The following is a 57,442-nucleotide window of genomic DNA, read 5'->3' on the forward strand; positions in this document are numbered from 1 at the left end:
AGATCGGACGCGGTCGCGCCGGCGATCGTGGTCGAGACGTTGGACTTCGAGGAGTAGCCGACGGTGGTCTGCAGCGCCTGGTTGGCGATCGACTTCGCGCTGTCGATCAGCTTCTGCAGCGAGGTGATGCCGGTGTTGGCGGCCTGCAGCACCTGCACGCCGTTGGCGATGCCATCGAGCAGGTTGTTGATGTCGCTGGCACGGTTGTCGAGCGACTGTGCCGTGAAGAAGTTGGTGGGATTATCCAGGGCCGAGTTGACGCTCTTGCCGGTCGACAGGCGGTTCTGCGTGGTGGCGAGAAGATCAGCGGTGGACTGGAGGGAGAGCAGGTTCTGACGAACCGAGGAGGAGAGAACGATACCGGACATTGGGTGTTACCTTTCTGGTAAACGACGCTTACTGTTACGCGTCTGCATGGATCGAGTGACCCAGCGACCGGCGAACCGTGGAGGGGAGTCCTCTAACGAAACATGAAATGGAATCGGCGCTTTTGCCGAGTCGGCGCGCGATTCGGCCCAGTTGCACACTCGCGACGCTAGGCCGCCGGGCGATTTCGACCTTGATATGATTGAGCTTTTCCGCGGCACCGGCCGGGATTTACAACTCGTTAACTAGTCTTGATGGAGTATTGCGCCCTGATCCGCCGCAACACACGCTCGGTTACGAAAGCGTTGATGGAGAACAGGCATGGCCCTCAAGGTCGAGCTCAGACCGCACGAACGCATCATCGTCGGCAACTGCGTGATAACCAACACCGACCAGCGCGCCCGCCTTCTGATCGACGGCGACAACGTGCCGATCCTGCGCGAGCGCGACATCCTCACGCCGGAGACTGCCGACTCGCCCGCCAAGCTCGTCTATCTGGCGGTCCAGCTCATGTACATCTCGCCGGATCCGCAGACCCAGCACGGCACCTATTTCAACCTGGTGCGCGACATCGTCACCGCGGTGCCGAGCTCCTGGCCGATCATAGAAGGCATCAACAACAACATCCTCAACGGCGACCTCTATCGCGCGCTGAAGGATGCCCGCAAGCTGATCGCCTATGAAGAGAAGTTGCGGGGCCAGTTCGAGGCCACGCATCCCAAGACGGAAGCGGACCAGGACGTCAGCACCGCCGCCTGACCCCGGGCGTTCGCGCGGCCACGCTGCGCGAACGACCAAGCGGCACGAACGACAACGGCCCCGGATCCTCTCCGGGGCCGTTGTCGTTTCAGACATGCATCGAGCTACTGTGCCGCGAGCGGCGGCGCCTCGACCTCGATCACTCCCCCGCTCCGCCGTCCGCCGAATTCCAGCACCGCTGCGATCAGCGCATCGATGTCGGTCTCTTCGGTGCGGTGATTGACGATCGCGGCGCGGATCGCAAACCTGCCGTCCAGCGTCGTGCTCGATGGCGCCGCGATACCGGACTCCTGGATGTCGGCGACGATCTCGCGATTGACCTCGTCGGCAGCGCGGTAGCGGAAGCAGACGATGTTGAGATTGACCGGTGCCAGCAACTCCAGCCACGGCTCGGCGAGAACGCGCGTCTCCAGATATTTCGCCAGCGCACAGCTTCGCGCGATCACCGCACCAAGCCGATCGGTGCCGAACGTCTTCAGCGTGAACCACGTCTTCAGCGCACGGAAGCCACGCGACAGATCGGGGCCGAGATCGCAGGGCCATATCGCGCCGGCCGCAAGCCCCCTCGCCTCGCGACGCAGATAGGCCGCGGGCTGCGCAAAGGCTTGCCGATGCTGCTCGCCGTCGCGCACCAGCAGGAAGCCGGCATCATAAGGCACCTGTCCCCATTTGTGGAAGTCGAGCGCAATGGAATCGGCAAGCTCGATACCGCCGAGCAGCGGCGCAAGTTCGGGCGACAGGATCGCGAGCGCACCGAAGGCGCCGTCGACGTGAAACCAGATTCCCTCCTCGCGACACAGCTGCGCGATCGCCTTGAGATCGTCGATCGCACCGATATCGACCGTACCGGCGGATGCGACGACCAGGAACGGCTTGAAGCCGACCTCGCGATCGATCGCGATCTGCGCACGCAGCGCGGCAACGTCCATGCGATGATCGGCATCGACGCCGATCTTGCGCAGCGCATCGCTGCCAAGCCCGGCGATGTCCATCGCCCTCGAGACGCAGCCATGCGCGGTCTTCGACGTATAGGCGGTGAGAAGCGCACCGTCATTACCGATGCCGTATTGCCGCGCCAGCGTGCCGAGCGCGCTCGTACGTGCCACCAGCACCGCCATCAGATTGGCCATCGACGTGCCCGTGACGAAGATGCCGCTCGCGCTTTCCGGGAAGGCGAACAGGCGGCGCATCCAGTCGACGACCTGGCGCTCCACCTCGATCGGCATATGGTCGCGGCCGCCGAGATTGGCGTTGAGGCCTGCCGCGAGCATTTCCGCGACCATGCCGACCGCGGTGCCGCCGCCATGCACCCAGCCCATGAAACCGGGATGGACGTTGCCGGTCACATAGGGCGCGACATGTTCGGAGAAATCGCGATAGACGTCGGCGAGATCGCTCGCCTCGCGTGGCACCTCGGCCTTGAATGCCGCGCGGACGCCGTCGGGAATCGGCTGCCACACCGGACGCGCGCGAACGTTGGCGATGCCGTCGATCGTCTCGTCAAGCATGCGATGGGCGAGCGCGCGAAATTCGCTCCAGTCCTGCGGATCGAGCGAAGTGTGCGTGACGGCGCTTTGCGTGTTGCGGATGATCTCGTTCATGCTGCACTCTCCTCGCCTGCTCGCACATGCCGCGACAGCATCGCCGTGAATGCCGCAAAGATCTTGCGCATCTGCGGCGGCTTGTACGGAAACACGGCCGGCGGATCCATGTTGTGAACGACGGCAGTATTGTCGGCTTCGAAGACCAGCAGCTCGCGGTTCTGGTTCTCGGCGCAATCGACGATGAAGTAATCGAGGCCGACGCGCCTGCTCATTTCGTCCAGCGCGATTTTGTGGCGCGCCGCGAACGCATGGTCGAAGTCGAGCATGAAGACGGCTTCCTCGGCCCTCTTCTCCTCGCTGAACGCCATGAACGCGTTGAGATACCAGATGTCCCAGCGATCGGCGATCGCCATGTGGCAGGCATAGGGTTTGCCGTCGACCATGGCGAGACGATATTTGCGGTAGAGCCCGTCGGGACTCGCATAATCGACGAAGCGTGCGACGAAGAAGTTCTGCTCCTGCCGCTCGGCGAGATAGGCAGCGAGCGCCCCAGCATCGTCGAGCTTCGCGAGGCCGACGCCGGCATGCGTACCGCGCGGCCGCACGATCATCGGAAAGCGCAGTTCGCCCGTAATCTCCTCGCAGATGATCTTGCCTTGCGAAAGCTCCGACAATTGCGCGCGCGTCGTGGGGGCGGTCACGGGAATTTCGAGGCCGGGCACGCCCGCCAGCAGACGATACAGCTTGTCGCGATCGAGATTGCCGATGAGATCGGGACGATTGAGCAGCGGCCTCGGCCAGTGTGGCGCGGCCTTCTCGATCACCGCGAGCGCCTCCCGGCACTCCTCGGAATCGGATGCGATCACGATGGCGATGTCGTGCTCGGGCAAAGTCTCCGGCAGGCCGATGCCCTTGACCACGTAGAGCGTCAACAGCTCGATGTCGGAGTCTTCAAGCAGGAAGTCGATCGGCGTATTGCCGCCCATGTCGATATCGGCGGCGAGCGCGAGCACGCGCAGCCGGGGTTTTGGAGCCGCGCAAGGCGTACGAAACAATTGGTGGAAGGAGAGCACCTCGGTCTGGATCACGAGCCCGGCCTCCTTCTCGCCGAGAAGCTGGGCAATCAGCGAGAGATCGAGGCCTTCGCCGGCCTCCGCCGTCCCCTCCTCGATCCGCGCCAGCAGTCGCTCGCGCAACGGATGCAGGTCGCCGCCCTCGAAGGCGCGGCGCGTCAACTGCGCAAAGCCGATGCGGTCGGCATGGTTCTGCGTGGTCACGCCGATCGGCGCGGAAACTGGATGTTGCATCTCATACCTCGAACGCGGACTTTACCGGCGCGCCCACGACCGCGCCACGGTCAAGCAATAGCTCGATCTTCACCAGCACATGGGCGATGCGATCGAGAACGTGCTGCACATTGCGTTGCGCCTGCATCGTATCCGGCGACCACGCCTCGGTCACTAATCGCGCGCCGACGCAGAGGCGCAACACGGCCTGCGGCGCACCGTCCTGCCGCTCCAGTCGGACCGGCTGGCCGACGAGACAGCGCTGGGCGGCCACTTGCCGGTCCGCCGCGCTGCCGCTGATCTCCTCGGCCACGTCGCGCGCCAGCGCCCGATGCACGGCGCTGGTCTCGGCGAGCGAGACCGGCTCGCCGCCGCGCAGCAGCGTGAACGGAAAGATGGTGGCTTGGGCGAATTCCTCGTCGTCCGCGCCGGACTTCTCGATCGTGGTGGGAACGGCACGAAGCGACGGCGACAACGCGATCATGCTGTCGATGCCGGCTGCAAGCTCGGCCAGCATCCTGGCGCGGAAAGCCCCGGGCACGGCGTAGTAGCTGCCGATCTCGGCCAGCGCGGCCTCCCAGCGCAGCCATTGACCGAAATTCGGCCGGCGCTCGAAGCGCGAGCGTAACGTCGTCCACGCCACCGGCCAGTCGCAGCGGCCGGCATAATCGAAGATGCCGGGCGCGATCCCGCCCATCCGTTCAATTGACCGCGACAGGCCTTTCGGCAGCAGCAGCGCACCGCTGAAGGCGGGGCCGCCGAAAAATTTCGAGCCGGTGATCAGCACCATGTAACCGCGGTCGAGATAGGCGCGCAGCCGCCGGCGGCCGAGCCGCGCCTGACAGGCGTCGACGACGATTTGAACCTTGCGCGGCCAGCGCCGCGCGATCTCATCGAGACAGGCCTCGCTTGGGGCGCGCCAACCGAGTTTTGACGAATCCATGATCTGCAACAAAACGCGCCGGCCTTGCGCGAGGCTGGTCTCGACCGCGCGCAGCACGGCGGAATCGGCATCGGGGCCCATGGCAATGCCGGACGCCAAGCCGGCCGCCATGTCGATCAGCGGCACCGCAATGCTGTCGCCGGCGAGCCCCGTTAGCGCCCCGTCCTTGCGCACGGCCATGCCGCCTGCCGTCATCGTGCTGAAATGGTGGCCGCGTGCAGTATGCGGCGTCCCGCTTCCGGTCTGGTCGGCGCCGACCACGATCGTCACCGGCGCCGCGCCGAGCACCGCGCGCGCCACGAACAGGGCGTGAAGCTGGGAGTCCGTGCCGGAGGGCGAGAACACGACGTCGATGCGCGACGAGAGCGCAAGGTGGCCGCGCAGCTCTTCGCGCATGTCCTCGCAACGGGCATCGAAGGCGATTTCGACCTCGTCGAACAGACATTTGTGCATCAGCTCTTCGCGCGCCAGCGCAGCGCGGTCGTAGGCCATCTGCGAGATCGTCGACGCGGTCGCGGAAGCGAAATTCCAGAGCTCCGGCTCCGGCGACGCCGCGCAGCCATAGGCATTGACACGGTCGTTCGGATCGAGCGCCAGCCGCGGATCTCCGCCGGAGGCGAGCAGCGTATCCAGCGGTGTGAAGAGGTCGCGCAGGCGATAGCGCGAGCCGCCGTCGGACGAGCGCTCGCTGGCTGACAGACGGGATGCGCCGGCGCTCATCCCGAAAGGCTCACGCCGCATCGGCCGCCGCCGCGGGCGCCGGTGCGAATTGCGAGCTGATATCGCCGTGGAACACCGACGGCCCGACGTGATCGAGCGAGCTTTCGATATCGGCCCAGATCTCGCCGCCGATGTCGGTCCAGCGCTTGCAGAACGCGAAGTCCTCGGACAGATAGGTGCCGGTCGACGGATCGATCATGCATTCGAACAAGGCAAACCGGTTCTGGCTCGCCACCAGCGTGTCGTGCGAATGCTCGCGGAAGAATTGCAAGGCCGCGTAGTCCGGATGGCGGCACATCGCCTCCAGCACGGAGCGCCGGATCATCAGGAAGCCGGTGCCGGCGTAGCGCACGCGCGTGAAGCCATTCACCACCACGATGCGGTCGGGGTCCTCGATCTCGAGCACGTAGTCGAGCGATGCGGCCGGGACGTCGGTGCGGCCGGACTGGATCGCCCGCGCGGCCTTGTCCCAATTGATCCGCTTGATCGGATAGCAGCCGGCGACGACGTCCGCGCCGCACTCGATCAGCCGGAACACCTGCCCCGGCTTGAAGCCGATGTCGGCGTCGATGAACAGGAAATGCGTCGCCTCGGGGTCGTCCAGGAACATCGCGGCCAGATTGGCCCGCGCGCGCGTGATCAGCGCATCGCCGTCGCGCAGCAGCACCTTGAGCTCGAGATTGGCCATGCCGTGCACGGCGCGCTGGAGCGCGAAGATCGAACTCGCATAGATGCTCGTCACCTGCCCGCCGAAACATGGCGTGGCCACCACCAGCTTCATCTTGTCCGACATCGGCAGCTCCGCCCCGCTCCAATCCTCACCAAGAGGTAAAGAGGCATGGTTAACGGCGCCTTAACGCCGGCTTACAGGAACTTGACGAGCGAGAGCTGCGAGAGGTTCGAGGTCACCTGGTAGGACGCCTGCAGCGCGTTCTGGAGCGACAGGATCTCGCTCGCGACCTGGTCCGGCGAGGCCGATTCCGCCTGGTCGATGATGGTCTGGAGCTGCGCCTTGGCCTGGGTCTGGCGCGAGCTTGCGTCCTTCATGGTGTTCTGGGCCATCGCGAGGTCGGTCTGAATGTCCTCGACGCGCTGCTGGCCGGTCTGCTTGGTCAGGGCCTGCGTCACCCGCAGGCTCAGCGCGGCGACCTGCCCGCCCGAATACTGCCCGGTCGGCGAGGTCGAGAACGTCCCGAACACGGCGACCGCCTGCAGCTCCTTGCGGATGGCGTCCTCGTTCGCCTGCGCGCCATACTGCACCGTGACGGAATCGTCGACCCGGGCCATCGCGGTGGAGCGCGGCGAGCCGGGGCCGTCATTGCCCAGGTACCATTGCACGGTGGTCGCCGAGCCGTTCACCAGCGTCGTCGCCGAGCCGAGGGGCGAAGAGCCGACGCGCAGCGGAGCCTTTGCCGCCGTGACCGGGGAGGTCGTGAAGCCGAGCGCCGCGAACGCCGTGCTGTTCGAGCTCGTGATGTTGAGGCTCCCGGGATCGTCCGTGTTGATCGTGATCACGCCGCCATGGATGGTCGACGGCTTCGTAGTGCCGGTGATCTGATCGATCTTGCTCAGAAGAGTTGTGATGTTGTCGGTAATGTTGATCTGGTTTGGGCCTGTGGCGCCCGAGGCGACGAAAGTCAGCGTCTGACCGTTCACCGTGATCGTATCGGGGCTAACCGCAGGCGGACCCGCCGACCCCGCCTGGAACGCCGCTGAGAGGACCTCCGGGCCGCCAGCGGTCGCAGTGCCGCTCAGCACAGTTGAACCGGTGATTGGAGGCGTCGACGCCGCGCTGCCGCGCGTCACGCTGCTGAGACCGAGCGCCGTGGCCGCCGCGCCGCCGGTGACCGCCACGTCGGTGCCGGTGCCGGTCGCGATCTGGATATTGCCGCCGGCGCCCAAAGTCACGTTGGCGGCGGGGATGCCGGCGGCCGTCGCGATTGCATTCAAGATATCAGACATCTTCGCGGCGCTGCCCGAAGCCAATCCGATCGTGGTATTGCCGCTGGCCGTCGTGACGGTGGTGACGGTAGGGTTGAAGGTGATCGTGTGGGCGCCGCTCGCGCCGGTGATGGTCAGGGCGGTACCGGTCGGAGCGTTGGCGAGCGCGTTGAGAATGGTCCCGTTGAGATTGGGTGTCGCCGATGGATCGAGCGACGTGGCCGTCGTCGCGACCGCCGATGCGCTGTCCTGCAACGCGACCGAGCCCGTCCCGGTCGTCGAGGTATAGGAGCGCAGATTGCCGGCGGCCGCCACATTCGCGATGGCCGACCCCACTGTGTTGAAGAAATTGTCGCCGGCGGTGACGGCGGACGCCGCCACCAGCGAGGTGCCGGCGAGCTTCTTGATCGCGGTGTTCAGTGCGGTGTTGAGGTTCGTCGCCGTAATGTTCGGGTCCGGAGGAACGACCGGAACGACATTGGGTTTACCGGGGTCGATGGCAAAGCTGCCGACAGGCGTCGGCGTCGCCGTCGACGCCGTCAGGTCGATCTGCTCGGTCGAGCCATCGGGCAGCGTGAACTGCACACTCAGCGTATCACCATTGCTCGGGTTGACGCCGTTGAGATCGACCGAGAAGGACACCGGCGATCCGCTCGGGCCGGTGACCGTCGCGGTCGGCATCTTCGAGGACACGGCCGCGATCTTGAGGCCAAACGGCGATCCTGCGAAGTCCTCCGACACCTTCACCGAGCTCGGCGTTGGCTGCGTCTGCACCAGACGGCCCATGCCGTTGGCGCCGAGGTCGGCGGCCTGCCGCTCCGCCATGACGGTCTTGAAGCCCGCCTGCGTCGTGGTGCCGTTGATGATGTCGCCGGCATTCGCGACCGACTGCGTGTTGAAGGCGGTTCCGGAGAACAGATAGTGGTTGCCGGACTGCGTGTTGAGAACGCCGACCATCGAGCCGAATTGCGCGGCTGCGGTGTTCTGCGCAACCGTCTGGCCGTTGACGTTGAGATCCTGCGCGGTGTTGGCCGAGCCCGTCTGCACCGTGTTGCGGATCGTGGTCAGCGACTGCAACGCAGTATTGGCGAGGTTGATACTGACGTTGACGTTGGTCATCGTGTCGGTATAGGCGGCAATGTTGGAGAGCTGCGCGCGCCCGGCGATCGCAAAGCCCTCGTTGGTGCCCATCCCGGAATAGTTCTGCGACAGCTTGCCGGTCGAGAGCTGCGTCGACAGATCGGTGAGCTGCTGGTTGATGTTGCGGATCTGCGAGCCGAGAACCGACGAGGAGTAGTTGATGCTGCTGATCGACATGTTTCAGAGCCCTGTTACTTGTTACACTTGAGCCTGGAGCAGCGTATTCATCATGCTCTGCACCACCGACATGACATGAGCGTTGGCGGCATAGGCATTCTGGAGCTGGATCAGGTTCGACATCTCCGAGTCCAGATTGACGCTGGAGGTCGAGTTGAACTTGGCCTGCAGCGTCGAGACCACGACGCTCTGGCCCTGCTGGAGCTGGGTCGCCTGGGTCGCGGCATTTCCCTGAACACTCAGGAACTGCTGGAGGTAGTTCGAGACGCTGCCGGTGAACGGCTGGCTCGCCGAGCCCAGGCCGGATTGCGGCGAATAGGAGAACACCGCCGAGGTGAGCTGCGAATAGAGATAGTCCGAGCGCGTGGTGTCGCCGGTGGGAGTCACCGGCGAGGTGTTGTAGACCGACAGCCTGGTCGGGTCGGTGGTAAGCTGCGTGTTCACGGCGATGCGTCCGGCAAGGCCGGTCATCTGCGAACCCGATGCCGTGATCGCGCCGGTGTAGAGCGCCTGCCCGCCATCGGTGAACAGCGGCAGTTGCGGACTACCCGAGGTCAGCGACGAGATCGTCTTGGTGATCGAGGCCGAATTGACCTTGGCGAGGCCGCTGTTGTCGTCGGTCACCCGCAATGTGGTCGCCGTCGCCGGCGACGGGGCCGCGGCGAACGACAGATGCGAGCCGGCAAGCGCGGTGTTGAGCGCCGAGGCGATCGCGCCCATGCCGCCGGAGAAGTTCAACCCGATCTGCATCGGATTGGCGTTGGTGGGGTTCTGGAGCGGCAGCGCCGCCGGATCGGTCACGTTGACCAGCGTGACCTGTCGCTTGGTGTTGGTGGTCGTGTCGGTGTAGGTGAAGTTGACGCTGTTGCCCGGCGCCGCCCCGGCAAGGTCGAGATCGAAGCCGACCGTCGGGCCTGTGACCGTGCTGCCGGCCGTGGTCTTGTCCGACAACGCGCTCGACATCGTCGCGGCGAACTGGTCGATCTGGTTTTGCGCCTGCACCAGCGTCTGGTCGCGCAGCTTCAGATCGGCCGCGATCTGGCCCGAAGACACCACATTGCTGGCGATGACGTCGACCGAGGATCCGTTCGGAAGCTTGATGTTGAACGCTCCGACGCCGGATTTGGCCGGATCGATATTGTAGAGCGAGGTCGCCGTCAGCGCGCCGGCAGACGCAAAGGTGAATTGCGAGGCGAGCCCGGCGCCGACCAGCTGGATGCCGGTGGTGGTGTAGATGTTGGCCTGGTTCGACCCGTCGGTGGTGACGTGGACGTCGACATATTTCGACAGCGTGTTGATGGCCTGGTCGCGCTGGTCCATCAGCGTCGCGGCCGAGGGGTCGTTTGCCGACAGGCCCTGGAGCCTGCCGTTGATGTCGGCGACCTGCTTCATCGCCGCGTTGGCAGCTATCGCCGAGGTGCTGAGATCCTGCTCGACGTTGGAGCGCAGCGACTGGATGCCCTTGGTGGTGAGGTTGAGCTGCTGCGCCAGCGTCTGCGCCGCGCCGAGCGCAACCGTTTGCGCCGACGACGAGCCCGCGTTGGTCGACAGCGCCTGCAGCGAAGTGGTGAAACTGTTCAGCGCGGTTTCGAGCGTACCGCTGTTGCCGGGGGTGCCATAGACATTCTGAAGCTGCTTCAGGATGTTGGCCATCTGGTCGGCATAGCCGCTGCCGCCGGTCTCGGTGCGCAGCTGGTTCTGCACATAGGTGTCGAGCTCGCGGCTGACGCCGGTCGTCATCACCGTCGAGCCGAAGTCGCCGGTGGTGACCTCGATCTGGTTCGGCGTCTGGACGACGTAACCCGGCGTCTGCGAGTTGGCGACGTTCGAGGAAACGATCGAGAGCGCAGCCTGGTTGGCACGCAGACCGCTCATCGCACTGGCGAGGGCTGAACTCAAACCCATGTTGACTTGCCGCCTTTGGTTACGTCACGCGCGGATCAGCGCAACACGTTCAAGAGGTCCTGCACCATCGAATTCGCCGTCGTGATCACCTTGGTGTTGGCCGAATAGGCCTGCTGGGTCACGATCAGCTTGGTGAATTCGTCGGCGATGTCGGTGTTCGAGCCTTCCAGCGACGAGCCGCTGATCGAGCCCGAAGCGCCGTCGATCGCGGGTCCCGACTGCTCAGTCGAAGCGTAAGCACCGCCGTCGAGCGCCTTGAGGTAGTTGGTGCCATTGAAGTGCGACAGCGAGACCTGCGCGAGGTCGAGATTCTGGCCGTTGGAGAAGGTTCCGACCACGAGGCCGTTGTTGTTGACGGCGACCGAGCGGAGCTGGCCCGCGGAATAGCCGTTCTGGGTGATGGTGTTGATCGTCACCGCGCCGCTGGTGCTGGCATATTGCGTCAGACCGCCCGAGGTGATGTTGAGGGAGAGCGAGCCGAGCGACTGGCCGCTCACGCTGACGTTGTTGATGGTGATACCCGAGCCGCTCGGCGAGGTCAGCGAGCCGTCGGCGGCAAAGGTGAAGGCCTGGCCGGTATTGACCCAGCCGACGGTCGTGCCGGTCGCATTCGGGTCGGTCTGGTAGAACAGGTTCCAGGTGTCGGAATGGCCGGTGCCAAGCGAGGCGCTGTCGGTCTTGGCCCAGCGCATCTGCAGGTTCACCGGCGTGCCCGCGGCGTTGTAGGCGGTGACTGCACCGCCGCTGATCGATTCCTTGGTGAAGGTGGCGATGTCGTTGCCGATCACGCCGCCGGTGCCGGCCGTGCCGCCACCGCCGCGGTTCTTGGAAATGGCCGACGTGAAGCCGAGCGCTGCGAAGGCGGTGCTGTTGTTGCTGGTCACCGTCAAGGTGGGATTGGCGATACCGGTATTCAGTGTGATCACGCCGTTGCTGATCGAGGAACCGCTCGCGCCGCTGAGGTTGTCGATCTTCTGAAGCAAGGTCTGGATGTCGTCAGTGACATTGATCAGGTTCGGGGTCGTACTGTTAGCGCCGGAGTTGACGAAGGTGATCGTATTGGGGCCTGCCACGCCGTTGACCTGGATCGTGTTGCCGGCCACGAAGGGCGTCGAGAGGACCTCCGCCAGGCCGGGCTGCGCGCTGCCGCCGAGCTGTGTCGCGCCCGTAATCGCGGGGGTGGACAGCACGTTTCCGCCGCGCGTGATGCTGCTGATGCCGAGTAAGCTTGCCGCGGTGCCGCCGATCGTGACGTCGGACGTGGTGTTGGTCGTGATCTGGATGTTGCCGCTGGAGTTCATTGTCGCGGCGGCGGGGATGCCGCCGGCACCCAGGACAATCGCATTCAGGACGTCCGACATCAGTGAGCCGGTGGTCGATTTCAGGCCGATCGTGGTGGTGGTGCCGCTCGTCGAGGCGCCAGAAACGGTGGCGTCGAAGTTGATGGTCTGGCCGTTGACCGTCAACGTCTTGCCGGCCAAGTTGGTGAGAAGGGTGGTGTTGAGATGCGGGCTCACACCGGAATCGAGAGGCGTGGCGCCAGTGGCCGCCGCCGAAGCGCTGTCCTGCAGCGCAACTGTGCCCGTCGCGGTCGTCGCCGTATAGGCCGAGCGCAGATTGCCGGTCGCGGCTGCGCCGGAGATCGTCGCATTCGTGAAGGGCGGCGGCGGCGTGCCGACGATCATGGGGTTGGCGGCGAAGTCCGAGGGGTTCAGTCCGCCGGCCGCCAACAGTGTGCCGGTCGCTGCGGTCGAGCTCGCCACGGTGTTCGGCTGGGTCGGCAGGTTCGCCGCGTACTGGATCGACGTGGTCGCCTGCGCCGGGATGAAGTTGTTCTGGAATTTCAGGACTGTCGCGACGTTGCCTTGCGGGTTGCCGGTCTTCGGATCGACCGTGACACCCATCAAATAGTAGCCGGCGCCGTTGACCAGATTGCCGTTGGCATTGAGCTGGAAGTCGCCGCGCCGCGTGTAATAGGTAACGCCGCTGAACACCGGCGAGTTGTCGACGATGCCGGTTGCCTTCTGGATCGAGAAGAAGCCGTCGCCGGTGATCGCCATGTTGGTGGCGACGCTGGAGCCCGAGATCGTACCCTGCGTGGTGATGGTGGCCTTGGCGTTGGCGGTCACGCCGCCCGCGACCTGCTTGCTCGGGACCGATGAGTCGGGAATGAGGTCGACGAAGCTGGTGCCGATGCCCTTGTACGCGGTGGTGGATGAGTTCGCGATGTTGCCGGAAATGTTCTGCAGCGCGTAGGACTGCGCCTGCAGGCCACCCACCGAGGTGTTCATTGCATCGAAGATACCCATAACTTTGTCTCCAGATCCGATCTCGGCGGCCGGTCGACCATGGCCGCAGTCGGAGGAGACTGTCGCAAGGGCTATGCCAATGCGGGTTTTCTTATGAAATCAATCGTTTAACGAAAAAGCCCCGGTCTGATGACCGGGGCACAATTGCCGGGACCGGCAACAATTGCCGGGGCGAAACCTAAGTCGCGGACGCCGCCGCGGGGTGGAACACCAGCCCGAAACCGTCGATGCAGTAGCGCAATCCGGTCGGCTTGGGACCGTCGTCGAAGACGTGGCCGAGATGGCCGCCGCAGCGCCGGCAATGCACCTCGGTGCGGAGCATGCCAAAGGTGCGGTCCTCGGTCTTGCCGACATTGCCCTCGATCGGCTGGTAGAAGCTCGGCCACCCCGTGCCGCTCTCGAACTTGGTGTCGGAGGCGAACAGCGGCAGGTCGCAGCCGGCGCAGGCGAAGACGCCCTTGCGATGCTCCTTGAGCAGCGGGCTGGAGCCCGGTCGCTCGGTGCCTTCCTTGCGCAGGATCTCATATTGCTGCGGCGTGAGCTGGGCACGCCATTCGGCGTCCGTCTTCTCGATCTCGAATTTCTGCGCGGCTTTCTCTCCAGCCTCCGCGGGCGATGCTCTGAGCCAGCGGAATGCCGCAAGGCCGAACAGGCCGGCGACGGTCGTCAACAGGATGCGGCGGTCAAACATCTCATTCTCCATGCGGGAGCGTCTACGCCCTGAGATACGGGCTCTCACGGCCGACGTTACACTTCCGGGCGGAGTTTTTCTCACCTTATCGCGAGGCGCCGTCGTCCTGCGGGACCGGTTCCACCACTTCCGCCACAGGCTTCGGCGGTGAGGCCGGCCGGGGCCGAACCCCGGGCGGCGGACGGCGCGGACCCGTCCCGGCGGCCCGGTTGGCTTCGGCCAGCCGCGTCTCACGTTCCCGGTCCTTGACCCTGGCCCGCTCGCGATAGCGGGCAAGCGAGCCTGCGGCAGCGGAACTCGCCCTGCCCCAGATTCCGACCAGTTGGCCTGCAACCCGCCCCGTCGTTCCCCCGGCCCAGACCAGCTCGAACGGCGAGAACAGCTTCCAGCGCTCGTCGCCCCACAGAATGCTGCGGGCGATCATCTGCCCGGCCATGGCCGAGGTGTTCATGCCCTGGCGGCCGAAGCCGCTGGCCACCCACAGGCCTTTGCGCAACTGGCCGATCTGCGGCATGCCGTGCACGGTCTGGCCGGTGGCGCCGCCGAAGGTTTCGGTGATTTCGACATTGCCGAGTTGAGGGAAGATCGACCGGATCCGCCGCCTGACGGCGCCTGCAAAGCGTTGCGGGCGCGCCGCCCAGGTGGTCTCCGGACTTTCCCACATCAGGCGGTCGCCATCGACGATCCGGAAATGGTCGACGCCGTCGGAATCCATCACCGATCCCTTGAAGGCGACGATCTCGTGCACGCGCTCGCCGAGCGGCGCGGTGATGCCGGCATAGCGCCAGACCGGCAGCAGCGTCTCCGACAGGCGCCGCAACGGCGCACCGAGATGGATGTTGCCGGCGAGCACGATATGGGTGGCGCGCAGCCGCGCCGAGGGCGTGACGATCCGTTTGCGGATGCCGGAATGATCGATGCTGACGACCGGCGTATCCTCGAAGATACGGGCGCCTGCGCGCCGCGCCAGCGCCGCGAGGCCATGCACATATTTGCGGCCGTCGACCTGGAACGCCCTGGGATAGTAGACGCCGTGGAAGTAGTGATCGGTCTTGAGTGCCGCGCGGACGCGATCGACCTGCCAGCCCTCGGCCTCGGTGTCGAAATCCTCGTTCAGCATCTGCAAGCGGCTGATCAGCCGGTCGCCGGCATCGACATTGGAGACCTCCAGCACGCCGTCGCTCGGGCCGATCCCCGGCATGTTCTCTTCCGTGGCGTTGGCCCGGACGAACTCGGCGCCCTCTTTCGACAGCGTCCACAATTCCCGCGCGTCCTCGAAGCCGATCCGCTCGATCAGTTCGGCGAGCGGCAGCGCGAAGCCCGGCATCACAGTGCCGAGTTGATTGCCGGAAGCGTTCCAGCCGATGTGGCGGCCCTCGAGCACCGCGACGCTGGCCCCCAGCCGGGCCGCCTCCAGCGCGATGGACAGTCCGGCAAGCCCGGCCCCGATGACGCAGATATCGGCATCGAGGTCGAACGACAGCCGGGCCCGGTCGCGAAAGCCGGCTTCTTCCTGGGACACGCTTGTGAAAGTCTCGCTCATGTCGTTTTCTTAGAGCATGATCCGGAAAGGTGTGCAGCGGTTTTCCGAAAGGACCATGCTCCAAACAATAACCTAAAGCGCGATGACGATTCGCCCTAATCTCATCGCGCTTTAAAGGACCGAGCGGCCGCTTGTCACCTTGTCCTCAACCGGCGCCTGTAGATTATCCTCTCAGATTATCCTTGGACGCGTAACGATTCGAGAATGCCATGCGCCGTTTGCTGCTGCTGCGTCACGCCAAGACCGAGACCGACGCGCCGAGCGGCCGTGACCAGGACCGCCGGCTCGACGACCGCGGCCACAAGGATGCCGCCGAGATCGGCGACTGGATGGCCTCCCATCCCCCCTTTCCCGAGGCCGTACTGGTATCGCATGCCGTCCGGGCTCGGCAGACCTGGGACATTGCTTGGGAGACCATGAAGGACCGCGTCGCCGCGCCGCAGGTGGAGGTCCTGCCGGAACTCTATGCCGCCGATCCCGCCCAGATCCTGGAATCCATTCGCACTGCAACCATTCCGGCTGATCCGAGGCACTTGCTTCTGGTCGGCCACAATCCGGGCATGCACGAGATCGCCCTGATGCTGACGGGTGGCGGCGATCCGGCCGCCGCCAAGGCGCTCGCCGACAACCTGCCCACCGCGGGGCTTGCGATCTTCGACTTTGACGTCAAGGATTGGGGTGACGTGGCTTACCGCCGCGGCAAGCTGGCGCAGTTCGTCAGTCCAAAGCTGCTTCGAAGTTAAGGCTGCTTCGATCGGGTTGATCGCGCGACGTGCCGGCAAGACGTCCTGACTGAAAGATTTGGAGGCGCAGATGTTCAAGTCCATCCTCGTGCCCATCGACCTCGCCGACACCGACCTGGCCAAGCCGGCGATCGCGACCGCGGCAACGCTGTCGGAAACCTGGAACGGTGTGGTGCGCCTGCTCAACGTGCTGCCGATGACGCCGGTGATGCTGGCCGAATACGTGCCGGCCGATTTCGACGAACAGCAGCGCCAGACCTCGGAAGAAGCCCTCGCCATCGTCGCACGCGAGTCCGGCATCGAGCCATCCCGCATCTCCAGCGTGGTGCGCCAGGGCGGCATCTATCACGAGATCCTGGAGGAAGCCGTGCACATGAAGGCCGAGCTGATCGTGATGACCTCGCACCGGCCGGCGATGCGCACCTATTTCCTGGGCTCCAATGCCGGGCATGTCGTGCGCTACGCAAAATGCTCGGTGCTGGTGGTGAGGCACTGAGGGCTCTGTTCGTAGCCCGGATGGAGCGCAGCGCAATCCGGGGCCGCTGTGCCCGCATGGATGGAATCCCGGATTGCGCTGCGCTCCATCCGGGCTACAAGATATCGCGTTGCCCGTCGGGCAGAACACGCGAGCGATAGGTCAACGCGCGCCGCGAAAAACATTCCACTTTACCGAAATTCGGAAATCACGTATGTGTCGCGGCAACCCGGCCCAAGGAAGAGGGGCGTATCGCGATCGTCACGAACGCGGGCCGGGTGGCGGCGGACGCTGGGCCACACCGGCGCGAATGGCTTCGCAGGGCGGGCAACCGTGAGCGAAGGCGTCGCGCACACGACCGGTGTGATCCGCGTACGGCAAAACCGTGTCGTCCTGACGCCCGGGGTCTGTGCGTCAAGTCTTGTGGTGATGTGGCGGCCCGACCGGGTTCGCGCATCAGCGATCCATAAGGCGACGGGGGCAATAGTGCATCGCTCCCCGGGGAGAGCACGGCATAAGCCGTAAAACCGCTGCGCAGGGAAGGCCGGACGTTTTGGCTTCACCTGTATGCCGCTGTGCAAATTTCTTACTGCAATTTCGCACAGTGGACCGCGGGTGCCAGCCGGCGCCCGGTCTTCCCTGCGCCCTCTTTCATTTGAGGGCAAGGCGATGAAGCAAAGCTCGGGCGAAACAAGCCGCGAGGATGCGAAGGTGTGTCTACGGTGGAAGCGCGAGCTAAAGGAGCGACAGTGCTATCCACAAACGCCGTCGAAGCAGGTGTGCCTGAAAACTCAGTCTGGTGCCCCGGACGCAGCGCGTCCGGGACAAGAGCGAAACGCTTACAGATACCGCGTCAGTTCTGCTTTGGCCTGACCGTAGACCGCATCCTCGATCTGGCTGCGCGTGATGCCGATGTCGCGCAAGGCGCGGTCATCGAGGTCGTTCAGCGTCTTGACGGCGGAGCGGCGCTCCAGGGCGTCGAACAGCGCATAGGCGCCGTGGGCCAGCTTGCGGAAAAATCCGTCCGACGAGGAGCGTAAACTGCGCCCGGCGGTCTGCGAGATCGTGGTCATTGTCCTTCTCCGGCCTGTTGTCCACGCGGCGATGCGGATGCCGTTGGCGCAAGCGCCCGAGCGCCTGCACCTCATTTGCCGTCGGATTGCTCTCGCTCTCCTCGGCTCAATCGTGAAGCTTGATGGAACTTAAATGCTCCACTACACTACTCGGAGCAAGTGAAACATTGCTCTCGGTGCAATAATGTCCAAGTTCGAATACGTGAAGCTTGCCGATGCCATTGCTCTCGATATCTCTAACGGCACGTTAAGGCCGGGCGACCGGCTGCCGCCGCAGCGCAATTTTGCCTATGACCGTGGCATCGCGGTCTCGACCGCGAGCCGGGTTTATACGGAGTTGCTCCGCCGCGGTCTCGTCGTCGGCGAGGTCGGCCGCGGCACCTTCATCTCCGGCGACATCAGGCGCGAGGTCGAGGCGCTGAGCGAGCCGCGCGACGCGCGGATCGATTTCGAGGTCAATTACCCACTGCTGCCGCAGCAATGGGCGATGATCGCCAAGAGCCTTGCGGGCCTCGAGCGTGTCGACGCGCTCGAATCCGCGCTGCGCGTCTCCACCAGCACCGGCACCAAGAGCGCGCGCAATGCGGCCGCCGCCTATCTCGCGCGCAAGGATTTTGCACCGCAAGCCGAGCAGATCGTCTTCACCGCGAACGGCAAGCAGTCGCTCGCGGCCGCCCTCGCAGCCCTCGTTCCCACCGGCGGCCGCTGCGGCGTCGAGGCGCTGACCTATCCTTACGTCAAGAGCATCGCCGCGCGGCTCGGCGTGACGCTGGTCCCGATTCCGATCGACGAATTTGGCGCGCGCCCCGACGCCATCCAGAAGGCGCATCGCGAGGCGCATCTGTCGGCGCTGTATCTCCAGCCCATTATCCAGAACCCGCTCGGCGTCACCATGAACGCGACGCGGCGCGCCGACATCATGCGCGTCGCCGAGAAGCTCGATCTCACCATCATCGAGGACGCCGTCTATGGCTTCCTCGCCGACGACACGCCGCTGGCCGCGCTCGGACCCGACCGCTGCATCGTGATCGACAGCCTGTCCAAGAAGGTCGCGCCGGGCCTGGCGCTCGGCATCCTCGTCGCGCCGCCGCGATTGCGGGAGAGCGTGATGAGCGCGGTCCGCACCGGCGGCTGGATTGCGTCCGGTCATGCGCTGGCGTCCGGGCAGCGGCTGATGGCAGACGGCACCGTCGCCGAGCTGACGCGGCTGAAACGCATCGACGCCGCGCGCCGCCAGCAGACTGCGGCAAGGCTGCTCGCCGGTTACCAGCTCGCCGCCGATCCGCGCTCCTATCACCTCTGGCTCACGCTGCCGGCACACTGGCGCTCGCAGACTTTCGTCGCCGCAGCAGCCCGGCGCGGCATCGCGCTGACACCGTCCTCGACCTTCGCGATCGCCCATGGGCACGCACCGAACGCAGTGCGGCTGGCGCTCGCCCCGCCCACGTTCGAGCAGCTCGATTCCGGCCTGCGCACGATCGCATCGCTGCTCGGCACCAAGGAAGAGGATTTCGACTCGACGGAGTAGCTGAAGCGTCTTCGGGCGAAATGGATACCGGTTCGCGTCAGAAAACGTGTCAAACAAGAATGTGATGCCGTTCCCCCGCTCAGGCCTCCGGCCATTCCGCGATGAAGCCCTTCGCCTTGTAAGGCTCGATCTTGTCCCATTCGTGCAGCATGCGGCGGCAAAATTCGGGGTCGGTGTGCCAGAGCGGGCGCGGCGTCGCAAAGCTGTCGACCGTGAGCAGCATCTTCTCGACCTCCGGCCAGTGCCGGTGCAGCGTCATCGGATAACGCCGCGCGGTCCAGGTGTTGCCGAGGCAGATCACGCTGCGGACATTGTGCAGCCCGAGCGCCGCGTCAATGATCGGCAGCGAGAGGATCACGTTCTCGCCGGTGTTTTGGGCATGATGTTCCTCGAGAATTCGGTCAGCCGGAATGCCCGTCGCGACCATCGCCGCCTTGATGATCGTGCACTCGGATTGCTCCGAGCCGGCCGTCACGCCGCCGCTGACAATCGACCAGCGGAAATAGCCCTGGCGCCACAGTCGCCCCGCCGTATCGGCCCGCAGCGTGACGTCCTCCCGGGTGCCGAACATGAACAGGAGGTCCGCCGGCTGGAGTGGCGTATCGATCAGATGCGCACGGTTGATCTCGGAGATCTCATCCGCCGAAGGCCGACGCGTGCTGCGATCCAGGGTTGACATGGCGGCACGATGCGACACCGGCGCAACGGCGCGAAGTCACGTTTGATTGCGGCCCATTGCAGCTAGGGCAGCAACGCTCTCGGCAGCCGATCGAAGCTGTAGCTCCGCGGCTGGTTACGCCGCACGAAGCCGCCGATCTGCCAGGCGAACAGCGCAGCAAAGCCGATGATGAACAGCGCGCCGGCGAATTCGCCGATCGCAAGCGCGCGGACCAGGAGCGCCGTCATCGCCACCGCAAGCACCGCAAGAAAAGCCAGCATTATCACGTAGGTCCTGCGGCCAAGGCCCGCGATCAACTCGGCGCGGCTCCCGGCCTGCGCCATGCGCGCGTGCAAAGCGACGATGAAATTACGAAAGCCATTGTCCTGCGGCGCCATCAAGGCCGCGGTCTGCCAGCTCGTCGACAGGATCGCGATACGGCTGCCACTGGCATGGCTGACATCGGCGCGAAAGCGGTGCTGCTGCATCGAGACGGGGCGGAACGACAGCCGGATTGCACTGATCTCGTCGTAACGCCACAGGCCCGAACGGCCGCCGATGTGCCAGGACAGCCCCTCCTCCGTCAGCTCGAAGCGATGCGCCGAGCCGATCAGCGACGCCTTGTAGGCATAGCTCGCACCCGCAGCCGCCTCGGCTCCCGAATCCTGCATCTTCACAACGATCCAATCCGGGCGATCCAGTCTGCGATCCGCTTGCGTGAGCGCCCTGCCCCATCCTACAAGCGAGACATGGCTGAGACGATTTTTTTTCCGCGCCGCCTTATTCTCGGCGCCGCGGTGATCTCCGGCGTGCTGCTCGCGCTCGCCGTGCACATGCTGGGCGCGCGCTACGGGCTCGACCTCGGCGGCCTCTGGCACTCGGACACGCACGAGTTCATACCGGCGGGCGCGGCGATCGCCTGGTGGCTGATCGCCTCCGTCGGCTTCTCCGGCGGTTATTTCACGGCAACATTGATGCAGAGCGCCGTCTCGGGCCAGATCCCGCAACGGATGCGGCAATTCCTGATCGCGGTCGGCGTGCTGCTGCTTGCGGGTGCGGGCCAGGTGGCCTCGGCGCCGAGCCCGGTCCCGACGGTCTCGGGCGTGCTGGCCGGAATTGCCGCGCTGGGCCTCGGTGCCGTGATGGCGTTCTGCGGCGCGCATTTCGCATTGCGCCGCGGCTGATACCTGCGCACAGTTCATCCGCGCGACGGCGCGCCGATCCCGATCACGGCGGCAGCGAGTACGAGGACCGTGGCCGAGACCACCAGCGATGCGTGCAGGCCGGTCATGAAGGACCCCTCCGAGGCCACCAGCGATCCGAACAGCGCGACGCCGAGCACGCTGCCGGTCTGCCGTGTCGCGTTCAGGACGCCCGCCGCGATGCCGGAGCGTGCCTTCTCGACGCTGCCCAACAAGGTTGAGGTCAGCGGCGGCACCAGCAGCCCAAGTCCGCTGCTGATCGCGATCATCTGTGCAAAGATCGCCCAATAGCTCGTGCCGGCCTCGATCCAGAGCAGACCGACGCAACCGAGCGCCGAGACGCAGGCGCCGACGACGATGGTAGGGCACGGGCCGATGCGCTCGGCGAGACGCGGCGCCAGCAGATTGACCGGCAGCACCACAGCCATCATCGGCACGAAGGCGAGACCGGTCCACCACGCCGACAGGCCGTTGATCCTCTGGAAATACAGACTGAGCACGAAGATCAGCCCGTAGATCGCGACGTTCACGAGCAGGCCGACGAGCGCGGTCAGGCTGAACAGCCGGTGATCGAACAGGGACAGGGGCAGCATCGGCTGTACCGCGCGGCTCTCGCGCCAGACGAACAGCACCGCCAGGAGAGCGGCTGAAGCGAACGCCGCGAGCACAGCCGGATGCTGCCAGCCAAGCGCGCCCCCCTCAATGATCGCGCCGGCGAGCGCCCCCAGCGCACCAATCGCCGCGAGCTGGCCGGGCAGATCGATCTCGCGTGAGGGCGCGCGCGTGGTCTCGGTCGCATAGCGCCAGCTCAGCCAAAGTCCGATGAGGCCGATCGGAAGGTTGACGAGAAAGATCGCGCGCCAGCCGACCAGGGTGATCAGCGCGCCGCCGACGAAGGGGCCGGCAGTGAGCGCGAGGCTCGCACCGGCGGCCCAGATCGCAACGGCGCGGCCGCGCTCGCGGTCGTTCGGATAGGCATGATTGAGCAGGGCAAGAGAATTCGGCACCAGGATCGCCGCCGCCAGCCCCTGGACCAGCCGCGCCCCAATCAGCACGGTCGCATTGGGCGACAACGCACAGGCGAGCGAGGCCGCGGTGAAGATGGCGAAACCCGCCATGAAGACGCGCTTGGCGCCGATGCGGTCGCCGAGTGCGCCGGCCGTCAGGATGAAGGCGGCAAAGGCAATGGTGTAGGCGCTGACAACCCATTGCAGCTCGGCGACGCCGCCGCCGAGCGTCCTGCCCATCGCGTCGAGCGCGGTGTTGACGATGGTGACGTCAAGCTGCACCACGCCATAACCAAGGCTCATCGCGGCAAGGGTGAGGGACGTCGCAAGGCGGGAGCCGGAATGCGGCGCGCCGGCTTCGAAGGCTTCGTATCTGGCGGTGCTTACTCGCATGCTGCCATCTCGGTTGCAGCCCCATGCGAACGATACACGTCCCGCTCGCCGTCATGTTACGACAACGATCGAATGATGCATGCGTAATGGATGCGTAACGTGCGAGCGTCGCGCGGATGACCGCGCGACGCTCTATCCTGGCTAAGCCTGGCCTCAGCTTGCAGCGCGCAGATTCACCTTGCTCTCGGCGATCGTGGTCAGCTTCTTGTCGGTGGCCTTCTCCTCCTCGAGCGTCTTGGCGAGCATGCTGGCGCAGTCGTTGCGGCCGAGCTGCTTCGCCCAGGCGATCAGGCTGCCGTAGCGGACGATCTCGTAATGCTCCGCCGCCTGTGCCGCATTGATCAGCGCGGCGTCGAGCACCGCCTTGTCGGCGACTTCGCCGGCGGTCTCGTCGGCTTCCTCGATGATGCCGTCGATCGCGGGGCAATCGACCGCCTTCACCTGCGTACCGTGCATCTTGAACACTTCCTCGAGCCGCTTGACGTGCTCCCTGGTTTCTTCGAGGTGCGTCAAAAAGCCCTGCTTCAGCTGCGGATCGGTCGCCTTATCCGCCATTTTCGGCAGTGCCTTGGTGAGCTGCTGCTCGGCGTAATAGATGTCCTGGAGCTGATGCACGAACAGGTCGTTCATGGTTTTGATGTCTTTTGTGAACAATCCCATCGGTCCGATCCTCTCGGGTTGTGGGAACACAGAGGCACCGGCTTTCAGGAGAAGCCGGTTATTCCGCCATGTTCGATTGCTGATGCGGCACTAACCAGCGCACGGCATCGTCGTTCCAAAAAAGCCCGCATCCCTTGCGCTGGAACAATGCCGGCCGTGCAGGATCTGAAATCATGTCACGGACGGACGCGACCGGTCCCACGACTCATATGCTTAACGCGCGTCCGATGTGAACCGCGTATGACAAAGTGGCTGGTCCAAGACAGAACCTATCCTTGTCAAGGGCTGCACAAGTCACTGTTTTTGCCTTAAATGACCTACATCATGTCTAGCGATCCAAGCCCACATCGGGCACTGATCGCATCCGACCGGCCAATGTCTGGCCTGGTCGGTCTTGCCCCCCGCCGGGAGGATGAATGCACGGACTGCTGACCGCGCTGAAGCGCGGCTTCAAGAGATGGATCGGCTGGCGGCGACTCGGCGTTGCGGCGAGCGTCTTCATCATCGCGTTCGCGATCACCACGCTGGTGCGCACCCTCAAGGGCATCGACACCGGGGTCATCCTGACCGCGTTGACCGAGATCCCCCGCGGTAATATCGGGCTGGCGGCGATCTGCGTATGCTTCGCGTTCTGTACGCTGACCTTCTACGACTTTTTTGCACTGCGAACGATCGGCAAGAAGCACGTGCCCTATCGCATCGCAGCGCTCTCCAGCTTCACGTCCTACTCGATCGGCCACAATATCGGCGCCACAGTCTTCACCGGCGGCGCGATCCGCTTCCGGATCTATTCGGATTACGGGCTGAATGCGATCGACGTCGCCAAAATCTGCTTCCTGTCGGGCCTGACCTTCTGGCTCGGTAACATCTTCGTGCTCTCGATCGGCATGACCATCCATCCGGATGCCGCCTCCTACATGGATCAGCTGCCGTCGTCGATCAACCGGCTGATTGCGATCGGCGGCCTCGCCTCGATCGGCGCCTATCTGGTCTGGCTGTGCATGGGCGAGAAGCGCCGCGAGCTCGGCCAGAAGGGCTGGAAGGTGGTGCTGCCGTCAGCGCCGCTGACGCTGGTGCAGATCCTGATCGGCGTCGTCGATCTCGGATTCTGCGCGCTGGCGATGTACCTTCTGGTGCCGGCCACTCCGCAGATCGACTTCCTGTCGCTCTCCGTCGTGTTCATTTTGGCGACATTGCTCGGTTTCGCCAGCCACGCCCCCGGCTCGCTCGGCGTGTTCGACGCCGCCATGCTGGTGGCGCTGCCCGAATTCGGCCGCGAGCAGCTTCTGGCCACGCTCCTCGTCTTCCGCATCCTCTATTTCGTGATCCCGTTCGGTCTTGCCATCTCCATCATGGGCACACGCGAGCTCTGGATGAATGTGGTGGAGCCCTGGCAGGAGCGCCGACGGCTGGCGGAGGCCTGCGCGCAGGCCAACCTGCCCAAGCAGGTGGCAGCGATGGAGCGCGAGCGGTCGCTGCGGCAGGCCAGCAAACGCTGAGCATGATCCGGAAAAGTGCGAAGCGGTCTTCCGAAAAGATCATGCTCCAACGATAGTCCGCTAGACGACGGCCGGCAAAACCGTCAGACCAATGTTGCAGGCGGGAGAGCAGCTCTCTTATTTCCGCCTCAACTTTGCCGTTGAAGACGCGGGCCATGATCCCTGTATTCCTTCGCCGTTTCCTCGCCGGTGCCCTGCTGCTCGCCGGGCTCCTCACCGCCTTGCCGCCGGAGCGGGCGACCGCGCAGGACGCGGGCGCCATGCAGATCAGCTGGGAGGTGCGCAACCGCTTCCGGCTGTTCCGCGAGGAGCGCGACTTCCTGCTCCATGTCGAGAACGCGCGTAACCGCAGCATCCTCGCCGCCGAGCAATCGCTGGAGCTCCAGAGCGAGGGCCGCGGCTGGGCCCGCAACATGGTCAACCGGCTCTGCATCGACCTCCAGGGCCGGGTCAACCAGCCCTGCACCCGCGACAACACGAAGGAAAACTACCTCACTCCCCTCGACCATCCCGTCACTGTGCGCCTCGCCGGCGCGGTGCCGGTCGGCGCGACCTGCGCCTGGTCGTTCGACGACGGCGACGGGCCGCAACAATCCACCTTCGACTGCGCCGAGCCGGTCAATCTGCGGGTCCGTTACGGCAAGCAGACGGTCGCGAGCGTCGATGTCTCCTCCGGCTCCGATCCGACCCAGCGGGTCCAGACCGAGATCCAGGTCCGCGACATCTTCGTCGCTGGCCTCGGAGACAGCATCGCCTCGGGCGAAGGCAATCCGGACCGGCCGCTGGCGCTGTCGGACGAAGGTTTTTGCTTCCGCTCCTATCTCGGCACCGCCGGCGCGCAGTATTATCGGCCGAGCCGCGCCGGCTTCAAGGGCGGCCGCGCCTGCGAAGCGCCCGATACGCTTGCCAACTGGCAGCGCTACAGCGCGCTCTGGTTCAACTCGCCCTGCCACCGATCGCTCTACAGCTACCAGGCCCGCACCGCGCTGGCGCTCGCCGTACGCTACACCCACGTCGCCGTGACCTTTCTGCCGCTCGCCTGCACCGGCGCCAGCATCAGCGACGGGCTGCTCGGCTCGCAGCGCGCCCGCGAATGCCCGCCCGGCAAGACCGGCGTCTGCAACATCAGCGTGAACGCGCAGGTCGCCGAGCTGCGCGAGGCGCTGACCGCGGCCCGGAAACGCCAACCCGAGCGCACGCTCGACCTCGTGCTGCTCTCGGTCGGCGCCAACGACGTCTATTTCTCCGGCCTCGTCGCCGACGTGATCGTCGAGACCGCAACCGAGCGCGCGATATTCCGGCGCTCCGGGGTGATGGCGAGCGTCGATGATTCCCGCGATGCGCTGGCGCGCGAGCTGCCGCAGAATTTCGTCAAGCTGCGCGAAGCGCTGAAGCCGCTGGTCGGCGGCGACCTCTCGCATGTGGTCTACGTCTCCTACGCCAACCCGGCGCTCGCCGATGGCGGCGTGCCCTGCCGCGGCGGCCGCGCCGGCTTCGACATTCATCCGTCCTTCAACGCAGATCCGCAGCGCCTCGCCCGCGTGTCGACCTTCGTCGACACCGAATTCCTGCCGCAACTGAAGGGGCTCGCCACCTGCACGCGCGGCGCGCTGTGCCGCGATCCCGAGGCCGACCGCATGACCTTCGTGGATTCACATCAAGCCGCGTTCGCCGACCACGGCTTCTGCGCGCATTCGGGCAACGATCCCGAATTCGACCGCACCTGCTTTGCCGAGAACGGCCAGAGCTTCAATCCCGACATCGTGAGCGCGGCGGGCCAGCCGATGCTGTGCGGCCGCGGCGCCTCGGAATTCCGCGCCTATCTGCCGCGCGCGCGGTGGATCCGCGACGCCAATGACAGCTATTTCGCTGCGATGACCTATCCGCAAGGCTTGCCGGCAGCAAGCCAGCCGACCGACATCCATGACGCGACCTGGGGCGTGCTCTCCGCTGTCTATGGCGGCGCCGTGCATCCGAGCGCCGAAGGCCACGCCGCGATGGCGGACGCGGCGCTGCCGGCCGCAAGCGCCGTGCTGGGACTCGATGCGGCACCGCCGGGCGTGACACGCGGGCTGCTCGCGCCGCTACTGCCGGGCGCGCAGCAGTAGTAGCAAAAGCGGGCTCTCTCCACATCGTCATTGCGAGCGCAGCGAAGCAATCCAGAGTCTTTCCGCGGTGGAATTCTGGATTGCTTCGCTGCGCTCGCAATGACGAGATTGGGGCTCACGTCTCGGCACTCTCTCACAATCGTTCCTCCCCCTGCCGTTCCCATCCATCCAAAAACGGCATCGATCGATACTGCCTTGAACTTGGACACTTCGCCGCGCGCACCTCTAGGAGTCGCAGTGGGGAAACGTTTCGAGTTCTAAGGAGGCGCGTCATGAGCGAAGTGATGTCCGCAGCGGACGTGAGAAGGTCTCGCGTCAGACTGTTTATCGTGACCATGTTGTTCCTGGTCACGACCGTCAATTATGCCGATCGCGCCACGTTGTCGATCGCGGGCCCCGCGCTCTCCAAGGAGCTGCACCTCGATCCGGTCGCGATGGGCTACATCTTCTCGGCGTTCGGATGGTCCTATGTGATCGCGCAGGTGCCGGGCGGCTGGCTGCTTGACCGCTACGGCTCCCGCCTCGTCTATGCCTTCAGCATCATCGTCTGGTCGCTGTTCACGACGCTGCAGGGCTGGGTCGGATTCTTCAGCGCCGGCACCGCGATCGCCGTGCTGTTCGGCTTGCGCTTCCTCGTCGGCATCGCCGAAGCGCCGTCTTTCCCCGCCAATGCCCGCATCGTCGCGGCCTGGTTTCCGAGCAACGAGCGTGGCACCGCCTCTGCGTTCTTCAATTCCGGGCAGTATTTCGCCACCGTGATCTTCGCACCCTTGATGGGCTGGATCGCGCACGACTACGGCTGGCGCTACGTGTTCTTCGTGATGGGCGCGCTCGGAATCATCATGGGCCTGGTCTGGGTCAAGACCGTCTACGGGCCGAAAGAGCACCCCGGCATCAACGAGGCCGAATTCGACTACATCAAGGACGGCGGCGCGCTGGTCGATCTCGACGCGCCCAAAGACGATCTGAAGCAAGAGCGCGCGCCCGAGGCCGGCTCCGGGTGGGACCACATCCGCCAGCTGCTCTCCAACCGCATGATGCTCGGCGTCTATCTCGGCCAGTACTGCATCAACACGCTGACCTATTTCTTCCTGACCTGGTTCCCGGTCTACCTCGTCAAGGAGCGCGGCCTGTCGATCCTGCAAGCCGGCTTCGTCGCGACGCTGCCGGCGCTGTGCGGCTTCATCGGCGGCGTGCTTGGCGGCGTCATCTCCGACGCGATCCTGCGCAAGACCGGCTCGTTGACGATGGCGCGCAAGATCCCGATCGTCGGCGGCATGCTGCTGTCGATGTCGATCATCGCCTGCAACTATGTCGACGGCCAGGCGCTGGTGGTCGGCTTCATGGCGCTCGCCTTCTTCGGCAAGGGCATCGGCGCGCTCGGCTGGGCTGTCGTCTCCGACACCTCGCCGAAGGAAGCCGGCGGCGTCTCGGGCGGCCTGTTCAACACCTTCGGCAATCTCTCCTCGATCAGCACCCCGATCGTGATCGGCTACATCCTGGCCGCGACCGGCTCGTTCAACGGTGCGCTGATATTCGTCGGCGCCAATGCGTTGGTGGCCGCATTCGCCTATCTCGTGGTCGTGGGCAAGATCGAGCGCGTGGTGCTCAAACGTTCCTCCTGAGGGCTCCCATGGGAGCTTGACCAGGCAACTTAACGGCGGCTTCACGGCCGCCGTCTTTGTTTTGGGAGTAATCGATGCTAGAAGCGCCGGGGAAACGCCTTATCCATCTAAGGCATGTATCGATGTTCGACCTCAACCAGCTCCGCTGTTTCGTCACGGTGGCGGAGGAATTGCATTTCGGCCGCGCCGCCGCGCGGCTGAACATGACCCAGCCGCCGCTGTCCCGGCAGATCCAGGTGCTCGAGCACATCATCGATGCGCCGCTGCTGGAGCGTACCAGCCGCTCGGTACGCCTGACGCCGGCCGGGCGCAGCTTCCTGCCGGAAGCGCGGCGCATCCTGAAGCTTGCGGAAAGCGCCTCGCAGGTCGCCCGCCGTATCGCGCTCGGCAAGTCCGGCTCGCTCAAAATCGGCTTCACCGCGGCCGCCGCCTACGGCTTCCTCCCCGAGCTCGTCGCCGCCTGCCGCGCCAAGCTGCCCGAGGTGGACTTCTCACTGAAGGAGATGGTGTCGGGCGACCAGTTCGAGGCGCTGACGTCGGGCCAGATCGATGCCGGCCTGCTCAGGCCCCCGATCGCGCGCCCCGAAATCGCCAGCCGCCGTGTCGTCGCCGAGCCCCTGCTCGCCGCGATCCCGAAAAAGCATCCGCTGGCGAATGCCGAGACCATCACGATCAAGGATTTCGACAACCAGCCCTTCGTGATGTATTCGCCCTATGAGAGCCGCTACTTTCACGACGTGCTGGTAGCGCTGTTCACCCGCGCCGACATTCTGCCGCGCTATGTCCAGCACCTGAGCCAGATCCACTCGATCCTCGCCATGGTGCGCGCCGGCCTCGGCCTCGCCATCGTGCCGGCGGCGGCGGCAAGCCTGAAGATCGCGGACGTCCGCCTGCGGCCGCTGAAGCTGCGCACCCGCGTCCCGGTCGAGCTGTTCATGGTCTGGCGCCGCGACGACGAGAACCCGCTGCTGTCGGCGCTCGTCAAAATCGCGAGCGAATTGTCCTCGGCGGAGGTGATGGAAGATTGATGCTGATTTCGCATCGGTCGATATAGGCTTTGGCTTGGACCCGCATCGAACGGTCTCCTAAACCACGGCGCATGGACGCGCAGCCTTTGCGTCCTCCACAACACGAGACCAGGGAGCAGCGCCCATGAGCAAGATGACCCCGCAGGAAATGGCCCAGAAGATCGGATCCGGCCTCCTGTCTTTCCCCGTCACCCCGTTCAAGGCGGATTACTCCTTCGACGAGGCGACCTACCGCGCCAACATGGACTGGCTGTGCGGCTATGACGTCGCAGGCCTGTTCGCCGCCGGCGGCACCGGCGAATTCTTCTCGCTGACGGCCGCCGAGGTTCCGCAGGTCGTCAAGATCGCCGTGGACGAGACCAAGGGCCGCGTTCCCGTCCTCGCCGGCACCGGCTACGGCACCGCTACCGCGCGCGAGATCGCGATCGGCGCGGAGAAGGCCGGCGCCGACGGCTTGTTGCTGCTGCCGCCCTATCTCACCCATGCCGAGCAGGATGGCCTCGCTGCCCACGTGGAAGCGATCTGCGCCTCCGTGAAGATCGGCGTTATCGTCTACAACCGCGACAACGCCATCCTCCAGCCCGATACGCTCGCCCGCCTCGCCGAACGTTGCCCGAACCTCGTCGGCTACAAGGACGGCATCGGCGACATCGAGCTGATGACCCGCGTCTACACCAAGCTCGGCGACCGCCTGACCTATATCGGCGGCCTGCCGACCGCGGAGACGTTCGCGCTGCCCTATCTCGACATGGGCGTGACCACCTACTCCTCGGCGGTGTTCAACTTCGTTCCGGAATTCGCCACCAATTTCTACGCCGCCGTACGCAAGCGCGACCACGCGACGATCCACGCCGGCCTGAAGGATTTCATCCTGCCGCTGATCGCGATCCGCAACCGAAAGAAGGGCTATGCGGTCTCGATCATCAAGGCCGGCATGAAGGTGATCGGCCGCGATTCCGGTCCGGTCCGCCCGCCGCTGACCGACCTCACCGAGCAGGAGATCGCGGAAGTCACGGCGCTCGTGAAGAATCTGCCCGCCATGCGATCGTCACAACAGGCTGCAGAATAACGGACGACACAGGGAGGAGCCTGCGATGGCCAAGACCGAGATCACTGGCGCACCGGTCGTCACCGCGATGCAGGTGATCCCGGTCGCAGGCCGTGACAGCATGCTCCTCAATCTGAGCGGCGCGCATGCGCCGTTCTTCACCCGGAACATCGTCATCCTCACCGACAATGCCGGTCACACCGGCGTCGGCGAGGTGCCTGGCGGCCAAAAGATCTGGCAGACGCTGCAGGACGCCCGTGATCTCGTGATCGGCAAGACCGTCGGCGCGATAAACAACATCCTCGCCGATATCAGGACCGCCTTCGCCGATCGCGATGCCGGCGGCCGCGGCAAGCAGACTTTCGACCTGCGCGTCATGATCCACGCGGTGACCGCGATCGAGTCCGCCCTGCTCGATCTGCTCGGCCAGCATCTCAAACTGCCGGTCGCAGCCTTGCTCGGCGAGGGCCAGCAGCGCACCAGCGTCGAGACGCTGGGCTATCTCTTCTTCGTCGGCGACATCAGCAAATCCAAGCTCGACTATGTCGGCGGCGAGAGCGGCAAGCCCGAATGGTTTAACCTCCGCCATCAGCAGGCGATGACGCCGGAAACCGTGGTGCGGCTCGCGGAAGCCACCCACGACCATTACGGCTTCGCCGATTTCAAGCTGAAGGGCGGCGTGCTGCGCGGCGAGCAGGAGATCGAGGCCGTCACCGCAATCGCCAGGCGCTTTCCGAATGCGCGCGTGACCCTGGACCCGAACGGCGCATGGTCGCTCGACGAGGCTGTCGGCCTCTGCAAGGATATGCACGGCATCCTCGCCTATGCCGAGGACCCCTGCGGCGCCGAAGGCGGCTTCTCCGGCCGTGAGATCATGGCCGAGTTCCGCCGTGCAACGGGCCTGCCGACCGCGACCAACATGATCGCGACCGATTGGCGGCAATTGTCCCATGCGTTGCGCCTCGGCGCGGTGGACATTCCGCTGGCCGATCCCCATTTCTGGACCATGCAGGGCTCGGTGCGCGTGGCCCAGACCTGCCGCGACAACGGCCTGACCTGGGGTTCGCACTCCAACAACCATTTCGACATCTCGCTCGCCATGTTCACCCATGTCGGCGCCGCCGCCCCAGGCAAGGTCACCGCGATCGACACGCACTGGATCTGGCAGGACGGCCAGGCCCTGACGAAGGAGCCGCTCCAGATCAAGGCCGGCAAGATCGCCGTGCCTGAGAGGCCGGGCCTGGGTATCGAAATCGACAGGGCCGCCATCGATGCCGCGCATGACCTCTATAAGCAGCATGGACTCGGCGCCCGCGATGACGCTATTGCCATGCAGGACTTGATCCCCGGCTGGACCTTCGACGACAAGCGTCCCTGCCTGGTTCGTTAAAAACTCTGGAGGAAGCTATGACTGCGATCCTGAAGAATTTCATCGGCGGCGAATGGGTCGACGGCTCCGGCGTCACCAAGAACATCAATCCCTCCAACACCAATGATCTCGTCGGCGAATACGCCAAGGCCGACAAGACGCAGACCGAGAAGGCGATCGCAGCAGCCAAGGCCGCCTTCCCCGCCTGGGCGCAATCGACACCGCAGGCGCGTTATGACGCGTTGAACAAGATTTCGCTCGAGATCATCGCCCGCAAGGAAGAGCTCGGCCGCCTGCTCGCGCGCGAGGAAGGCAAGACCCTCCCCGAAGGCATCGGCGAGGTCGCCCGCGCCGGCCAGATCTTCGCATTCTTCGCCGGCGAGGCGCTGCGCATGATCGGCGAAAAGGGCGCCTCGGTGCGCCCCGGCATCGACGTCGAGCTCACCCGTGAGCCGATGGGCGTCGTCGGCATGATCACGCCCTGGAATTTCCCGATCGCGATCCCCGCCTGGAAGATCGCCCCGGCGCTCTGCTATGGCAACACCGTGGTGTTCAAGCCGGCTGAATTGGTGCCGGGCTCGGCGCATGCGCTGTCCGAGATCATCACCCGTTCCGGCATCCCGGCCGGCGTGTTCAACCTCGTTGTCGGCTCGGGCTCCGTGGTCGGCCAGACCCTGATCGAGCATCCCGACGTCGCCGCGATCACCTTCACCGGCTCGGTGCAGACCGGCCGCAAGATCGCGCAGGCCTGCGTGACCTCGAGCAACATGAAGAAATTCCAGCTCGAGATGGGCGGCAAGAACCCGTTGGTGGTGCTCGACGACGCCGATCTCAAGACCGCGGTCGAAGTCGCCGTCAATGGCGCTTATTTCTCCACCGGCCAGCGCTGCACCGCGTCCTCGCGCCTGATCGTCACCGAAGGTATTCACGACCGTTTCGTTGCGGCGATGACCGAGCGCCTGAAAGGCCTGACGGTCGACGACGCGCTCAAGGCCGGCGTGCATATCGGCCCCGTGGTCGACCAGAGCCAGCTCGACCAGGACCTGCGCTACATCAAGATCGGCCAGGACGAGGGTGCCAAGCTCGCCTGGGGTGGCGAGCTGCTCAAGCGCGAAACGCCCGGTCACTACCTGCAGCCGGCGCTGTTCACGGAAGCCAACAACAACATGCGGATCGCGCGCGAAGAAATCTTCGGGCCGGTCGCGACCGTCATTCGCGCCAAAAACTACGAGGAGGCGCTGGCGATCTCCAACGACACCGAGTTCGGCCTTGCCTCCGGCATCTGCACCACCAGCCTGAAATACGCCTCGCACTACAAGCGCAACAGCGAGTCCGGCATGGTGATGGTCAATCTGCCGACCGCCGGCGTCGATTATCACGTGCCGTTCGGCGGCCGGAAGGGTTCGAGCTACGGCGCCCGCGAGCAGGGCTCTTACGCGCGCGAGTTCTACACCACGGTGAAGACGGCTTATACCTTCCCCGGCTAGCCACGGGGAAGATTCGTAGGGTGGGCAAAGCGAAGCGTGCCCACCACTTACGTTCGGTGTGAAGATGGTGGGCACGGCGCGTTGCGCCTTTGCCCACCCTACGACTACGGAGGCAAAGCGCAGATGGACCAGTCAGTCGCAGCGAAAGAGCAGCCCCGCTACATCAAGCTCAACGATCGCGACAACGTCGCGATCGTTGTCAATGATTTCGGCCTTCCCGCCGGCTCCCGCTTCGCCAGCGGGCTGACGCTGCGCGCCTTCGTGCCGCAGGGGCACAAGACGGCGCTGGTCGACATCCCGCAGGACGCCCCGATCATCCGCTACGGCGAGGTGATCGGCCATGCGCTCGCGCCGATCCTGGCCGGCGAATGGGTGGACGAAGCGCGCATCCGCATGCCGGAGGCCCCTGCCCTCGACAAGCTGGAAATCTCGACCGCCGTCCCCGCGCCGTTGCCGCCGCTCGATGGTTTCACGTTCGAAGGCTTTCGCAATTCCGACGGCTCGGTCGGCACCAAGAACATCCTCGGCATCTCCTCCTCCGTGCAATGCGTCAAGGGCACGATGGAATACGCGGTGAAGCGCATCCGCGCCGAGCTGCTGCCGAAATATCCGAATGTCGACGACGTCGTGCCGCTGACGCACGCCTATGGCTGTGGCGTCGCCATCAACGCGCCTGATGCAGTGATTCCGATCCGCACGCTGCAAAACATCGCGCAGAACCCGAATTTCGGCGGCGAGATCCTGGTCATCAGCTTGGGATGCGAAAAGCTCGCGCCCGAGCGTCTGGTGCCGGAAGGCGTCAGCAATGCCATCGTGCGCATGCAGGACGAAGCCTTCGACGGCTTTGGCGCCATCGTCGACGCGATCATGACCCAGGCAGAGGCCCGCCTGAAGATCCTCAACAAGCGCACCCGCGAGACCTGCCCGGCCGCCGATCTCGTCATCGGCCTGCAATGCGGTGGTAGCGACGCCTTCTCCGGCGTCACCGCGAACCCTGCGGTCGGCTTCGCCGCCGACCTGCTGGTGCGCGCCGGCGCCACCGTGATGTTCTCGGAAGTCACCGAAGTGCGCGACGCGATCCAGCTGCTCACGCGACGCGCCATCAACGAGGACGTCGGCCGCGCGCTGGTCCGCGAGATGGCCTGGTACGATTCCTATCTCGCCCGCGGCGGCGCGGACCGCAGCGCCAACACCACGCCGGGCAACAAGAAGGGCGGCTTGGCGAATATCGTCGAGAAATCATTGGGCTCGATCGTCAAGTCCGGATCAAGCGCAATCACCGGCGTACTCTCGCCCGGCGAGAAGGCGACGCAGAAGGGCATGCTGTTTGCGGCGACGCCGGCATCCGACTTCATCTGCGGCACGCTCCAGCTCGCCTCCGGCATGACGCTGCAGGTGTTCACCACCGGCCGCGGCACGCCTTACGGCCTTGCGGCTGCGCCCGTGATCAAGGTCGCGACCCGCAGCGAGCTCGCGCGACGCTGGAAGGACCTGATCGATTTCGATGCCGGCGGCATCGCGACCGGCGAGAAGACCATCGAGGAGACCGGCTGGGACCTGTTCCGCCTGATCCTCGACGTCGCCAGCGGCCGCACGCAACCCTGGTCGGATCGCTGGGGCATCCACAACGATTTGACGCTGTTCAATCCGGCGCCGGTGACCTGAGCGCCGCGCGCGGACGCTGCCTCGCCGCGCGGATGTATTGGTGCGAGAGTCTCGTTTCGACGCCACGCGTCGCCCGGGATGACGCTTCAGTCTAGGTCATGCTGCCCGGCATGAAACAGCGCACGCGCGGATGGCCGTCGATATAGTGCTTCCACACCATGGTGCGGCCGATCTTATTCGGCTCGGTGATGACGGCGCCGTCGGGCACGACCACCCATTCGCCCTCGAGATGCACGCGATAGCGGCCTTTGTCGGATTCCCAGTCGACATCGGCGACCACGTAGCCGTCGGCATCCGAGCAGCATTGGCCGTATTCGCTGTGCAGGCTCTCGAACCAGGGCTTTAACGGCGAGTTGGCGTAGCGGCCGTCGTCACGCGCCATCGTCGGGGCGGTCAGCAGCACGGTCAGGACCAGCAGCATGGCGGCACGCGGTATTGCACGTCTCATGTCGTCTCCGCGGATCGAGGTCATCGCCGCGGGGCGATAGCTGCCGTCCGCCTTCCGCGACTCGGCGAAGGGCGTCAAGGACGGCGACTCATTCCCCCAACAGCTTTGCGGATAGCTATGCAAATCCGGCGCCACCGCGCATTCCGGGGAACTACTGGAGCGCGTCCGGCACGCATTGGTCTTTCGACGGGTATGACTGCTACTCGCGCGCCAAGATCTCCGCTGTCTCAGCCGGCCGCATGCGCGATTGCGCACGGGGGCCACGGACACCGCGCAAGAACGCGGAGAGGCTGCGACCTACTGGAGTCCCCGCCTTGGCGGGCAATGACGGCGGTGTGTGGAGCTATGGAAGTTCGGGCGCCATGGCGCCCCGACGTAGACCCTACTGCTTCGGCGCCGGCGCCATCATCGCGCCGCCCTTCTTCGCCGCGGGCACGGGCGCGGGTTTGGTCGCGGCGGTCGCTTGCGCCGGGAGATATTTGGCGACGATGGCGGGATCGACCTGCGCAATGTTGGCGTCGGGAAGACGCGTCCAGGTCTCGTCCTTGCCGAACAGGGAGATGCCGAGGAAACCGCGCATCGTCAGCGTCTGCCCATCCGGGCTGACCGTCATCTTGGCCTTCCAGATGTTGCCGTCGCGCGGATTGACCACGTTGCCGCCGTCATACTTCAAACCGTCGCGCTTCATGTCGCGGATAAAGGAAAGCCCGAGCACCGGCGCGTTCTTGCGATCGTCCGTGCATTTCGCGCAGATCTCGTTCGGGTCGTCGCCAGGCCGCGGAAAGGTTTTTGCGATAACGCCTTCGAAGATGCCGCCGTGGTCGATGAAGAGAAACCATCCCACCGTCTTGCCGTCCTCGACCTTCTGCCAGAGGCCTGCGGCGGTCGGCTGCTGCACTTGCGCCGCAACCGGGCTCACCGCACCGAGCGACATCGCGAGCGCGAGGATCGAGAACAGCCGAAAGCTGGAAAAGAGAGTCCGCATTATCATCACCTTGCTGAGCCAATCGCCTTGCTAAGCCGCCAACTGCAATGGCCGCAGACTACGGCGATTTCGCGAACTGTTCCAGCACCAGAAACATGGGGCATCGCCCGCCGCCGTCAGTTGACGCCGAGCTTCTTTTGCAGGCTGGAGGACGAGGTCGTGTACTGGAACACGAGCCGCTTCTCCGGATAGACGTAGCGATGGGCTTTTTGCGACATCAGCGCGCCCTCGTGGAAACCGCACAGGATCAGCTTGATCTTGCCGGGATAGGTGTTGATGTCGCCGATCGCGAAGATGCCTGGCACGTTGGTCTCGAACGCGGATGTCTCGACCGGCACCAGATTGTTCTCCAGCGCGATGCCCCAGTTCGCGACCGGACCGAGCTTCATGGTCAGCCCGAAGAACGGCAGCATGGTGTCGCAGGTAATTTCGCTGACGCTGTTGTCGTTAGCCTTGACAGTGGCGCCGCTCAGCCTGCCCTCGTTGCCTGACAGCGCGGTGACCTGGCCGATGCGCAGATCCATCTTGCCGGCAGCGACCAGCGCGCGCATCTGCTCGACGCTGTGGGGGGCGGCGCGAAAATCGTCGCGACGGTGCAAGAGCGTGATGCGCTTGGCGATCGGATGCAGATTGAGCGTCCAGTCGAGCGCGGAATCGCCGCCGCCCACGATCAGCACGTTCTTGTCGCGGAACGTCTCCATCTTGCGCACGGCGTAGTGCACCGAACTTCCTTCATAGGCTTCGATCCCCGGCACCGGTGGACGCTTGGGCTGGAACGAGCCGCCGCCGGCAGCGATCACCAGCACCTTGCATTCGAACACCTTGCCGGCGTCCGTCGTGCAGCGGAACAGGGGATCGCCGATCTTCTCCACGGTCTCGATCATCTCGCCGAGATGGAAAGTCGGATGGAACGGCTTGATCTGCTCCATCAGCGCGTCGGTGAGGCCCTGCCCCGAAACCTGCGGAATGCCGGGAATGTCGTAGATCGGCTTTTCCGGATAGAGTTCTGCGCACTGGCCGCCGACCTTGTCGAGGATGTCGACGAAATGCGTCTTCATGTCGAGAAGGCCCAGCTCGAAAGCGGCGAACAGACCGCAGGGGCCGGCGCCAATAATCAGCACATCGGTTTTGATCGGGTCGCTCATGTCGTCTCTTTATCGGTCGTTCGGTGGGACGGCGCCCTGTGGGCCGAGGTGTCCCTGCCTGTCTAGCCAACGGGGATGGATCAGGGAAGGCATAAAAGCGGGAGCGCCCCGCAGCCGCGCCCACTTGCCGGGTCAGGCTAGCTGGGCTGTAACGGGCAACGATATGACGGAGATCAATCGGTGAACGCACCAAGCCGCCTCGATACGACGCCGCGCCTGGAGGACTACCCTTTTCGCCTCAGCGACAATGTCCGCTTCGGCGATCTCGACCCTAACCAGCACGTCAACAACGCGGTCTACGCCACCTATTTCGAGACCGGCCGTGTCACGCTGATGAAGCTTCCGGAATACGGCCTGACGCCGCCGGGACTTGCCTGGATCATGGTACGGCTCGACATCCATTTCCGCGCCGAGCTGCACTGGCCGAACACAATCGAGCTCGGCCTCGGCGTCGCGAAGCTTGGACGAACGTCGGTGACGTTCGAGCAGGTGGTGTTTTCGGAAGGGAAGTGCATTGCATCGGCGACATCCGTCGCCGTGATGATCGACGAAGCGTCGCGCCGGCCAACGCCACTGATCGCGGAAGTGCTCGAGAAGCTCAGACCCTGGCACAAGCGCGGCATCGAGGTCGCGCCGCCGAGCACATGAATAGCTAACAGCGTTAGGCCTGGCGTTCCGGTGTCGCCACCACGAGGCCGTCGAGCTCGTCGGAGACCTTGATCTGGCAGGACAGGCGCGAGTTCGGGCGCACGTCAAAGCCGAAGTCGAGCATGTCCTCTTCCATCGGCGTCGGGCTGCCGACCTTCTCGCGCCAGGCTTCGTCGACATAGACATGGCAGGTGGCGCAGGCGCAGGCGCCGCCGCATTCGGCCTCGATGCCGGGAATGCTGTTGCGGATGGCGGCTTCCATCACAGTTGCGCCGTTCTCGACGTCCACCGTACGGGTTTCGCCCTTGTGATCGACAAAGTGAATTTTGGCCATGTGTGCTCGTGCTGCCGCGATCTAGGGAATGAAGGAGGGTCCGGGCTGTCCTATAACGGGTCGGTCAGCCCGGCGCCATAGCGTTTTGATGAAGTCGCGAATACCGCTTCGCGGGAAGAAAACCCGTCAAAACAAAAGACTAGAGTACGGGTCTCGTGTTGTCGCCCTAAGTGTTGAGGATCGCCTCGATGGCGGCGCGCGCCTCGGTCACCGCCTCTTTCAGCGCGGCAAAGGCGTGAGGCCGGCCCTGGCCGGTCTGGATCGCGGTCTCCAGGCTGGCTGCGGCGTCCGCCACCGCCAAGGCGCCGATCCCGCGCGCCGAGCCCTTGAGCTTGTGGGCGAGTGCGCCGGCCTCGGCCGGGAGCGCTGCCATCGCCGCGATCAGGCGCACCGCCTGCTCGGCAAACATCGCCAGCACTTCCTGTTCCAGCTCGGAATCGCCGAGCGTCATGCGGGAGAGATGATCGAGGTCGAGCGGGCTGTCGATGGGTGCAAGCGGGGGCGAGGGCATCCAGTCCATCCGTTGCAGTTCAGGAGTCATGGCGCAGGCCCCGGCATCGCGCGATGTCCGCCGGTCCGGCGGTCAAGTTCCCTCCACCCAAGCACGGAAATGGTTAACGAAATGTTCCGGCCGTTTTACGCAAATCTGCCTGTTTATTGACGAAAAGTTGCCGCAATCCGGCGAGTCCAGTGGAGAATTGCATTTATTGCTAAGGCCTTACGGCGCGATCCTGTTAACGATGATTAAGAATGTCTTAATCGCGGGCATTTCATTCGCGACGCTCTGCCAATAGGATGTTGGAGAAATTGGCGGACAAGCCGTCCGGGTGGCGATGGCTCGGAGATCCGCGCAAGCGGCATGATCCGGACTGTGGGCTTGCGTAGCGCGCAGAGCTCGCGGGGGGACGCGTACAAGTAACGAGGGCTCGGACTGAACATGGCAAACACTCCGAAAAAGGTCAAAGACCCCACAGAAGATGCGCTTTCTGCAATCCAGGAAGCCCTGAACATCAGCGACACGGCGGCGGACACCAGCCGCAACGCCTCGATGCGCAGCGAAACGCCGCCTCCGGTCGCGCCACCGGCTCCCCCGATGTTCGACGAACCGAGCTTCGACCCGCGTCCTGCCGCGAACGAACGCGCGATGTTCGACCAGATCGAGGAGCCGCGCTCCTCGCGCCGCGCCGCCAATGACGACCGTGCGACCATCGGCCAGCTCTTGCAGACGTTGCAGACGGGACGCCCGAGCCGCAACATCTACACCGGTGCGACAATCTTCACCGTCATCTGGCTGGCGGCCTGCGCCGCGCTGACGGTCGGTTTCCTGCCTTCGATCCAGGCGGCGATGGGCCAGAGCGGCGGCGTGTTGGCCATTGCCGGCCTGGTCACGATGTTCTTCGCGCCGATCATGCTGTTCTTCTTCCTGGCGAGCCTCGTCTGGCGCGGCCAGCAAATGAGCTCGGTCGCGCAGGCGATGGCCCAGGTTGCGATCCGCTTCTCCGAGCCGGAAGGCTCGGCGTCGGATTCCATGGTGACCGTCGGCCAGGCCATCCGCCGCGAGGTTGCGGCGATGGGCGACGGCATCGAGCGCGCCATCGCGCGCGCCGGCGAGCTCGAGACGCTGGTCGCCAACGAGGTTGCGGCGCTCGAACGCGCCTATTCCGACAACGAGGTGCGCATCCGCGCCCTGCTCCAGGACATCGCGCATCAGCGCGATAATCTGGTCGGCCAGGCCGAGCAGGTCCGCAGCGCCATCTCCGGCGTGCAGATCGATTTGCGCCACGACATCGCACTGATCTCGGACGCGATTGCCTCGCGCGTCGACGAAGTCGCCAAGTCCATCACCGGCGCGCTCGAAGAGCGCGGCGCCCACATCACCGGCGCGCTCAGCAACGCCGGCGACAACATGATCCTCGCCCTCGGCGAGCGCGGCGGCGACCTGCTCGACCGGCTCGAGGAGGCCAGCAACGAGACCACACGCGCCGTGCTCGATGCCAGCGAGCGGCTGACCACCAGCCTCAACTTCAAGACCGGCCATGTCCACGACGAGTTCGTCGACCTTGCCGACCGCGTCCACGAAATGCTGAACGAGCGCATCGACCGCATCACCGGCGAGTTCGAGCAGCGCTCCGCCGCGATCGTCGACGGTATCTCCGAGCGAACCGAGCAGGTGCATGACAGCCTGAAGAATTCGTCGGACTCGCTGCTGCTCGAGCTCGAGCTGCGTTCCAACGACCTCTCCGCCAAGATCGACGACGCCGGCAACCGCCTCGCCGGCCACATCATGACCTCCGGCGACAAGGCGAGCGAAGCGCTCGACGCCACCGTCAACACGCTGGTCGCCAAGGTCGTCAGTCAGACCGAGACCGCGCACGACTCGCTGTCGCTGCAGATGAGCGCCTTCGACGAGCTGGTGAAGAATCAAGGCACCGAGCTGGTCGAGAAGTTCGCACGCGACTCCGGCACGCTGGGCGCCCTGATCACCCGCCACATCTCCGAGTTCGACCGCACCGTGAAAACCTTCGGCGGCGAGATCGTCGATCGGATGGGCCAGCGCACCCAGGACATCCATGAATCGCTGAAGACCTATGTCGACAATTTCGACACCCGCTTCACCTCCAACGGCGGCGCGATCACGGCTGTGCTCGACCAGCGCCTGGTGCAGTTCGAGACCACGGTTGGCGAGCGCGTCAGCAACCTCGACGCCTCGCTGAACGGCAAGATCTCGGGTCTCGACTCGACGATCGATGGTCACATCAAGACCTTCGACGAGCAGCTCGTCGGCCGCGTCGCCGCGCTCGAACAGTCGTTCGATACCCGTGCGAAGTCGGTCACCGAGACCATCGACGGACGGCTCAACACGCTCGCCTCGTCGCTGACTGACGGTGCCGCGCAGGCGATCCAGTCGATCGACTCCCGCCTCACCCATCTCACGACGTCGCTGACCGATGGCGCATCGCAGGCGATCGAGACGATCGACAACCGTCTCAACCACCTCACGACCTCGCTGACGGATGGCGCGTCGCAGACCATCCAGACGATCGACACGCGCCTCACGCATCTGACGACCACCCTCACCGGCGGCGCGTCGCAGGCGCTCGAATCCATCGACACGCGCCTCACCTACCTGACCACCGCGGTGACGAACGGCGCCTCGCAGGCGGTGCAGTCGATCGATACCCGTCTCACCCTCCTGACCTCGACGCTCACCGACGGCACCGCGCAGGCGATCGAGGCGGTCGACCGCCGCATCACCGGCGTCACCGAGATCATCGACGGCCGCAGCATGCACCTGACCGACACGGTCACGGCGCGCTTCCAGGACATCCAGCAGGCCATCGAGACCAAGGTCGGCTCGGTCGCCAGCGACATCGACGTGCGCGTGGCGCAGTTCGAGGACCTGCTCGGCTCACGCGTCGAGGCCGTCGCCGGCCGCATCGAGAGCAGCGGACGCCAGGCCAGCGAGGACATGATGTCCCGCGCCGAGATGATCTCGACCGCGATCCGCTCGCACGTCGAGGACGCCGAGCGCTCGCTCACCAACCTCGTCGTCAACACCAGCGAGACCATCCAGACCGGTGCGCGCACCGCGCAGCAGTCGCTGATGACGGTTTCCTCCGACGTCAACGCCCAGCTCAAGATGACCTCCGCCGAGGTCGAGCGCGCGCTGACCGCTGTCGGCACCGGTGCCGCGAACTCCATCCTGACCAGCGCCCGCGAAGCGCAGTCGACGCTGGTCGCCGCGTCGGGCGATGCCTCCAACCAGATCAAGGGGCTCGCGGCCGACGTCGAACGCACGCTGTCGTCGGCAGGCTCGGCGACCGCCGCCTCGATCCTGGCCGGTGCCCGCGAGGTGCAGACCACGCTCGTCACGGCGTCCTCGGACGCGGCCAACCACGTCAAGACCCTCACCGCCGACGTGCAGCGCTCGCTCTCGATGGCCGGCACGACTACCGCGGAATCGATCACCGCCGGCGCCCGCGATGCGCAGAGCGCGCTGATCGCGGCCTCGAGCGAGACCGCCAACCAGATCAAGGCGCTGTCCTCCGACGTGCAGCGCTCGCTCTCGATGGCGGGCACCGCGACGGCAGAGACCATCATGACCGGCGCCCGCGAAGCCCAGAGCACGCTCGTCAACGCATCCTCGGATGCGGCGAGCCAGGTCAAGTCCCTCGCCGCCGAAGTGCATCGGTCGCTCTCGCAGGTCGGCCAGTCGACCGCCGAGACGATCACGACCAGCGCCCGCGATGCCCAGAGCACCCTGCTGGCGGTCTCCGCCGAACAGACCGGCCAGGTTCGTTCGCTGGCGGCCGAGATGCAGCGCGCGCTGGCGACCGCCGGCGGCGCCACCATCGAGGCGCTCACCAGCGGCGTACGCGAGGCCCAGGGCACGCTGATCTCCGCCTCGACGGACGCAGCAGGCCAGATCAAGTCGCTGACCATAGACATCGAGCGCACGCTGACCTCGGTCGGCGCCGACACCGCCTCGACCATCCTCAACAGCGCGCGTGAGGCGCAGACCTCGCTGACCTCGACCTCGGCGGATGCCGCAAGCCAGATCCGCACGATCTCGAGCGAGATCGAGCGTACGCTGAGCACGGCCACAGCGAACGCGACTAACGACATCCAGACCAGCGCGCTCAACGCTCAGAACGCGTTGATCAACGCCTCCAACGAGGCGAGCTCGCGGGTCAAGTCGAGCTCGGCGGACGTCGAGCGCTCGGTGCTCGCCGCCAGCAGCAGCTTCGGCCAGGCCATGACCGGCAAGACCGACGAGATCGTCACCTACGTGCAGCAGCAGTCCGACCGTCTCGCCAACATGATCGACGCCAAGCGCGGTTCGCTCGTGGACGCGATCGGCTCGAAGACCAGCCAGCTCACGCTCGACATCGACCGCGTCACATCGGACGCGCTGAAGTCGATCGAGACGCGCGGACATGCGTTCTCGCAGACCATGATGGGCAACGGCTCCGAGGTGGCGCGAACCATCAACTCGGCGAGCGAGATGGCGACGGGTGCCGTCAACAAATCGCTCAAGGACCTCGAGCAGGCCTCGCGCGCGGCGATCGACCAGTCGCGCCAGGTCTCGATCGCGGCCGTCACCGAGATGCAGGAGACCAGCAAGATCCTGCGCACCGATACGGTCGCCCTGTTCGAGCGCCTGCGCGAAGGCAATATCCTGCTCCAGGAGGTGCTGACCGGTGCGCACGACAACCTCAACTCGCTCGAGCGGGCGCTAGTGACGCGCGTCGCCGACTTCGTCTCGGCGATGAACGACGTCACCTCGCGCAACGGCGCTGCGACGCAGAACCTGGAAGACCAGCTCAACGTCTTCAACAGCAAGACCACGCGAGCGCTGCAGGATCTCGGCGAGCTGTCGACCCAGTTCGACGCGCACGGCAAGGCACTGGTCGAGGCCGCGCAGGTCGTCGAGCAGAGCAACAAGAACACCACCGCCTCGCTCGCCGAACGCAAGGAGGCGCTGGAATCGCTCGTCACCACGATCGACCTGCGCACGGCCGATCTCGACCAGCGCCTGTCGCGCTTCACCGGCCTGCTCGATGAATCGCTGGCGGCCGCCGAAGAGCGGGCTCGCGACATCGCCCGCGTCGTCGCGGAGACCGCCGGCGCAGGTTCCGCCGCGATCACCCGCCAGTTCGAAGCGGTGCGGTCGGCCTCCGAAGAGGAGCACCGGCAGACCGTCGAGGCCATGCACGACATCTACCGCCAGACCACCGACGAGGCGGATGCGATGTTCAAGCAGTCGACCGAGAAGTTCACCAACCTCGTCTCCAGCATGAAGCAGATGGCGTTCGAGATGCACAACGAGCTCGAAGCCACCCGCAACGAGCTGCGCCGCGGCGTGCTCGAGATGCCGCAGGAGGCCGCCGAGAGCACTGCGCAGATGCGCAAGGTGATCGTCGACCAGATCGAGGCCCTCGCCGAGCTCAACCGCATCGTGGCCCAGCACGGCCGTGGCCTCGACGTCTCCACGACGGGCCGCGCCAGCGTGCAGCGCCAGGAAGAGCCGATGCTGGCGGCCGTCGGCGCGCGCAGCACCGAGACGCGCATGCGCGAGAGCGCCAGCGCCTCGACGCTGCCGCCGCCGGACCTCGGCATGCCCGCCTCCTCGCGCCGCACCGAAGCCCCGCCGGTTGCACCCGCGGGCAACGACCAGGGCCGCGACGGCTGGCTGTCGGACCTCTTGAGCCGCACGGACGCCAACCAGGGTGCGCCCACCGGACGTGAACCCCAGCGCGGCCGCCAGGCTGCACCGGCTCCGCAGCCGCAGGCTCCGCAAGGTGGCGGCAATCCGCTGGAATCCTTGTCGCTCGACATCGGCCGGCTGATGGACCGCAACCTCGCGTCCGAGATGTGGGACCGCTACCAGCGCGGCGAGAACAAGGCCTTCACCAAGCGCCTCTACACGCCCGCCGGCCAGAAGGCCTTTGACGAGGTCGCCCGCAAGTATCGATCCGACCGCAACTTCAAGGCCACGGTCGACCGCTATGTCGCCGAGTTCGAACGCCTGCTCGACGAAGTCGCCCGCGACGGCCGCGGCCCGCAGGAGCTGCGCAACCACCTGACCTCGGAGACGGGCCTGGTGTACACGCTGCTCGCGCACGCAGCGGGCCGGCTGGGATAAGCGGTCAGTCGCCAAGACGCATGACGAATGAAAACGGAGGCCTTACGGCCTCCGTTTTGTTTTGGGGGCACATTCGGAACGAAGCGATCGACCAAGCACTCGGTGTCGTCCTGGCGAACGCCAGGACCCATTATCCCAGGGAGGAGTTTGGCGAAGACCAGTCGTTCGGTACTGCCATCGACCTCAATCGATGGACCTCGCGGTATGGGTCCTGGCTTTCGCCAGGACGACATCTGGGACGCCTACTGCCGCCGGCGCTCCGGCACGGCGGGCTTCGGCGGCTCGGGCGGCGGTGGCGGCGCAGCCGCCGGTGCGTTGTTGCTGGCGCCGAACAGGACGCGGGTCGGGTTGCGGTCGAAATTGTTGACGGCGCGGCTGATATCGCCGAGCGTGCGGCGGCCGTCGGTCATCAATGCGCCGGAGCGCTTGTCGAAATCGTCGGCCAGTTCGCGGATCGACTTCACCGCCAGAAACAGCTCGCCGCCGTCCTTGCCGCCGGCGAGCGTGTTGAGGCCGAGCATGAGGCTGTCGGCCTTGAGCATGACGCCGTCGACCTTGGCCATCACGCCGTCGATCTTCTCCGAGTTGCGGGCGAGCGAGTTGGTGAAGGTCTCGAGATTCTTCAGCGAGTTCTTCACCGATTCCTGATTGTCGGCGACGATCTTGTTGATGTTCTGCAGCGTGCCGCGGATCGCCTCGGTGACGTCCTGGAGCTTGTTGGGATCGGCCGTCAGCGTCGGAATGCCGTCCTCGTCGAGCGGCGGCGCAGGCGCTGCCTCCTCGCCGCCCTTGAGCGAGATCGCGGCGACGCCGGTCAGGCCCTGGAATTCGAGGCCGACCAGGGTGTCCTTGCGGATCGGGGCGTTGTTCTCGACCATGGCGAGTGCGACAACCCGCCGCGGGTTGTCGAGCTTCACCGAGACCACCTCGCCCACCCGGATACCGTTAAAATTGACGCTGCCACCGTTGCGCAGGCCCGCCGCCGGGCCCTCGAACACGACGCGCAGCGGGCTGCGCTGCTTGGTGGTGTGCAGCGACTGAAACCACAGCACGAAGCCGATCGCGGCGGCGATCACCGCCAGCGTGAACGACCCGATCAGCACGTAATTTGCGCGCGTTTCCATCAGCTACTCCGGCACCTCAGCCCATCACCGCGCGAGCGCGCTTGCCATGGAAATATTGTCTCAGCCAGGGATGCTGCGAGGCCTGCATGTCGGCGATCGACCCTGCCGCAATGATCTTACCGTTGCCTAAAACGGCGATGCGATCACATGCTGTGTAAAGGCTATCGAGGTCGTGGGTTACCATGAAAACGGTCAGCCCCAAAGTACGCTGCAGGGTCCTGACCAGCTCGTCGAAGTCGCCGGCGCCGATCGGATCCAGGCCCGAGGTCGGCTCGTCCAGGAAGACGAGATCCGGGTCGAGAGACAGCGCGCGCGCCAGCGCCACGCGCTTGACCATGCCGCCCGATAGTTCCGAGGGAAAGCGATCGGCCACTTCGGGCTTGAGACCCACCATGGTGAGCTTGGCGATGGTGATCTCGTCCATCAGCCGCTGCGACACCCGGAGATATTCGCGCATCGGAAACTGGATGTTCTGCCGCACCGTGAGCGAGGAGAACAGCGCGCCCTGCTGAAACAGCACGCCCCAGCGCCGCTCCACGTTGCGACGCTGCGACGTATTGGAGGCATCCAGATCGACGCCGAACACCTCGATGCTGCCTGCGACCTTGGGCACGAGGCCGATGATGGTGCGTGTCAGCACGGACTTGCCCGCGCCGGAAGGACCGACGAAGCCCAAAATCTCGCCGCGCTTGACATCGAGGTCGAGCCCGTCGAGCACGCGCGTCGCGCCGAACTGCACGGTGATGTCGCGGACGCGGATGATGGGGTTCTGGATCTCGCCTGCCATCGTCACATCCCGATCGAGGCGAAGAAGATGGCGAACACGCCATCCATGACGATGACGAAGAAGATGCCCTTCACCACCGAGGCCGTCGTGTGTTGTCCGAGCGATTCCGCGCTGCCCTGCACGGCGAGGCCCTCGACGCAGGCGACGATGCCGATCACCGCGGCCATCACCGGCGCCTTGACGATGCCGACGATGAAATGGTCGATCGAGATGGCGTCGCGCAGGCGCAGCAGGAAGGCTTCGGGATCGACGCCGCCGTAGAGCCAAGCGACGAGACCGCCGCCATAGAGCGCGGCCATCGCGCCGAGGAAGGCCAGGATCGGCAGCGCTAGCACCAGCGCCAGCATGCGCGGCAGCACCAACACCTCGATGGGATCGAACCCCATGGTGCGCAGCGCGTCGATCTCCTCGCGCATCTTCATCGAGCCGAGCTCGGCCGTGTAGGCGCTGCCCGAGCGGCCGGCGACCATGATCGCGACCAGCAGCACGCCGATCTCGCGCAACACCAGCACCCCGAGCATGTCGACGACGAAGATGTCGGCGCCGAACCTGCGGAAGTGGAAAATGCCCTGCTGGGCGATGATGCAGCCGATCAGGAAGGTGATCAGCACCACGATCGGCACCGCGCGCCAGCAGACCTGCTCGAGATGGTGCACGGTCGAGGTCAGGCGGAACGAGCGCGGGTGAATCAGGGTGCGTGCGCCCGCCGCGAGCACCGCGCCGAGCATGTCGATCAGGCCTGCCACGGTGCCGGCAACCCCGGCCACGGTCTGGCCGATCTGCTCCAGCATGCCGGTGATGGTGATCGTGCTGGTGTCGATGACGGGCGTCGCCCTGACCCGCCGCACCTCGTCCACGAGGCTCGAATAATTGGCGGAGAGGCCGGCGATCTGCGCCTCGACGGCGCCCTGCGTCAGGCTGCGGCGCAGCCGCTCGATCAGCCAGGCGCCAAAGGTGTCGAGCTTGGTGACCTCGGACACGTCGATGAAGATGCTTTGCGGGCCGCCGGCAAGCTTCTCGGCGTCAGCCACCATCCGCTCCAGGACCGGCGCGAAGCTCGCGGTCCAGGTTCCGGTGGCGCAGAGTGCCAGCGCATTGCCCTTCGCAATCCGTTCCAGCTTCGGATCGCCGTTCAAGACGTCCGCTCCCGTGCCGGGGCGCGAGAAACGGTTGAAATCAGATGGTTGCGCACGCGCCCTTACCCGGAGAAGGTATCCCCAACTGGTTAACCTTAGTTGCTAGAGGTAACCAGCAGGTTCAGATTTCGCCAGAGTTCAAAATGACTTCCAGCAAAGTTCCTGCCCTCGCCTCGCGAATCGAGCGCTTCCCCATTGCGGGCAGTTTCACCATCAGCCGGGGCGCCAAAACCGAGGCCGTCACCGTCGTGGCCGAGGTCAGCCGGGACGCCCTGACCGGCCGCGGCGAATGCGTGCCCTATTCCCGCTATGGCGAGACGGCCGAGGCGACCCTTGCCGCCATCCAGGCCATGCGGGAGGCCGTGGCCGGCGGCCTCACCCGCCAGGCCCTGCAGGCCGCCATGCCGCCCGGAGCGGCCCGCAACGCCCTGGATTGTGCCCTGATCGATCTGGAAGCCAAGGCGGCGGGCCTGCGGGCCTGGAGCCTGCTCGACCGCCCGTCCCCGGGCGAGCGCACCACGGCCTACACGATCTCGCTGGGCACACCCGAGGCCATGGCGGCGGCGACCGCCAAAGCGGCGCACCGGCCGCTGCTCAAGATCAAGCTCGGCGGCGACGGCGATCCGGAGCGGATCATGGCGGTGCGCGAGGCGGCGCCCGAATCCGAGTTGATCGTGGATGCCAACGAGGCCTGGACCGAGGCCAATCTGGAGCACAATCTTGCCGCCTGCGAGGCCGTCGGCGTCACCCTGGTCGAGCAACCGCTGCCCGCGGGCAAAGACCACGCACTGGCGCGGATCAAGCGGCCGCTCGTGGTCTGCGCCGACGAGAGCGTGCACGACCGCAACTCGCTCGCTCCCTTGCGCGAGCGCTATGACGCCGTGAACATCAAGCTCGACAAGACCGGCGGCCTCACCGAGGCGCTGGCGATGGCCGACGCCGCTCAGGCGCTCGGCTTCGAAATCATGATCGGCTGCATGGTCGCGACCTCGCTCTCGATGGCCCCGGCGATGCTGGTGACGCCGCAGGCGCGCTTCGTCGATCTCGACGGTCCGCTGCTGCTGGCGCACGATCGCGATCATGGCCTTCGTTACGACGACAGCCTGATCTATCCGCCTGATGCCTCGCTGTGGGGATGAGCTTTCAGCCGGTGCCGCGTCGACCAGATCAGAAGCGCGCCGGCAGCGGCCATAGCGGCCATCACGTAATAGAGGCCATCGCCGATGCGGGCGTAGATCGCGCCTGACGCGATCGAGGTGGTCGCGCCCAGCAGCCCGTTGCACGCCGCGTAATAACCCTGCCCCCGCGCGATCTGATGCGACGGCACGCGCTGCACCAGCAGACTCATCGTGCCGAGAATGGTCATCCCGAAGCTCAGGCCGTGGCCGAGCTGCACGATCGCCAATAGCGCGAGCGGCGGATCGTGCGCGGTGACGACCCAGCGCACGACCGCGCTCGCGCCCCCGATCGCCATCAGCGAGGACGGATGCAGCGAGAAGCGCGGCGACAGCGCAAAGATGACAATCTCGGCGATCACCCCTAACGTCCAGAGGCCCGCGATCGTCAGCCCGCCGAGGCCCTGGGCCTGCCAATTGATGGCCGAGAATGTATAATACGCGACGTGACTGCCCTGGATCAGCGCAGCCGAAACGATGATGGCCCAGAAGCCGGCATCGCGCAGCAGCGCCTTGCCGGCGTGCACCGCAATCGCCCGTCGCCTGACATCGTCCAGCGGCTGCAGCAGCATGCCGGCGGCGACCGCAATCACGGCCCAGGCGACGATGATCCAGATCAGATCGCGCGCCGCGATGTGGTCTACGAGATAGCCGCAGGCGAGCGAGCCGGCCGCGAAGGCTGCCGAACCCCACAGCCGCACCGGCCCGTAATCGAGCCCGTAGCGGGCGACGCCACGCAGCGCATAGGCGTCGGTCAGCGGCATGGTCGGCGTCCACATCATGCAGGTCAGCGCATAGATCAGGAACAGCGCCAGCGGCTGCTGCTGCAAGCCGACCGCCGTGAACCCGATCGCCGTCGCCAGCACGGAGATCATCATGCCGGCGCGAATCGCATGTCGCTTTTCGGCAAAGGCGGTGATCTGCGGCAGCGTGGTGAAGCGCGTGATCGCCGGCAGCGCGTTGATGAGGCCGATCCAGGCCGCGTCGATGCCGATCGCCTTCAGCCAGACCGGAAAGAACGGCAGATGCGTCCCCGAGACCGCGAACACGGCCGAGTAGAACAGCGCGAGGCTCACGGCGAATCGCCGCTTCCGAGCTGCTGCGATGGGGATTTGTGATTCGCCTGCCATCAAACCAATTGCGATTCGGTCGATATCGTGGTGATCGTTACTGTAACGCGCGGTGATTTGCGCGACGAGATTGACATGGCCAACGAAGCATTCGCCCTCTCGCCTATGTCTGCCCGTGCGGCCGAGCCGAACGAGCAGGATTACGACGCGATCCGCGAAGCCTTCCTGGAGACCGCGCGCGGCCGCTGGTTCCTCGGCGAATACGCCAAGCGCAACCGCAATGCCGATACCCGCATGGTGCTCGACGCGGTCGCGAAAATCGAAGAAACCCTTGCGGCAGAGCGCCAAGCCGTCGTCGAGGACCGCCTGCCCGAGGCGCTGGTCGCGATCCGGCACGCGATCCGCGAAGCCGAGACGATCGCGATCGCGGCGTTCGATCCCGGCGCGATCGAGGCGAGCCTCGCACCGATCCCGCGCGGCCTGCGCATCATCAAGGAGATCTCCTGGCGCTGGCGCGAGATCGGCGCCGACGGGCGAATCTGCGACCTGATTGATTCGCAGCTCGCCTCCATCGAGGCGGCCTGCGCGCAGGTTTCGACCCTCGATCCCCGCGCCGACCTCAAGGCCGCATTCGACCTGCTCAAGGACCGGATCGACCAGACCGACGCTGACGCAACGCCGCAGGCCGCGCGCCCCTCGCCGGCTCCGGTGCAGGAGGCACCGTCGCCCGTTGCGGAAGCTCCGCTGGCGGAGGCCGCGCCTGCGGCGATGGCCAGCGAAGCAGCCGTGGCTTTTACGGAGGCGCCGCAGGACATCGCAGAGGTGATCGAGCCCGAAGCCGCCGTGGAAGCGGCCGGCGTCGCCGAGGCCTTCTCCGTTGCCGAGCAGGCGATGGACGCCGCGCTCAAGCCGGAGACCGTCGGCGAGAACCTGATCGCACCTGAAGCCGCCGCTTTTGAAGAGCCGGCCACTGAGGCCTTCGCGGAGGTGACGCACGAATTTTCGCTCGATGCCGCAGCGGAAGCCGAGGACGAAGCCATACTCGACGCGATCGCGCTGGAGATGGCCGCACCCGATCCGGAATTCGACGAGATCATCGAACCGGTCGAGATGGAAGCGACCGTTCCGGAACCGGTGGTTGCGGAGGCCGCAGCGCCCATCGCAGCCGAGATACCGGAGCCGATCGAACCGGAGCCGGCCGCAGCCGAGCCAGTCTCCGCCGCAGCGGTGGTGGAGGAGCCTGTGGAGGAAGCGCCGATCGCGATGGAATCGCTGGCGCGCCTCACCAACGCCATTGCGGAAGCCGCCGCCGAAGTGATGGAGCAGCCGGCGCCGGTCATGGCGGCCACCGCGACATTCGGCGCGGCGCAGGCCACGACGCTGCCGATGACGTCGCCGGTTCCGGAAGCCTCACTTGGCGCCACCATCCTCGCCAGCGGCATCCTGCAAAAGCCCCGCGCCGCCGCAAACGACCCCATGGCGCCAATCCGCCGCATGACCCAGGCCGAGAAGATCGCGTTCTTCTCGTAAGGGGGCGCAGCTATGTCCTCCGTGGAAGACACCCTCACCCTCTGGCGTCCCGTCGGACCGAAAGACCTGGAGCTGATCCAGCAATCCGGCATGCGCGCGTTTCCGCCGCGCCTGCCGGACCAGCCGATCTACTATCCGGTGCTGACGGAAGACTACGCCATCAAGATCGCGCGCAATTGGAATGTCCCGGCGAGCGGCTCGGGCTTTGTGACACGTTTCGAGGTCGAGCGCAGCTTCATCGCGAAGTACGACGTGCAGGAGGCGGGCGGCCGCTCACATCTGGAGTACTGGATTCCGGCCGAGGACCTCGATGCCTTCAATACCGCAATCGTCGGCCTGATCGAGGTCGTCCGCAGCTTCCCCTAGCCGCTGCGCGCTCAGCCCCTCATCCGCAATTCCACACCGCGCCAATCGGCGTCCGCGTCCAGCACGGGCCAAAACTGCCGCCATTGTAGCGGCCGCCGCCGAAGCCGGGCCGGCCGAAATAGCGCCACTCACCATCCCAGCCGTAATATTGCGGAACTGGATCGATGTACCAATGGCGTCGGTCGCTGGGCGACATCCGCCGCATCGCTTCCTTCTGCTTATAGAGCGGAATGCTGTTGCTCAGCGGCTGGCGATAGCCCGGCAGGAAGCCGTAGCCATGCCAGGCTTGCTTGGGACGCTTTTGGATTGAAGCAGCCGGCGCGACAGCCGGCAGCAGCGATAGGACGATAGCGACAGATAGACACATAAAGCGCGACATGGACCGACCATAGACAGTCGGATGCCGGCAGGCCATTCAAAATTCGGGTGGGCGATGTAACAAAGCCCATCGCGAAACCGAAGAGATCGGGAACGGAAATCCATCACCGAGGGTCAAGGAAACATGATTGGCGAAGTGATTGTCATTGGCGATCTGCAATTGCGTGACGGCGCCTCTGTCGACGAACACGACCGGCTCGGCGCGCGCATGTACGACATCGTCAGCCGTCTTCCCGGCTTTGTGTCGGTCAAGTCGTTCAAGGCCGAGGACGGCGAGGAGCTCACCGTGTTCCGTTTTGCCTCGGAGGAAGCGCTCGAAGCCTGGCGCACTCACCCCGAACATGTCGAGACGATGAAGCGGGGACATGCCGAGTTCTACGCCAGCGGCTTCCTGCAGATCTGCAAGGTGATCCGCGAGGTCGGACCATTCGAGCACGCGTGACGCCGTTCCGCATCATTCGATCGCGCGCTGCTAGCTGATCACACCCTTCCTGATCAGGAAGCATCCGTAACTGCTGCTGTCGCCGACCTGTACGACGCCAAAGCTCGCCGCCGCCGCGCGATAAAAATCCGGCCGCGAGAGTTTTCCGGGCGTGACGGGCCGGCCGGCGGCACGCTCGATCTCCGCGAGCACCGTGCGCTGCACGTCGGGGACGCGGCTGGGATCGTCGACCGGCATCATCACGCGGACCGGATCGGGATCGAAATCGTCGAGCGGATAGACCGACATGATGGCGCGAATCGCGGTCTGCATGCTGATGCCCGGCAACTGGATCAGGCGCTGCGAATGCGTGCTCTGCGCGATGCGCGCAGAGGGGTGATTGGCATCGACGAAAGCGAGATCGTCGCCATGGCCCATGGACGCCAGCAGCCAGAGCAGATCTGGCGTGAGGATCGGATCGATCGATTTCAGCATGTGACGGACTGTCCTCCCATCGTGCACCCACCTTGGCGGGTTCCAAGCGTGATTCAGATCACGCAGCCTACCATGGTGATGGCGATCACGGACCTCAAAGTCGAACGCGGCCAAGCTTGCCGGCAACCAATCTCGTATCGAGATCAGTGCCAAAGGAGCACGCCATGTTCCGCCTAAAATCTTTCCTGATGACTGCAGGCCTTTTGGGAAGTCTGTTCGGCTTCGCCTCCGGCCCTGTTTCCGCGCAAGTCGCCCCGGTCGAGCCGGCCCCCACCGCGCTGCAAGGCCCGGAACAGCGCGTCGCGTTGGTGATCGGCAATTCGAACTACCAGAACGCGCCGCAGCTCGCCAACCCCGACAATGACGCGGACTCGATGGCGAAGTTCCTGAATTCGGCCGGGTTCGAAGTGGTCGCCGCGACCGACCTGACCCAGAACGACATGCTTCGCGTGGTGCAGGATTTCTCCGCCAAAGTGTCGGCGCGCGGTCCGAACACGGTGGCGATGGTCTACTACGCCGGTCACGGCGTGCAGCTCGCCGGCGAGAACTACCTCGTTCCCGTCGACGCCAAGGTCTCGAGCCAGACCGAGCTCGTCAACAACTCCGTCCGTCTGGTCGACGTGATGTCGACGCTGGAGACGATCCCGAGCCGCATGCGCATCGTCATCCTCGATGCCTGCCGCAACAACCCGTTTCCGAACGTGAACGATGCCGGCCGCGGCTTGGCGATCGTCGATGCGCCGAACGGTTCGATCGTCGGTTACTCGACCGCGCCGGGCGCGGAAGCGCAGGACGGCACCGGCGGTCACAGCCCCTACACGCAGGCCTTCCTGAACGTCGCGCGCGAGCCCAACGTGCCGATCGAGCAACTGTTCAAGCGCGTGCGCCTCGAAGTGAACCAGACCACCAGCGGCGCGCAGATCCCGTGGGAGAGCTCGTCGCTGACGTCGGACTTCACCTTCTTCGGCGACACAGCTGTCGCCGCCAACCGCGCGCCCGTGAATGCGCCTGTCGTGCAGATGGCCTCCAACCTGCCGAGCCGCTCGACCCGCCAGGCCTATGACTACGTGGTGTCCGAAGCACGGCCGGAGTACTATCAGGAGTTCATCACGATGTATCCGCACGACCCGCTGTGCGACCACGTCCGCTGGCTGCTCAACAACCTGCTGCTCACGCAGGCCTGGCACAAGGCGGTGCTCGCGAACTCGCCGCTCGGATACAAGAATTTCTACGACAGCTACGGCAACACGCCCTATGCGCAGGTCGCGCTCAAGCTCCAGATGCAGCCGAAGCAGATCCCCTTGATGCAGGCGACCAAGTTCCTGGCGCCGCAGAATATCGCCCCGACCTTCAAGATTGGCAATCTCGGCCAGCCCAAATACATGCCGCTGCAGCAGGGTAATGGCGGTGCGCAAGTGAACGGCAATTTGCCGATCGTGCAGAAGTCGGGCGACAACAACGGCATCGGCAAGCTCGGCAATGGCGGCCAGATCGTCAACCTGCCGGCGGGCAACAACCAGCCCAACCAGCAGAACGGCACGCCGTCGCAGACCCCGGGCAAGATCGTCACCCTGCCCGCGCCGACCAACACCACCAACAACAATGGCGGCATCGGCAAGATCGTGACGCTGCCTGCGACCAACAAGACGCCGAACGGTACTGGCAACGGCACAATCAGTGGCAATCCAGGCAAGATCGTGAGCATGCCGGTGAATGTCGGCAAGGGCGGCACGACCATCGACACGAAGCCCGTCAACGTTCAGACGCAGAACAACCCGATCCGCATCAACAACGGCGCCAAGATTAGCGACAACCCCGTGAACAAGGTGCAGGTGCAGAACAACAACCACCCGCAGTTCAACGAGACCAATCGCATGGTCAACAATGGCGGCAACAACTTTCGGCAGTCGATGAACCAGAGCCAGGGTGGCAACGGCGGCAACAACCACCGCGGCTTCATGCACTGATCGCGGTCGGCCACACACGACAAAGGGCAGAGCGGTGACGCTCTGCCCTTCTTCATGTCAGAAAATTAGATTATCAGGCCACCAGCTCGGCAAACAAATCCGCATCCACATTGCCGCCGGAGAGCACGATGACGACGTTCTTGCCGGCAACATCAAGTCGTCCCGCAAGCAACGCGGCCAGGCCGACCGCTCCGCCCGGTTCGACCACGAGCTTCAGCTCGCGATAGGCAAACGCGACGGCCGCGCCGACTTCCTTGTCCGACGCTGTCACGCCGCGTGCGAGCAGTTTGCTGTTGATCGCGAACGTCATCTCGCCGGGGATCAGGGCCATCAGCGCGTCGCAGATGGTGCGGCCTGCCGGCCCGTGCGGCTCGCGATGACCCGCAGTCAGCGACAGGCCGTGATCGTCGAACGCCTCGGGTTCGGCCACAACGATTTGGGCCAGCGGAAAGCGTGCCTTCACGGCCGTCGCGACGCCCGCGATCAGGCCGCCGCCGGAGGCCGGCGCTACCACGATGTCAGGGGCAAGACCGAGTGCCGCCATGTCTTCCGCGATTTCGCGGCCGGCGGTGCCCTGGCCGGCGATCACGAAGGGATCATCATAGGGCCTGACCAGTGTCGCGCCGCGCTTCTCGGCGATGCCGCGCGAGATCGCCTCGCGGTCGTCGCGGTCGCGCTCGTACAGCACGACCTCTGCACCGTAGGATTTGGTGCGCTCGCGCTTCGACAACGGCGCATCCGCGGGCATCACGATGGTCGCCTGCATGTCGAGGATCTTTGCCGCCGCCGCCACGCCTTGGGCATGGTTTCCGGAGGAGAACGCGACCACGCCGCCGGCTCGCTTGTCCTGCGGGATCGAGGCGACCTTGTTGAAGGCACCGCGGAACTTGAACGAGCCGGTGCGCTGGAGCATCTCCGGCTTGAGATAGACCTTTGCGCCGACGCGTTCGTTGAGCACGGGAAAGGACAACAGCGGGGTGCGGACGGCGAAGGGTGCGATCACGCGGGCTGCGGCATCGATATCGGCAGGGCCGATCGGGAGGAGCTGTTCTGTCATGCCTGATGTTATCGCGGCGGATGAGGCGCGAGCAAGACATCTCCGCGCGAGGATTTCGTCCCCTCAGGCGACGAATCGCGCCGGTTCTGCCCCGTTCCGGCCGGGCATCACGGCACCGACCGCCAAAATGCTGTCGATAAAAGCCCGGGCCGAGGCCTCCCAGGTGTAGTTGGCGGCGAATTCGACGCAGTCCTGCCGGGAGATGTCGAGTGCGGCGAAGCAGGCGCTGCGCAGATCGTGATCGAGTGCGCCGACCGGCGCATCGCCGATCACGTCGCGGGGCCCCTTCACCGGAAACGCCGCGACCGGCAGGCCGCTCGCCAGCGCCTCGAGCAGAACGAGGCCGAACGTGTCGGTCTTGCTCGGAAACACGAAGACATCGGCGGCAGCGTAAATGTCCGCCAGTTCCTCGCCATGCTTTTCGCCGAGGAAGATCGCATCCGGATAGGCCTCCTCCAGCGCGACACGCGCCGGACCATCGCCGACGATCACCTTGGTGCCGGGCAGGTCGAGGTCGAGGAACGCCTCGAGATTCTTCTCCACCGCGACCCGGCCGACCGAGAGGAACACCGGTGCCGGCAAGCAGAGATCGATCGCGCGGGGATGGAACAAATGGGTATCGACGCCGCGCGGCCACAGCACGACATTGTCGAAGCCGCGCTCGGTCAGCTCGCTGGCGAGCGCCGGCGTTGCCGCCATCACGGCGCGGCTGGGGCTGTGGAATCGGCGCAGTGCCCGCCAGATCAGCGAGCCCGGCACCGGCACGCGGGCGCGGACATATTCGGGAAAGCGGGTGTGGAAGCTGGTCGTGAAGGGCAGCTTGCGCTGGCGGCAATAG

General features: G+C 65.3%; 48 protein-coding genes (1 of these 48 cut by a window edge). 20 read left to right on the forward strand and 28 right to left on the reverse strand.

Going from position 1 to position 57,442, the window contains the following annotated elements; genetic code table 11:
• Positions 1–368 (reverse strand): flagellin N-terminal helical domain-containing protein (locus tag ABIB91_RS34735; RefSeq protein WP_502917059.1); only part of this gene is annotated, 368 nt, incomplete at its 3' end.
• Positions 369–687: 319 nt separating this feature from the next.
• On the opposite strand from ABIB91_RS34735, the gene flbT reads away from it, so the two are divergent.
• Positions 688–1,125, forward strand: coding sequence for a flagellar biosynthesis repressor FlbT (gene flbT, locus ABIB91_RS34740; RefSeq protein WP_354171333.1), 438 nt, complete (start codon positions 688–690; stop codon positions 1,123–1,125).
• Positions 1,126–1,229: 104 nt separating this feature from the next.
• Here the strand turns inward: flbT and ABIB91_RS34745 are convergent, their stop codons facing one another.
• From ABIB91_RS34745 to ABIB91_RS34785, 9 genes are all read right to left on the reverse strand, one after another.
• Positions 1,230–2,726 (reverse strand): pyridoxal phosphate-dependent decarboxylase family protein, encoded by a 1,497-nt coding sequence (locus ABIB91_RS34745; protein WP_354171331.1) that lies wholly within the window; start codon positions 2,724–2,726, stop codon positions 1,230–1,232.
• Positions 2,723–3,976 (reverse strand): ATP-grasp domain-containing protein, encoded by a 1,254-nt coding sequence (locus ABIB91_RS34750; RefSeq protein WP_354171329.1) that lies wholly within the window; start codon positions 3,974–3,976, stop codon positions 2,723–2,725. Before ABIB91_RS34750 ends, ABIB91_RS34745 begins: the two co-directional genes overlap by 4 nt.
• 1 nt (position 3,977) lies before the next feature.
• A complete protein-coding gene (locus tag ABIB91_RS34755; protein ID WP_354171327.1) occupies positions 3,978–5,639 on the reverse strand; it encodes a hypothetical protein in 1,662 nt (553 codons plus the stop codon).
• Positions 5,629–6,411 (reverse strand): hypothetical protein, encoded by a 783-nt coding sequence (locus ABIB91_RS34760; RefSeq protein ID WP_354171325.1) that lies wholly within the window; start codon positions 6,409–6,411, stop codon positions 5,629–5,631. Before ABIB91_RS34760 ends, ABIB91_RS34755 begins: the two co-directional genes overlap by 11 nt.
• Before the next feature lie 71 nt (positions 6,412–6,482).
• The gene (locus ABIB91_RS34765; protein ID WP_354171323.1) at positions 6,483–8,876 is read right to left on the reverse strand and encodes a beta strand repeat-containing protein; all 2,394 of its coding nucleotides are present in this window, start codon (positions 8,874–8,876) and stop codon (positions 6,483–6,485) included.
• Positions 8,877–8,897: 21 nt separating this feature from the next.
• Positions 8,898–10,781, reverse strand: coding sequence for a flagellar hook-associated protein FlgK (flgK, locus tag ABIB91_RS34770; RefSeq protein ID WP_354171321.1), 1,884 nt, complete (start codon positions 10,779–10,781; stop codon positions 8,898–8,900).
• Positions 10,782–10,816: 35 nt separating this feature from the next.
• Positions 10,817–13,090 carry a flagellar hook-basal body complex protein gene (locus tag ABIB91_RS34775; protein WP_354171319.1) on the reverse strand — a complete coding sequence of 758 codons (2,274 nt, stop codon included), beginning with the start codon at positions 13,088–13,090 and terminating at the stop codon, positions 10,817–10,819.
• Between the two features lie 178 nt (positions 13,091–13,268).
• Positions 13,269–13,781 (reverse strand): peptide-methionine (R)-S-oxide reductase MsrB, encoded by a 513-nt coding sequence (gene msrB, locus ABIB91_RS34780; RefSeq protein ID WP_085357245.1) that lies wholly within the window; start codon positions 13,779–13,781, stop codon positions 13,269–13,271.
• Between the two features lie 85 nt (positions 13,782–13,866).
• Entirely contained in the window at positions 13,867–15,324 is a 1,458-nt protein-coding gene (locus ABIB91_RS34785) for an NAD(P)/FAD-dependent oxidoreductase (RefSeq protein ID WP_354171316.1), read from the reverse strand.
• 209 nt (positions 15,325–15,533) lie between these two features.
• Between ABIB91_RS34785 and ABIB91_RS34790 the strand changes: the two genes are divergently transcribed.
• Both ABIB91_RS34790 and ABIB91_RS34795 read left to right on the forward strand, forming a co-directional pair.
• Positions 15,534–16,067 carry a SixA phosphatase family protein gene (locus tag ABIB91_RS34790; RefSeq protein WP_354171314.1) on the forward strand — a complete coding sequence of 178 codons (534 nt, stop codon included), beginning with the start codon at positions 15,534–15,536 and terminating at the stop codon, positions 16,065–16,067.
• Between the two features lie 70 nt (positions 16,068–16,137).
• Positions 16,138–16,563 (forward strand): universal stress protein, encoded by a 426-nt coding sequence (locus ABIB91_RS34795; RefSeq protein WP_354171312.1) that lies wholly within the window; start codon positions 16,138–16,140, stop codon positions 16,561–16,563.
• An 818-nt stretch (positions 16,564–17,381) separates the two neighbouring features.
• On the opposite strand, the gene ABIB91_RS34800 is transcribed toward ABIB91_RS34795, so the two are convergent.
• A complete protein-coding gene (locus tag ABIB91_RS34800; RefSeq protein WP_354171310.1) occupies positions 17,382–17,615 on the reverse strand; it encodes a DUF1127 domain-containing protein in 234 nt (77 codons plus the stop codon).
• Positions 17,616–17,799: 184 nt separating this feature from the next.
• Here ABIB91_RS34800 and ABIB91_RS34805 point away from each other — a divergent pair, with 184 nt between their 5' ends.
• The gene (locus tag ABIB91_RS34805) at positions 17,800–19,143 is read left to right on the forward strand and encodes an aminotransferase-like domain-containing protein (protein ID WP_354171308.1); all 1,344 of its coding nucleotides are present in this window, start codon (positions 17,800–17,802) and stop codon (positions 19,141–19,143) included.
• 79 nt (positions 19,144–19,222) lie between these two features.
• On the opposite strand, the gene ABIB91_RS34810 is transcribed toward ABIB91_RS34805, so the two are convergent.
• Together ABIB91_RS34810 and ABIB91_RS34815 are read right to left on the reverse strand one after the other, a co-directional pair.
• Entirely contained in the window at positions 19,223–19,822 is a 600-nt protein-coding gene (locus ABIB91_RS34810; RefSeq protein ID WP_354171306.1) for a YdcF family protein, read from the reverse strand.
• A gap of 62 nt (positions 19,823–19,884) precedes the next feature.
• Positions 19,885–20,472: a hypothetical protein gene (locus ABIB91_RS34815; protein WP_354171304.1), complete on the reverse strand. Its 588-nt coding sequence runs from the start codon at positions 20,470–20,472 to the stop codon at positions 19,885–19,887.
• 78 nt (positions 20,473–20,550) lie between these two features.
• Here ABIB91_RS34815 and ABIB91_RS34820 point away from each other — a divergent pair, with 78 nt between their 5' ends.
• Entirely contained in the window at positions 20,551–20,985 is a 435-nt protein-coding gene (locus tag ABIB91_RS34820) for a hypothetical protein (RefSeq protein ID WP_027566871.1), read from the forward strand.
• Positions 20,986–20,999: 14 nt separating this feature from the next.
• Here the strand turns inward: ABIB91_RS34820 and ABIB91_RS34825 are convergent, their stop codons facing one another.
• Both ABIB91_RS34825 and ABIB91_RS34830 read right to left on the reverse strand, forming a co-directional pair.
• On the reverse strand, positions 21,000–22,403 hold the full coding sequence (locus ABIB91_RS34825; protein ID WP_354171301.1) for an MFS transporter: 1,404 nt from the start codon (positions 22,401–22,403) through the stop codon (positions 21,000–21,002).
• A gap of 153 nt (positions 22,404–22,556) precedes the next feature.
• A complete protein-coding gene (locus ABIB91_RS34830) occupies positions 22,557–23,063 on the reverse strand; it encodes a YciE/YciF ferroxidase family protein (RefSeq protein WP_354171299.1) in 507 nt (168 codons plus the stop codon).
• A 416-nt stretch (positions 23,064–23,479) separates the two neighbouring features.
• Here ABIB91_RS34830 and ABIB91_RS34835 point away from each other — a divergent pair, with 416 nt between their 5' ends.
• The 8 genes from ABIB91_RS34835 to garD all read left to right on the forward strand — a co-directional run bounded on the left by ABIB91_RS34835 (position 23,480) and on the right by garD (position 34,892).
• Entirely contained in the window at positions 23,480–24,562 is a 1,083-nt protein-coding gene (locus tag ABIB91_RS34835) for a lysylphosphatidylglycerol synthase transmembrane domain-containing protein (RefSeq protein WP_007612366.1), read from the forward strand.
• A 155-nt stretch (positions 24,563–24,717) separates the two neighbouring features.
• Positions 24,718–26,670, forward strand: a complete 1,953-nt coding sequence (locus ABIB91_RS34840) for an SGNH/GDSL hydrolase family protein (RefSeq protein ID WP_354171296.1) — start codon at positions 24,718–24,720, stop codon at positions 26,668–26,670.
• A 272-nt stretch (positions 26,671–26,942) separates the two neighbouring features.
• Complete coding sequence (locus ABIB91_RS34845) at positions 26,943–28,295, forward strand: MFS transporter (RefSeq protein ID WP_354171294.1); 1,353 nt, start codon at positions 26,943–26,945, stop codon at positions 28,293–28,295.
• Positions 28,296–28,417: 122 nt separating this feature from the next.
• Positions 28,418–29,323 carry a LysR family transcriptional regulator gene (locus ABIB91_RS34850; RefSeq protein WP_027518955.1) on the forward strand — a complete coding sequence of 302 codons (906 nt, stop codon included), beginning with the start codon at positions 28,418–28,420 and terminating at the stop codon, positions 29,321–29,323.
• Between the two features lie 124 nt (positions 29,324–29,447).
• A complete protein-coding gene (kdgD, locus tag ABIB91_RS34855) occupies positions 29,448–30,392 on the forward strand; it encodes a 5-dehydro-4-deoxyglucarate dehydratase (protein WP_354171291.1) in 945 nt (314 codons plus the stop codon).
• Positions 30,393–30,417: 25 nt separating this feature from the next.
• Positions 30,418–31,761, forward strand: coding sequence for a glucarate dehydratase (gudD, locus tag ABIB91_RS34860; RefSeq protein ID WP_354171289.1), 1,344 nt, complete (start codon positions 30,418–30,420; stop codon positions 31,759–31,761).
• 17 nt (positions 31,762–31,778) lie between these two features.
• The gene (locus ABIB91_RS34865; protein ID WP_354128019.1) at positions 31,779–33,227 is read left to right on the forward strand and encodes an aldehyde dehydrogenase family protein; all 1,449 of its coding nucleotides are present in this window, start codon (positions 31,779–31,781) and stop codon (positions 33,225–33,227) included.
• A gap of 123 nt (positions 33,228–33,350) precedes the next feature.
• Complete coding sequence (gene garD, locus ABIB91_RS34870) at positions 33,351–34,892, forward strand: galactarate dehydratase (protein WP_007602053.1); 1,542 nt, start codon at positions 33,351–33,353, stop codon at positions 34,890–34,892.
• 91 nt (positions 34,893–34,983) lie between these two features.
• On the opposite strand, the gene ABIB91_RS34875 is transcribed toward garD, so the two are convergent.
• The 3 genes from ABIB91_RS34875 to ABIB91_RS34885 form a co-directional block, all read right to left on the reverse strand.
• Positions 34,984–35,340: a hypothetical protein gene (locus ABIB91_RS34875; RefSeq protein ID WP_027518961.1), complete on the reverse strand. Its 357-nt coding sequence runs from the start codon at positions 35,338–35,340 to the stop codon at positions 34,984–34,986.
• A 382-nt stretch (positions 35,341–35,722) separates the two neighbouring features.
• Complete coding sequence (locus ABIB91_RS34880) at positions 35,723–36,325, reverse strand: DUF2147 domain-containing protein (RefSeq protein ID WP_007602051.1); 603 nt, start codon at positions 36,323–36,325, stop codon at positions 35,723–35,725.
• Between the two features lie 116 nt (positions 36,326–36,441).
• The gene (locus tag ABIB91_RS34885) at positions 36,442–37,470 is read right to left on the reverse strand and encodes an NAD(P)/FAD-dependent oxidoreductase (RefSeq protein ID WP_354171285.1); all 1,029 of its coding nucleotides are present in this window, start codon (positions 37,468–37,470) and stop codon (positions 36,442–36,444) included.
• 180 nt (positions 37,471–37,650) lie between these two features.
• Between ABIB91_RS34885 and ABIB91_RS34890 the strand changes: the two genes are divergently transcribed.
• Positions 37,651–38,118, forward strand: a complete 468-nt coding sequence (locus ABIB91_RS34890; RefSeq protein WP_007602045.1) for an acyl-CoA thioesterase — start codon at positions 37,651–37,653, stop codon at positions 38,116–38,118.
• 13 nt (positions 38,119–38,131) lie between these two features.
• Here the strand turns inward: ABIB91_RS34890 and ABIB91_RS34895 are convergent, their stop codons facing one another.
• Both ABIB91_RS34895 and ABIB91_RS34900 read right to left on the reverse strand, forming a co-directional pair.
• Positions 38,132–38,452 carry a 2Fe-2S iron-sulfur cluster-binding protein gene (locus ABIB91_RS34895; protein WP_045008721.1) on the reverse strand — a complete coding sequence of 107 codons (321 nt, stop codon included), beginning with the start codon at positions 38,450–38,452 and terminating at the stop codon, positions 38,132–38,134.
• 166 nt (positions 38,453–38,618) lie between these two features.
• The gene (locus ABIB91_RS34900) at positions 38,619–38,993 is read right to left on the reverse strand and encodes an Hpt domain-containing protein (RefSeq protein ID WP_354171283.1); all 375 of its coding nucleotides are present in this window, start codon (positions 38,991–38,993) and stop codon (positions 38,619–38,621) included.
• Positions 38,994–39,389: 396 nt separating this feature from the next.
• On the opposite strand from ABIB91_RS34900, the gene ABIB91_RS34905 reads away from it, so the two are divergent.
• Entirely contained in the window at positions 39,390–45,098 is a 5,709-nt protein-coding gene (locus ABIB91_RS34905; RefSeq protein WP_354171279.1) for an apolipoprotein A-IV repeat region-like domain-containing protein, read from the forward strand.
• Between the two features lie 242 nt (positions 45,099–45,340).
• Here ABIB91_RS34905 and ABIB91_RS34910 read toward each other — a convergent pair whose 3' ends face one another.
• The 3 genes from ABIB91_RS34910 to ABIB91_RS34920 are packed head-to-tail and all read right to left on the reverse strand — an operon-like array spanning position 45,341 to position 48,145.
• Entirely contained in the window at positions 45,341–46,222 is an 882-nt protein-coding gene (locus ABIB91_RS34910; protein ID WP_354171277.1) for an MlaD family protein, read from the reverse strand.
• A 16-nt stretch (positions 46,223–46,238) separates the two neighbouring features.
• On the reverse strand, positions 46,239–47,009 hold the full coding sequence (locus ABIB91_RS34915) for an ABC transporter ATP-binding protein (protein ID WP_007602036.1): 771 nt from the start codon (positions 47,007–47,009) through the stop codon (positions 46,239–46,241).
• 2 nt (positions 47,010–47,011) lie between these two features.
• Positions 47,012–48,145 (reverse strand): MlaE family ABC transporter permease, encoded by a 1,134-nt coding sequence (locus ABIB91_RS34920; RefSeq protein ID WP_354171275.1) that lies wholly within the window; start codon positions 48,143–48,145, stop codon positions 47,012–47,014.
• A gap of 143 nt (positions 48,146–48,288) precedes the next feature.
• On the opposite strand from ABIB91_RS34920, the gene dgcA reads away from it, so the two are divergent.
• Positions 48,289–49,284, forward strand: a complete 996-nt coding sequence (gene dgcA, locus ABIB91_RS34925; RefSeq protein ID WP_354171273.1) for an N-acetyl-D-Glu racemase DgcA — start codon at positions 48,289–48,291, stop codon at positions 49,282–49,284.
• On the opposite strand, the gene ABIB91_RS34930 is transcribed toward dgcA, so the two are convergent.
• On the reverse strand, positions 49,254–50,450 hold the full coding sequence (locus ABIB91_RS34930) for an MFS transporter (protein ID WP_354171271.1): 1,197 nt from the start codon (positions 50,448–50,450) through the stop codon (positions 49,254–49,256). The genes dgcA and ABIB91_RS34930 overlap by 31 nt on opposite strands.
• A 75-nt stretch (positions 50,451–50,525) precedes the next feature.
• Here ABIB91_RS34930 and ABIB91_RS34935 point away from each other — a divergent pair, with 75 nt between their 5' ends.
• Together ABIB91_RS34935 and ABIB91_RS34940 are read left to right on the forward strand one after the other, a co-directional pair.
• Positions 50,526–51,920 (forward strand): hypothetical protein, encoded by a 1,395-nt coding sequence (locus tag ABIB91_RS34935; RefSeq protein ID WP_354171269.1) that lies wholly within the window; start codon positions 50,526–50,528, stop codon positions 51,918–51,920.
• 12 nt (positions 51,921–51,932) lie between these two features.
• On the forward strand, positions 51,933–52,286 hold the full coding sequence (locus ABIB91_RS34940; RefSeq protein WP_354171267.1) for an ADP-ribosylation/crystallin J1: 354 nt from the start codon (positions 51,933–51,935) through the stop codon (positions 52,284–52,286).
• Positions 52,287–52,305: 19 nt separating this feature from the next.
• Here ABIB91_RS34940 and ABIB91_RS34945 read toward each other — a convergent pair whose 3' ends face one another.
• Positions 52,306–52,665, reverse strand: a complete 360-nt coding sequence (locus ABIB91_RS34945) for a hypothetical protein (protein WP_007602029.1) — start codon at positions 52,663–52,665, stop codon at positions 52,306–52,308.
• Between the two features lie 123 nt (positions 52,666–52,788).
• On the opposite strand from ABIB91_RS34945, the gene ABIB91_RS34950 reads away from it, so the two are divergent.
• On the forward strand, positions 52,789–53,106 hold the full coding sequence (locus ABIB91_RS34950; protein WP_219682822.1) for an antibiotic biosynthesis monooxygenase family protein: 318 nt from the start codon (positions 52,789–52,791) through the stop codon (positions 53,104–53,106).
• Between the two features lie 30 nt (positions 53,107–53,136).
• Here the strand turns inward: ABIB91_RS34950 and ABIB91_RS34955 are convergent, their stop codons facing one another.
• Positions 53,137–53,580 (reverse strand): RbsD/FucU family protein, encoded by a 444-nt coding sequence (locus ABIB91_RS34955; RefSeq protein ID WP_354171264.1) that lies wholly within the window; start codon positions 53,578–53,580, stop codon positions 53,137–53,139.
• 164 nt (positions 53,581–53,744) lie between these two features.
• Here ABIB91_RS34955 and ABIB91_RS34960 point away from each other — a divergent pair, with 164 nt between their 5' ends.
• The gene (locus tag ABIB91_RS34960; RefSeq protein WP_007602026.1) at positions 53,745–55,547 is read left to right on the forward strand and encodes a caspase family protein; all 1,803 of its coding nucleotides are present in this window, start codon (positions 53,745–53,747) and stop codon (positions 55,545–55,547) included.
• A gap of 73 nt (positions 55,548–55,620) precedes the next feature.
• Here the strand turns inward: ABIB91_RS34960 and ABIB91_RS34965 are convergent, their stop codons facing one another.
• Positions 55,621–56,604: a threonine/serine dehydratase family protein gene (locus ABIB91_RS34965; protein WP_354171262.1), complete on the reverse strand. Its 984-nt coding sequence runs from the start codon at positions 56,602–56,604 to the stop codon at positions 55,621–55,623.
• Positions 56,605–56,667: 63 nt separating this feature from the next.
• Positions 56,668–57,442, reverse strand: partial view of a glycosyltransferase family 4 protein gene (locus tag ABIB91_RS34970; protein ID WP_354171337.1) — the 3' portion only. It continues 269 nt past the right edge of the window; the window shows 775 of its 1,044 coding nt (coding positions 270–1,044); the start codon falls outside the window, past its right edge — the gene reads right to left on this strand; its stop codon occupies positions 56,668–56,670.

The organism is Bradyrhizobium sp. JR4.3 (assembly GCF_040547695.1).
In the GTDB taxonomy this organism is placed as follows: domain Bacteria; phylum Pseudomonadota; class Alphaproteobacteria; order Rhizobiales; family Xanthobacteraceae; genus Bradyrhizobium; species Bradyrhizobium canariense.

Bases quoted from the DNA above. Each gene is read 5' to 3' on its own strand.
- ABIB91_RS34935 (WP_354171269.1), top strand. From the start codon at position 50,526: ATGGCCAACGAAGCATTCGCCCTCTCGCCTATGTCTGCCCGTGCGGCC.
- ABIB91_RS34830 (WP_354171299.1), bottom strand. From the start codon at position 23,063: ATGGGATTGTTCACAAAAGACATCAAAACCATGAACGACCTGTTCGTG.
- ABIB91_RS34910 (WP_354171277.1), bottom strand. From the start codon at position 46,222: ATGGAAACGCGCGCAAATTACGTGCTGATCGGGTCGTTCACGCTGGCG.
- msrB (WP_085357245.1), bottom strand. From the start codon at position 13,781: ATGTTTGACCGCCGCATCCTGTTGACGACCGTCGCCGGCCTGTTCGGC.
- ABIB91_RS34950 (WP_219682822.1), top strand. From the start codon at position 52,789: ATGATTGGCGAAGTGATTGTCATTGGCGATCTGCAATTGCGTGACGGC.
- ABIB91_RS34940 (WP_354171267.1), top strand. From the start codon at position 51,933: ATGTCCTCCGTGGAAGACACCCTCACCCTCTGGCGTCCCGTCGGACCG.
- ABIB91_RS34800 (WP_354171310.1), bottom strand. From the start codon at position 17,615: ATGACCACGATCTCGCAGACCGCCGGGCGCAGTTTACGCTCCTCGTCG.
- ABIB91_RS34745 (WP_354171331.1), bottom strand. From the start codon at position 2,726: ATGAACGAGATCATCCGCAACACGCAAAGCGCCGTCACGCACACTTCG.
- ABIB91_RS34885 (WP_354171285.1), bottom strand. From the start codon at position 37,470: ATGAGCGACCCGATCAAAACCGATGTGCTGATTATTGGCGCCGGCCCC.
- ABIB91_RS34905 (WP_354171279.1), top strand. From the start codon at position 39,390: ATGGCAAACACTCCGAAAAAGGTCAAAGACCCCACAGAAGATGCGCTT.
- ABIB91_RS34930 (WP_354171271.1), bottom strand. From the start codon at position 50,450: ATGGCAGGCGAATCACAAATCCCCATCGCAGCAGCTCGGAAGCGGCGA.
- ABIB91_RS34955 (WP_354171264.1), bottom strand. From the start codon at position 53,580: ATGCTGAAATCGATCGATCCGATCCTCACGCCAGATCTGCTCTGGCTG.
- ABIB91_RS34815 (WP_354171304.1), bottom strand. From the start codon at position 20,472: ATGCAGGATTCGGGAGCCGAGGCGGCTGCGGGTGCGAGCTATGCCTAC.
- ABIB91_RS34945 (WP_007602029.1), bottom strand. From the start codon at position 52,665: ATGTCGCGCTTTATGTGTCTATCTGTCGCTATCGTCCTATCGCTGCTG.
- ABIB91_RS34785 (WP_354171316.1), bottom strand. From the start codon at position 15,324: ATGAGCGAGACTTTCACAAGCGTGTCCCAGGAAGAAGCCGGCTTTCGC.
- ABIB91_RS34840 (WP_354171296.1), top strand. From the start codon at position 24,718: ATGATCCCTGTATTCCTTCGCCGTTTCCTCGCCGGTGCCCTGCTGCTC.
- ABIB91_RS34775 (WP_354171319.1), bottom strand. From the start codon at position 13,090: ATGGGTATCTTCGATGCAATGAACACCTCGGTGGGTGGCCTGCAGGCG.
- ABIB91_RS34835 (WP_007612366.1), top strand. From the start codon at position 23,480: ATGCACGGACTGCTGACCGCGCTGAAGCGCGGCTTCAAGAGATGGATC.
- ABIB91_RS34825 (WP_354171301.1), bottom strand. From the start codon at position 22,403: ATGCGAGTAAGCACCGCCAGATACGAAGCCTTCGAAGCCGGCGCGCCG.
- ABIB91_RS34795 (WP_354171312.1), top strand. From the start codon at position 16,138: ATGTTCAAGTCCATCCTCGTGCCCATCGACCTCGCCGACACCGACCTG.
- ABIB91_RS34900 (WP_354171283.1), bottom strand. From the start codon at position 38,993: ATGACTCCTGAACTGCAACGGATGGACTGGATGCCCTCGCCCCCGCTT.
- ABIB91_RS34810 (WP_354171306.1), bottom strand. From the start codon at position 19,822: ATGTCAACCCTGGATCGCAGCACGCGTCGGCCTTCGGCGGATGAGATC.
- flgK (WP_354171321.1), bottom strand. From the start codon at position 10,781: ATGGGTTTGAGTTCAGCCCTCGCCAGTGCGATGAGCGGTCTGCGTGCC.
- ABIB91_RS34865 (WP_354128019.1), top strand. From the start codon at position 31,779: ATGACTGCGATCCTGAAGAATTTCATCGGCGGCGAATGGGTCGACGGC.
- ABIB91_RS34790 (WP_354171314.1), top strand. From the start codon at position 15,534: ATGCGCCGTTTGCTGCTGCTGCGTCACGCCAAGACCGAGACCGACGCG.
- ABIB91_RS34760 (WP_354171325.1), bottom strand. From the start codon at position 6,411: ATGTCGGACAAGATGAAGCTGGTGGTGGCCACGCCATGTTTCGGCGGG.
- ABIB91_RS34850 (WP_027518955.1), top strand. From the start codon at position 28,418: ATGTTCGACCTCAACCAGCTCCGCTGTTTCGTCACGGTGGCGGAGGAA.
- garD (WP_007602053.1), top strand. From the start codon at position 33,351: ATGGACCAGTCAGTCGCAGCGAAAGAGCAGCCCCGCTACATCAAGCTC.
- ABIB91_RS34965 (WP_354171262.1), bottom strand. From the start codon at position 56,604: ATGACAGAACAGCTCCTCCCGATCGGCCCTGCCGATATCGATGCCGCA.
- dgcA (WP_354171273.1), top strand. From the start codon at position 48,289: ATGACTTCCAGCAAAGTTCCTGCCCTCGCCTCGCGAATCGAGCGCTTC.
- flbT (WP_354171333.1), top strand. From the start codon at position 688: ATGGCCCTCAAGGTCGAGCTCAGACCGCACGAACGCATCATCGTCGGC.
- ABIB91_RS34820 (WP_027566871.1), top strand. From the start codon at position 20,551: ATGGCTGAGACGATTTTTTTTCCGCGCCGCCTTATTCTCGGCGCCGCG.
- ABIB91_RS34755 (WP_354171327.1), bottom strand. From the start codon at position 5,639: ATGCGGCGTGAGCCTTTCGGGATGAGCGCCGGCGCATCCCGTCTGTCA.
- ABIB91_RS34750 (WP_354171329.1), bottom strand. From the start codon at position 3,976: ATGCAACATCCAGTTTCCGCGCCGATCGGCGTGACCACGCAGAACCAT.
- ABIB91_RS34765 (WP_354171323.1), bottom strand. From the start codon at position 8,876: ATGTCGATCAGCAGCATCAACTACTCCTCGTCGGTTCTCGGCTCGCAG.
- ABIB91_RS34875 (WP_027518961.1), bottom strand. From the start codon at position 35,340: ATGAGACGTGCAATACCGCGTGCCGCCATGCTGCTGGTCCTGACCGTG.
- ABIB91_RS34915 (WP_007602036.1), bottom strand. From the start codon at position 47,009: ATGGCAGGCGAGATCCAGAACCCCATCATCCGCGTCCGCGACATCACC.
- ABIB91_RS34960 (WP_007602026.1), top strand. From the start codon at position 53,745: ATGTTCCGCCTAAAATCTTTCCTGATGACTGCAGGCCTTTTGGGAAGT.
- ABIB91_RS34805 (WP_354171308.1), top strand. From the start codon at position 17,800: ATGTCCAAGTTCGAATACGTGAAGCTTGCCGATGCCATTGCTCTCGAT.
- ABIB91_RS34845 (WP_354171294.1), top strand. From the start codon at position 26,943: ATGAGCGAAGTGATGTCCGCAGCGGACGTGAGAAGGTCTCGCGTCAGA.
- kdgD (WP_354171291.1), top strand. From the start codon at position 29,448: ATGAGCAAGATGACCCCGCAGGAAATGGCCCAGAAGATCGGATCCGGC.
- ABIB91_RS34895 (WP_045008721.1), bottom strand. From the start codon at position 38,452: ATGGCCAAAATTCACTTTGTCGATCACAAGGGCGAAACCCGTACGGTG.
- ABIB91_RS34880 (WP_007602051.1), bottom strand. From the start codon at position 36,325: ATGCGGACTCTCTTTTCCAGCTTTCGGCTGTTCTCGATCCTCGCGCTC.
- gudD (WP_354171289.1), top strand. From the start codon at position 30,418: ATGGCCAAGACCGAGATCACTGGCGCACCGGTCGTCACCGCGATGCAG.